General features: G+C 70.1%; 58 protein-coding genes and 4 pseudogenes. 25 read left to right on the top strand and 37 right to left on the bottom strand.

The features are described 5' to 3' along the window. The first annotated feature begins 4 nt into the window (after positions 1–4). The 4 genes from dnaK to ASG60_RS08080 all read left to right on the top strand — a co-directional run bounded on the left by dnaK (position 5) and on the right by ASG60_RS08080 (position 4,451). Positions 5–1,918: a molecular chaperone DnaK gene (gene dnaK, locus ASG60_RS08095; RefSeq protein ID WP_056169699.1), complete on the top strand. Its 1,914-nt coding sequence runs from the start codon at positions 5–7 to the stop codon at positions 1,916–1,918. Between the two features lie 112 nt (positions 1,919–2,030). Next, entirely contained in the window at positions 2,031–3,197 is a 1,167-nt protein-coding gene (gene dnaJ / locus ASG60_RS08090) for a molecular chaperone DnaJ (RefSeq protein WP_056169696.1), read from the top strand. Positions 3,198–3,368: 171 nt separating this feature from the next. Next, the gene (locus ASG60_RS08085; RefSeq protein ID WP_056169693.1) at positions 3,369–4,025 is read left to right on the top strand and encodes an rRNA adenine N-6-methyltransferase family protein; all 657 of its coding nucleotides are present in this window, start codon (positions 3,369–3,371) and stop codon (positions 4,023–4,025) included. Positions 4,026–4,127: 102 nt separating this feature from the next. Next, positions 4,128–4,451: a hypothetical protein gene (locus tag ASG60_RS08080; RefSeq protein WP_056384936.1), complete on the top strand. Its 324-nt coding sequence runs from the start codon at positions 4,128–4,130 to the stop codon at positions 4,449–4,451. Positions 4,452–4,455: 4 nt separating this feature from the next. Here ASG60_RS08080 and deoA read toward each other — a convergent pair whose 3' ends face one another. Genes deoA through ASG60_RS08060 form a run of 4 tightly spaced genes read right to left on the bottom strand, consistent with a single transcriptional unit; the run spans position 4,456 to position 7,715 of the window. Further along, complete coding sequence (gene deoA / locus ASG60_RS08075; RefSeq protein ID WP_056384934.1) at positions 4,456–5,766, bottom strand: thymidine phosphorylase; 1,311 nt, start codon at positions 5,764–5,766, stop codon at positions 4,456–4,458. Next, a complete protein-coding gene (gene deoC / locus ASG60_RS08070) occupies positions 5,763–6,491 on the bottom strand; it encodes a deoxyribose-phosphate aldolase (protein ID WP_056384932.1) in 729 nt (242 codons plus the stop codon). Before deoC ends, deoA begins: the two co-directional genes overlap by 4 nt. Then, a complete protein-coding gene (locus ASG60_RS08065) occupies positions 6,488–7,315 on the bottom strand; it encodes a purine-nucleoside phosphorylase (RefSeq protein WP_056384930.1) in 828 nt (275 codons plus the stop codon). The genes deoC and ASG60_RS08065 overlap by 4 nt, the downstream gene beginning before the upstream one ends. Next, positions 7,308–7,715 (bottom strand): cytidine deaminase, encoded by a 408-nt coding sequence (locus ASG60_RS08060; protein WP_056359271.1) that lies wholly within the window; start codon positions 7,713–7,715, stop codon positions 7,308–7,310. Before ASG60_RS08060 ends, ASG60_RS08065 begins: the two co-directional genes overlap by 8 nt. Positions 7,716–7,822: 107 nt before the next feature. Here ASG60_RS08060 and ASG60_RS08055 point away from each other — a divergent pair, with 107 nt between their 5' ends. Continuing rightward, complete coding sequence (locus ASG60_RS08055) at positions 7,823–8,044, top strand: DUF2093 domain-containing protein (RefSeq protein ID WP_056169677.1); 222 nt, start codon at positions 7,823–7,825, stop codon at positions 8,042–8,044. Between the two features lie 22 nt (positions 8,045–8,066). Here ASG60_RS08055 and moaD read toward each other — a convergent pair whose 3' ends face one another. The 4 genes from moaD to ASG60_RS08035 form a co-directional block, all read right to left on the bottom strand. Next, positions 8,067–8,318, bottom strand: a complete 252-nt coding sequence (moaD, locus tag ASG60_RS08050) for a molybdopterin converting factor subunit 1 (RefSeq protein WP_056169674.1) — start codon at positions 8,316–8,318, stop codon at positions 8,067–8,069. An 11-nt stretch (positions 8,319–8,329) separates the two neighbouring features. Continuing rightward, positions 8,330–8,929: a CDP-diacylglycerol--glycerol-3-phosphate 3-phosphatidyltransferase gene (gene pgsA, locus ASG60_RS08045; protein WP_056169670.1), complete on the bottom strand. Its 600-nt coding sequence runs from the start codon at positions 8,927–8,929 to the stop codon at positions 8,330–8,332. Positions 8,930–8,998: 69 nt separating this feature from the next. After that, a complete protein-coding gene (gene uvrC, locus ASG60_RS08040; protein ID WP_056170636.1) occupies positions 8,999–10,990 on the bottom strand; it encodes an excinuclease ABC subunit UvrC in 1,992 nt (663 codons plus the stop codon). Positions 10,991–11,119: 129 nt separating this feature from the next. Beyond that, positions 11,120–11,860, bottom strand: coding sequence for a protein phosphatase CheZ (locus ASG60_RS08035; protein ID WP_056169668.1), 741 nt, complete (start codon positions 11,858–11,860; stop codon positions 11,120–11,122). 240 nt (positions 11,861–12,100) lie between these two features. Between ASG60_RS08035 and ASG60_RS21895 the strand changes: the two genes are divergently transcribed. Then, a complete protein-coding gene (locus ASG60_RS21895; RefSeq protein ID WP_056384928.1) occupies positions 12,101–12,976 on the top strand; it encodes a L,D-transpeptidase in 876 nt (291 codons plus the stop codon). 123 nt (positions 12,977–13,099) lie between these two features. On the opposite strand, the gene ASG60_RS08025 is transcribed toward ASG60_RS21895, so the two are convergent. From ASG60_RS08025 to ASG60_RS22590, 4 genes and pseudogenes are all read right to left on the bottom strand, one after another. Continuing rightward, positions 13,100–13,816 carry a DUF2076 domain-containing protein gene (locus ASG60_RS08025; protein ID WP_056384926.1) on the bottom strand — a complete coding sequence of 239 codons (717 nt, stop codon included), beginning with the start codon at positions 13,814–13,816 and terminating at the stop codon, positions 13,100–13,102. Positions 13,817–14,040: 224 nt separating this feature from the next. Then, positions 14,041–14,135 (bottom strand): annotated as a pseudogene (locus ASG60_RS23410) (porin family protein); the annotation flags it as partial. Positions 14,136–14,140: 5 nt separating this feature from the next. Continuing rightward, complete coding sequence (locus tag ASG60_RS08020; RefSeq protein WP_244476609.1) at positions 14,141–14,917, bottom strand: porin family protein; 777 nt, start codon at positions 14,915–14,917, stop codon at positions 14,141–14,143. Positions 14,918–14,942: 25 nt separating this feature from the next. Further along, a complete protein-coding gene (locus ASG60_RS22590; RefSeq protein WP_156398838.1) occupies positions 14,943–15,110 on the bottom strand; it encodes a hypothetical protein in 168 nt (55 codons plus the stop codon). Positions 15,111–15,583: 473 nt separating this feature from the next. Here ASG60_RS22590 and ASG60_RS08015 point away from each other — a divergent pair, with 473 nt between their 5' ends. After that, positions 15,584–15,898, top strand: coding sequence for a hypothetical protein (locus ASG60_RS08015; protein ID WP_056174928.1), 315 nt, complete (start codon positions 15,584–15,586; stop codon positions 15,896–15,898). A 30-nt stretch (positions 15,899–15,928) separates the two neighbouring features. Here the strand turns inward: ASG60_RS08015 and ASG60_RS08010 are convergent, their stop codons facing one another. The 4 genes from ASG60_RS08010 to ASG60_RS07995 all read right to left on the bottom strand — a co-directional run bounded on the left by ASG60_RS08010 (position 15,929) and on the right by ASG60_RS07995 (position 18,676). After that, a complete protein-coding gene (locus tag ASG60_RS08010; RefSeq protein ID WP_056174925.1) occupies positions 15,929–16,621 on the bottom strand; it encodes a di-trans,poly-cis-decaprenylcistransferase in 693 nt (230 codons plus the stop codon). Between the two features lie 174 nt (positions 16,622–16,795). Further along, entirely contained in the window at positions 16,796–17,215 is a 420-nt protein-coding gene (locus tag ASG60_RS08005; protein WP_056384924.1) for a transcriptional regulator, read from the bottom strand. Next, the gene (locus tag ASG60_RS08000) at positions 17,202–17,819 is read right to left on the bottom strand and encodes a hypothetical protein (protein ID WP_056384922.1); all 618 of its coding nucleotides are present in this window, start codon (positions 17,817–17,819) and stop codon (positions 17,202–17,204) included. The genes ASG60_RS08005 and ASG60_RS08000 overlap by 14 nt, the downstream gene beginning before the upstream one ends. 86 nt (positions 17,820–17,905) lie before the next feature. Next, positions 17,906–18,676 carry an aspartate/glutamate racemase family protein gene (locus tag ASG60_RS07995; RefSeq protein ID WP_056384920.1) on the bottom strand — a complete coding sequence of 257 codons (771 nt, stop codon included), beginning with the start codon at positions 18,674–18,676 and terminating at the stop codon, positions 17,906–17,908. A 321-nt stretch (positions 18,677–18,997) separates the two neighbouring features. On the opposite strand from ASG60_RS07995, the gene ASG60_RS07990 reads away from it, so the two are divergent. Together ASG60_RS07990 and ASG60_RS07985 are read left to right on the top strand one after the other, a co-directional pair. Beyond that, the gene (locus ASG60_RS07990; protein ID WP_056384918.1) at positions 18,998–20,527 is read left to right on the top strand and encodes a DEAD/DEAH box helicase; all 1,530 of its coding nucleotides are present in this window, start codon (positions 18,998–19,000) and stop codon (positions 20,525–20,527) included. A 206-nt stretch (positions 20,528–20,733) separates the two neighbouring features. Then, positions 20,734–21,789 (top strand): GGDEF domain-containing protein, encoded by a 1,056-nt coding sequence (locus tag ASG60_RS07985; protein ID WP_056174914.1) that lies wholly within the window; start codon positions 20,734–20,736, stop codon positions 21,787–21,789. 55 nt (positions 21,790–21,844) lie between these two features. Here ASG60_RS07985 and ASG60_RS07980 read toward each other — a convergent pair whose 3' ends face one another. Together ASG60_RS07980 and ASG60_RS23405 are read right to left on the bottom strand one after the other, a co-directional pair. Then, complete coding sequence (locus ASG60_RS07980; RefSeq protein WP_056174912.1) at positions 21,845–22,237, bottom strand: iron-sulfur cluster assembly accessory protein; 393 nt, start codon at positions 22,235–22,237, stop codon at positions 21,845–21,847. Between the two features lie 235 nt (positions 22,238–22,472). Beyond that, on the bottom strand, positions 22,473–22,619 hold the full coding sequence (locus tag ASG60_RS23405) for a hypothetical protein (protein WP_244476608.1): 147 nt from the start codon (positions 22,617–22,619) through the stop codon (positions 22,473–22,475). 45 nt (positions 22,620–22,664) lie between these two features. Between ASG60_RS23405 and ASG60_RS23400 the strand changes: the two genes are divergently transcribed. Next, positions 22,665–22,952, top strand: a complete 288-nt coding sequence (locus ASG60_RS23400; RefSeq protein ID WP_244476607.1) for a Uma2 family endonuclease — start codon at positions 22,665–22,667, stop codon at positions 22,950–22,952. 6 nt (positions 22,953–22,958) lie between these two features. Here ASG60_RS23400 and ASG60_RS07970 read toward each other — a convergent pair whose 3' ends face one another. From ASG60_RS07970 to ASG60_RS07945, 6 genes are all read right to left on the bottom strand, one after another. Next, positions 22,959–23,339 carry an SUF system Fe-S cluster assembly protein gene (locus tag ASG60_RS07970; RefSeq protein ID WP_056095958.1) on the bottom strand — a complete coding sequence of 127 codons (381 nt, stop codon included), beginning with the start codon at positions 23,337–23,339 and terminating at the stop codon, positions 22,959–22,961. Between the two features lie 106 nt (positions 23,340–23,445). Next, entirely contained in the window at positions 23,446–24,690 is a 1,245-nt protein-coding gene (locus ASG60_RS07965) for a cysteine desulfurase (RefSeq protein WP_056174910.1), read from the bottom strand. A gap of 74 nt (positions 24,691–24,764) precedes the next feature. After that, positions 24,765–26,087 carry a Fe-S cluster assembly protein SufD gene (gene sufD / locus ASG60_RS07960; protein ID WP_056174908.1) on the bottom strand — a complete coding sequence of 441 codons (1,323 nt, stop codon included), beginning with the start codon at positions 26,085–26,087 and terminating at the stop codon, positions 24,765–24,767. A gap of 2 nt (positions 26,088–26,089) precedes the next feature. After that, positions 26,090–26,842, bottom strand: coding sequence for a Fe-S cluster assembly ATPase SufC (gene sufC, locus ASG60_RS07955; protein ID WP_056174905.1), 753 nt, complete (start codon positions 26,840–26,842; stop codon positions 26,090–26,092). 491 nt (positions 26,843–27,333) lie between these two features. After that, on the bottom strand, positions 27,334–28,803 hold the full coding sequence (gene sufB / locus ASG60_RS07950) for a Fe-S cluster assembly protein SufB (RefSeq protein WP_056174903.1): 1,470 nt from the start codon (positions 28,801–28,803) through the stop codon (positions 27,334–27,336). Positions 28,804–28,874: 71 nt separating this feature from the next. Beyond that, the gene (locus tag ASG60_RS07945; RefSeq protein ID WP_056384916.1) at positions 28,875–30,029 is read right to left on the bottom strand and encodes a cysteine desulfurase family protein; all 1,155 of its coding nucleotides are present in this window, start codon (positions 30,027–30,029) and stop codon (positions 28,875–28,877) included. Positions 30,030–30,325: 296 nt separating this feature from the next. On the opposite strand from ASG60_RS07945, the gene ASG60_RS07940 reads away from it, so the two are divergent. Beyond that, positions 30,326–30,982, top strand: coding sequence for an alpha/beta hydrolase (locus ASG60_RS07940; RefSeq protein ID WP_056174900.1), 657 nt, complete (start codon positions 30,326–30,328; stop codon positions 30,980–30,982). A gap of 56 nt (positions 30,983–31,038) precedes the next feature. Here the strand turns inward: ASG60_RS07940 and ASG60_RS07935 are convergent, their stop codons facing one another. The 7 genes from ASG60_RS07935 to pdxH all read right to left on the bottom strand — a co-directional run bounded on the left by ASG60_RS07935 (position 31,039) and on the right by pdxH (position 35,564). Further along, a complete protein-coding gene (locus tag ASG60_RS07935; RefSeq protein ID WP_056359243.1) occupies positions 31,039–31,476 on the bottom strand; it encodes an EamA family transporter in 438 nt (145 codons plus the stop codon). Between the two features lie 72 nt (positions 31,477–31,548). Beyond that, entirely contained in the window at positions 31,549–31,803 is a 255-nt protein-coding gene (locus tag ASG60_RS07930) for a hypothetical protein (RefSeq protein ID WP_056174896.1), read from the bottom strand. Positions 31,804–31,960: 157 nt separating this feature from the next. Then, entirely contained in the window at positions 31,961–32,422 is a 462-nt protein-coding gene (locus ASG60_RS07925) for a TIGR02301 family protein (protein ID WP_056174893.1), read from the bottom strand. Further along, positions 32,419–32,913, bottom strand: coding sequence for an NUDIX hydrolase (locus ASG60_RS07920; protein WP_056384914.1), 495 nt, complete (start codon positions 32,911–32,913; stop codon positions 32,419–32,421). Before ASG60_RS07920 ends, ASG60_RS07925 begins: the two co-directional genes overlap by 4 nt. A 10-nt stretch (positions 32,914–32,923) precedes the next feature. Beyond that, positions 32,924–34,024, bottom strand: a complete 1,101-nt coding sequence (locus tag ASG60_RS07915) for a hypothetical protein (protein WP_056384912.1) — start codon at positions 34,022–34,024, stop codon at positions 32,924–32,926. Further along, positions 34,017–34,739 carry an SDR family oxidoreductase gene (locus ASG60_RS07910; protein WP_056095925.1) on the bottom strand — a complete coding sequence of 241 codons (723 nt, stop codon included), beginning with the start codon at positions 34,737–34,739 and terminating at the stop codon, positions 34,017–34,019. Before ASG60_RS07910 ends, ASG60_RS07915 begins: the two co-directional genes overlap by 8 nt. 189 nt (positions 34,740–34,928) lie before the next feature. Next, positions 34,929–35,564, bottom strand: coding sequence for a pyridoxamine 5'-phosphate oxidase (gene pdxH, locus ASG60_RS07905; RefSeq protein WP_082478893.1), 636 nt, complete (start codon positions 35,562–35,564; stop codon positions 34,929–34,931). A 224-nt stretch (positions 35,565–35,788) separates the two neighbouring features. Between pdxH and ASG60_RS07900 the strand changes: the two genes are divergently transcribed. The 3 genes from ASG60_RS07900 to fabI all read left to right on the top strand — a co-directional run bounded on the left by ASG60_RS07900 (position 35,789) and on the right by fabI (position 38,442). Next, complete coding sequence (locus tag ASG60_RS07900; RefSeq protein ID WP_244476625.1) at positions 35,789–36,208, top strand: RT0821/Lpp0805 family surface protein; 420 nt, start codon at positions 35,789–35,791, stop codon at positions 36,206–36,208. A gap of 250 nt (positions 36,209–36,458) precedes the next feature. Further along, positions 36,459–37,403 (top strand): DnaJ C-terminal domain-containing protein, encoded by a 945-nt coding sequence (locus tag ASG60_RS07895; protein WP_056304878.1) that lies wholly within the window; start codon positions 36,459–36,461, stop codon positions 37,401–37,403. A 181-nt stretch (positions 37,404–37,584) separates the two neighbouring features. Then, entirely contained in the window at positions 37,585–38,442 is an 858-nt protein-coding gene (fabI, locus tag ASG60_RS07890) for an enoyl-ACP reductase FabI (protein WP_056174885.1), read from the top strand. A gap of 10 nt (positions 38,443–38,452) precedes the next feature. On the opposite strand, the gene ASG60_RS07885 is transcribed toward fabI, so the two are convergent. The 4 genes from ASG60_RS07885 to ASG60_RS07870 form a co-directional block, all read right to left on the bottom strand. Next, positions 38,453–38,905, bottom strand: coding sequence for a MarR family transcriptional regulator (locus tag ASG60_RS07885; protein WP_056384908.1), 453 nt, complete (start codon positions 38,903–38,905; stop codon positions 38,453–38,455). Next, positions 38,893–39,207 carry a putative quinol monooxygenase gene (locus ASG60_RS07880; protein ID WP_056174880.1) on the bottom strand — a complete coding sequence of 105 codons (315 nt, stop codon included), beginning with the start codon at positions 39,205–39,207 and terminating at the stop codon, positions 38,893–38,895. Before ASG60_RS07880 ends, ASG60_RS07885 begins: the two co-directional genes overlap by 13 nt. A gap of 86 nt (positions 39,208–39,293) precedes the next feature. Beyond that, positions 39,294–39,482 (bottom strand): 3-alpha domain-containing protein, encoded by a 189-nt coding sequence (locus tag ASG60_RS07875; protein ID WP_056174877.1) that lies wholly within the window; start codon positions 39,480–39,482, stop codon positions 39,294–39,296. An 82-nt stretch (positions 39,483–39,564) separates the two neighbouring features. Next, complete coding sequence (locus ASG60_RS07870) at positions 39,565–40,515, bottom strand: polyphosphate kinase 2 family protein (protein WP_156368957.1); 951 nt, start codon at positions 40,513–40,515, stop codon at positions 39,565–39,567. A gap of 182 nt (positions 40,516–40,697) precedes the next feature. Here ASG60_RS07870 and ASG60_RS07865 point away from each other — a divergent pair, with 182 nt between their 5' ends. The 3 genes from ASG60_RS07865 to ASG60_RS07855 all read left to right on the top strand — a co-directional run bounded on the left by ASG60_RS07865 (position 40,698) and on the right by ASG60_RS07855 (position 45,721). Continuing rightward, positions 40,698–41,288: a histidine phosphatase family protein gene (locus ASG60_RS07865; RefSeq protein ID WP_056174875.1), complete on the top strand. Its 591-nt coding sequence runs from the start codon at positions 40,698–40,700 to the stop codon at positions 41,286–41,288. After that, positions 41,273–41,470, top strand: a complete 198-nt coding sequence (locus ASG60_RS07860; protein WP_056384906.1) for a hypothetical protein — start codon at positions 41,273–41,275, stop codon at positions 41,468–41,470. Before ASG60_RS07865 ends, ASG60_RS07860 begins: the two co-directional genes overlap by 16 nt. 126 nt (positions 41,471–41,596) lie before the next feature. After that, positions 41,597–45,721, top strand: a complete 4,125-nt coding sequence (locus ASG60_RS07855; RefSeq protein WP_082531669.1) for a Pls/PosA family non-ribosomal peptide synthetase — start codon at positions 41,597–41,599, stop codon at positions 45,719–45,721. Positions 45,722–45,855: 134 nt separating this feature from the next. On the opposite strand, the gene ASG60_RS07850 is transcribed toward ASG60_RS07855, so the two are convergent. Then, a complete protein-coding gene (locus ASG60_RS07850) occupies positions 45,856–47,196 on the bottom strand; it encodes a dihydroorotase (protein ID WP_056174873.1) in 1,341 nt (446 codons plus the stop codon). An 87-nt stretch (positions 47,197–47,283) separates the two neighbouring features. On the opposite strand from ASG60_RS07850, the gene ASG60_RS07845 reads away from it, so the two are divergent. The 5 genes from ASG60_RS07845 (at position 47,284) to ASG60_RS07825 (ending at position 50,505) form a co-directional block, all read left to right on the top strand. After that, positions 47,284–48,147, top strand: a complete 864-nt coding sequence (locus ASG60_RS07845) for a folate-binding protein YgfZ (RefSeq protein ID WP_056174872.1) — start codon at positions 47,284–47,286, stop codon at positions 48,145–48,147. Positions 48,148–48,230: 83 nt separating this feature from the next. Next, entirely contained in the window at positions 48,231–48,875 is a 645-nt protein-coding gene (locus ASG60_RS07840; protein ID WP_056175102.1) for a DNA-3-methyladenine glycosylase I, read from the top strand. 23 nt (positions 48,876–48,898) lie between these two features. Further along, complete coding sequence (locus tag ASG60_RS07835; protein ID WP_056385275.1) at positions 48,899–49,474, top strand: HD family hydrolase; 576 nt, start codon at positions 48,899–48,901, stop codon at positions 49,472–49,474. Further along, a complete protein-coding gene (locus ASG60_RS07830) occupies positions 49,474–49,986 on the top strand; it encodes a hypothetical protein (protein WP_056384904.1) in 513 nt (170 codons plus the stop codon). Before ASG60_RS07835 ends, ASG60_RS07830 begins: the two co-directional genes overlap by 1 nt. A 213-nt stretch (positions 49,987–50,199) precedes the next feature. Then, positions 50,200–50,505, top strand: coding sequence for an exodeoxyribonuclease VII small subunit (locus tag ASG60_RS07825; protein WP_056174868.1), 306 nt, complete (start codon positions 50,200–50,202; stop codon positions 50,503–50,505). 156 nt (positions 50,506–50,661) lie between these two features. Here ASG60_RS07825 and ASG60_RS07820 read toward each other — a convergent pair whose 3' ends face one another. Then, positions 50,662–50,850, bottom strand: a complete 189-nt coding sequence (locus ASG60_RS07820; protein ID WP_056384902.1) for a hypothetical protein — start codon at positions 50,848–50,850, stop codon at positions 50,662–50,664. Between the two features lie 18 nt (positions 50,851–50,868). Between ASG60_RS07820 and ASG60_RS21890 the strand changes: the two are divergent. The 3 pseudogenes from ASG60_RS21890 to ASG60_RS07810 form a co-directional block, all read left to right on the top strand. Next, positions 50,869–52,071, top strand: a pseudogene (locus tag ASG60_RS21890) (1-deoxy-D-xylulose-5-phosphate synthase N-terminal domain-containing protein); the annotation flags it as partial. Positions 52,072–52,111: 40 nt separating this feature from the next. Then, a pseudogene (locus ASG60_RS22585) lies at positions 52,112–52,405 on the top strand (hypothetical protein); the annotation flags it as partial. 1 nt (position 52,406) lies between these two features. Next, positions 52,407–53,417, top strand: a pseudogene (locus ASG60_RS07810) (transketolase C-terminal domain-containing protein); the annotation flags it as partial.

Below are 53,417 nucleotides of genomic sequence, written 5' to 3'. Positions count from 1 at the left end.
CACCATGGGTAAAGTTATCGGTATCGACCTCGGCACCACCAATTCCTGTGTTGCCGTGATGGAGGGCTCGCAGCCCAAGGTCATCGAGAACGCGGAAGGTGCGCGCACCACGCCGTCCATCGTCGCCTTCCTCGACGACGGCGAGCGCCTCGTCGGCCAGCCGGCCAAGCGCCAGGCGGTCACCAACCCGGAACACACCTTCTTCGCCATCAAGCGCCTCGTCGGCCGCACCTACGACGATCCGATGACGCAGAAGGACAAGGGCCTCGTGCCCTACAACATCGTCCGCGGTGACAACGGCGACGCCTGGGTCGAGGCCGACGGCAAGAAGTATTCGCCCTCGCAGATCTCCGCCTTCACCCTGCAGAAGATGAAGGAGACGGCGGAAGCCCATCTCGGCCAGCCGGTGACGCAGGCCGTCATCACCGTGCCCGCCTACTTCAACGACGCCCAGCGCCAGGCCACCAAGGACGCGGGCAAGATCGCCGGCCTCGAAGTGCTGCGCATCATCAACGAGCCCACCGCCGCGGCGCTGGCCTACGGCCTCGACAAGAAGAAGGCTGGCACCATCGCGGTGTACGATCTCGGCGGTGGCACCTTCGACGTGTCGATCCTCGAGATCGGCGACGGCGTGTTCGAGGTGAAGTCCACCAACGGCGACACCTTCCTCGGCGGCGAGGACTTCGACAACCGCGTGGTCGAGTACCTCGCGGCGGAGTTCAAGCGCGAGCAGGGCATCGACCTGACGAAGGACAAGCTCGCGCTCCAGCGCCTCAAGGAAGCCGCCGAGAAGGCCAAGATCGAGCTGTCCTCCGCGACCCAGACCGAGATCAACCTGCCCTACATCACGGCCGACGCCTCCGGGCCGAAGCACCTCGCGCTCAAGCTCAGCCGCGCCAAGTTCGAGTCCCTCGTGGACGACCTCGTCCAGCGCACCATCGAGCCCTGCCGCAAGGCCCTCAAGGATGCGGGCGTCTCGGCCTCCGAGATCGACGAAGTCGTGCTCGTCGGCGGCATGATCCGCATGCCGAAGATCCAGGAAGTGGTGAAGTCGTTCTTCGGCAAGGAGCCCCACAAGGGCGTCAACCCCGACGAGGTCGTGGCCATCGGCGCGGCGGTCCAGGCTGGCGTGCTCCAGGGCGACGTGAAGGACGTTCTGCTCCTCGACGTCACCCCGCTGTCGCTCGGCATCGAGACCCTGGGCGGCGTGTTCACCCGCCTCATCGACCGCAACACCACCATCCCGACCAAGAAGTCCCAGACCTTCTCGACGGCCGAGGACAACCAGAACGCCGTCACCATCCGGGTCTTCCAGGGTGAGCGCGAGATGGCGGCCGACAACAAGATGCTCGGCCAGTTCGACCTCATGGGCATTCCGCCGGCCCCGCGCGGCATGCCGCAGATCGAGGTGACCTTCGACATCGACGCCAACGGCATCGTCAACGTGACGGCCAAGGACAAGGCGACGAACAAGGAGCACCAGATCCGCATCCAGGCCTCGGGCGGCCTCTCGGATGCGGATATCGAGAAGATGGTCAAGGACGCCGAGGCCAATGCCGAAGCGGACAAGAAGCGTCGCGAGCTCGTCGAGGTGAAGAACCAGGGCGAGAGCCTCGTCCACGCCACCGAGAAGTCGGTCAAGGAGTACGGCGACAAGGTCTCGGCCGACGACAAGGGTGCCATCGAGACCGCCATTACGGCGCTGCGCACGGCCCTCGAAGGCGACGACGTCGAGACCATCAAGGCTCGCACAACCGACGTGATGCAGGCGTCGATGAAGCTCGGCGAGGCCATGTACGCGGCCAACCAGGGCGGTGAGGCCGGGGCCGAGGCGCCGGCCGGCGAAGCCAAGAAGGACGACGTCATCGACGCCGACTTCCAGGAAGTCGATGACAAGGACCAGAAGAAGCGGGCATAACGCCCCTTGAGAAACGGGGGGTCGGAGTAATCCGGCCCCTCGCCATGTCTGGTCAGATGACGGTGCGGTCCCCGGTGGATGCCGGCGCGCCGAACGACTTTTGAGGGCGGGTATGTCGAAGCGGGACTATTACGAGATTCTTGGCGTCGCCAAGACCGCGACCGACGGCGAGATGAAAGTCGCCTTCCGCAAGCTCGCCATGACCTACCATCCCGATCGCAATCCCGGGAATGCGGAGGCCGAGGTCAAGTTCAAGGAAGTCAACGAGGCCTACCAGACCCTGACCGACGGCCAGAAGCGTGCAGCCTACGACCGCTTCGGCCATGCCGCATTCCAGCAGGGCGGCGGGGGCGGCCCCGGATTCGGTAACGAGTTCGGCGACTTCATGTCGGACATCTTCGACAATTTCTTCGGCGACGGACGCGCGGCCCCCGGCGGTGCGCGAGCCGGCGCGGGCGGACGCGGCGGTTCCACCCGCGAGCGCGGCGCCGATCTGCGATACAACCTCGAGATCTCCCTGGAGGAGGCCTTCGCCGGCAAGGCGGAGACCATCAAGATGGCGACGGCCGTCACCTGCGAGGTATGCTCGGGGTCCGGTGCCAAGGCCGGCTCGAAGCCGCGCCCGTGCCAGACCTGCGGCGGCTACGGCCGCGTGCGCGCCGCGCAGGGGTTCTTCGCCATCGAGCGCACCTGCCCGAACTGCCACGGACGCGGCGAGGTCATCGACGATCCGTGCGGCAATTGCTCGGGTGCCGGCCGCGTCACCCGCGAGCGCACCCTGTCGATCAACGTGCCGGCGGGCGTCGACGACGGCCTGCGCATCCGTCTCGCCGGCGAGGGCGAGACCGGCCTGCGCGGCGGCCCGGCGGGCGACCTCTACGTGTTCCTCTCGATCAAGCCGCACGAATTCTTCCAGCGCGACGGCGCCGACCTGTTCTGCCGGGTGCCGATCAACATGGTGACGGCGGCCCTGTCGGGCGAGATCACCGTGCCGGTCATCGACGGCTCGCAGACCCAGGTGCGGATCCCTGCCGGCACGCAGACGGCCAAGCAGTTCCGCATCAAAGGCAAGGGCATGCCGGTGCTGCGCGCCCGCGAGGTCGGCGACCTCTACATCCAGGTGTTCGTCGAGACGCCGCAGAATCTGACCAAGCGCCAGCGCGAGCTGCTGCAGGAATTCGGTCAGTCGGCTTCCGACGAGAACCACCCCGAGAGCGCGGGCTTCTTTTCCAAGGTCCGCGAGTTCTTCGACGGACTCGGCGGTACCGCCCGACAGTGAACACGGTGCGGGATCGAACGGCCGCGAGCCCGGTTATGATTGTGGCTGGGCCGCACCGCTCGACCGAACGCACGACCGGACCCGGGGGCGAAGCGCCGATGCGGCTTGACTGTACACGGCCTTCGGCGTCTAGCCTTTCCTTCCCAAACCGTGATCTGAGGGCCTAGGGTCTTGCCGCCGCTCCGCCGTCCCAGCACCAAACTCCAAGCCGCCCTCGGCGCTCTCCAGGGTGCGCCCGGTGCCCCGCGCGTGCGGCGCGATCCGCTGGAGGACGAGGCCCGCTTCCTGCGCTCCTGGTTCGAGCGTCCCCTCGTCACGGGGTCGGTGACCCCGTCGGGAAAGATGCTCGCCCGCACCATGGCGTCTTACGTCGATCCGCGCATGGCCGGGCCGGTCATCGAACTCGGGCCGGGTACGGGTCCGGTGACGGAAGCCCTCGTGCGACGGGGCATCGAGCAGGAGCGCCTGATCCTGGTCGAGTACAACCCGGATTTCTGCCGGCTGCTGCGGACGCGGTTTCCCCGGGCCACCGTGGTGCAGGGCGATGCCTACGACATCACCGCCACCCTCGGGGCCCTCGTCCACGAAAAGGCCGCCGCCACGGTGTCGAGCCTTCCGCTGTTCACCAAGCCCCTGGAACAGCGTCTCAAGCTCCTCAACGCCGCCCACGCCATGATGCATGCGGGCGCGCCCTTCGTGCAGTTCACCTACGCGGTGGTTCCGCCGATTCCCGAGCGCTGCGATGCCGGGACCTATACGGCGAGTCGTTCCAACCGCGTCTGGCTCAACCTGCCGCCGGCGCGTGTCTGGGCCTATCGCCGTCCCTGACGCAGGGCTGAACGGCTCCCGGCCACGGCGTTCAGCCGTCGCGATCTAGGTTCTCCTGACGGGGTCGAGATGTCGTCGACCCCCTGAGACCGGGAGACCGTCATGGCTTTTCGCCCCCACACGCTGCTCGTCCGAAGCCGCCGCCTCGCGGCCGGCCTCGCCCTCGCGATCGGCCTCGGCGTCGGCGGTGCCCAAGCGCTGCCGTTCGCCGATGTCGGACCGCAGGCCGAGTTCGTGCCCGTCTACGATCATGACGGCTACGGTCACCGGGGCTACGATCGCGGGCATCATCATCGCGGCCATGACCGCGGCTGGGGTGGTCACCATCGCGGCTGGGATCACGACCGTGGCTACGGCCGGCGCCACTGGGGCCACCATCACCACCATCATCACGACGGCCGCGGCCGGGGTTACGACCGGTACTGATCGGTCAGGCGATCCTGTCGCGGAGCAGGGCATCGGCCGGCTGAGGCTCGGCCGTGATGAGGTAGGCCGCTCGCAGGGCCGCCTCGGCCCGGTCCGCCGAGGCGGCGTCCCTTGCGTGGATCGTGGCGAGCGGCCGGTCGGGACCGACCGCGTCGCCGGCCCGTGCGAGGCCGGTGAACCCCACGGCGGGGTCGATGGCGTCCTGCGGCCGGGTCCGGCCACCGCCGAGGCCGATGACGGCGAGACCGATGTCGCGGGTCGCCGCCCGGCGGATGACGCCGGCCTCCGGCACCGTCACGGTCCGCACGACGGCGGCCCTGGCGAGGTACTCCCCAGGACGCTCGGCGAGGTCGGCCGGGCCACCGAGCGCCGCCACCATGCGGGAAAAGATCGCCAGGGCACGCCCCGAATCGAGGGCTTCCTCCAGTCGCGTCCGCGCGGCGGGCAAGCTGTCCGCGAGGCGGCCCAGCATCAGCATCTCGGCGCCGAGTTCGACTGTGATGGCATGGAACGCGGGCTCCCGCGCGCGCGCGCCGAGATAATCCAGGGTGTAGGCCACCTCCAGGGCGTTGCCCGCCGCCGAGGCGAGGGGCGAGTCCATGTCGGTGACGAGGGCCACGGTCGGAAGGCCGGCCCCGCCCGCCACGCCGACGATGGCTTCGCCGAGCCCCCGCGCCTGGTCCGGTCCGGCCATGAACGCCCCCGAGCCGACCTTCACGTCCATCACCAGGCCGTCGAGGCCGGCGGCGAGCTTCTTCGACAGGATCGACGCCGTGATGAGATCGAGGGATTCCACCGTGCCGGTGACGTCGCGGATGGCGTAGAGGCGGGCATCGGCCGGCGCGAGGTCGGGCGTCTGGCCGATGATGGCGCAGCCGACGTCCTTCGTGACCCGGCGGAACCGGTCGAGGTCCGGCCGCGCGTCGTAGCCCGGGATGGCCCCGAGCTTGTCGAGGGTGCCGCCCGTGTGCCCGAGGCCGCGCCCCGAGATCATCGGCACGTAGCCGCCGCAGGCCGCCACCAGGGGCGCCAGGGCGAGGCTGACCGCGTCGCCGACGCCGCCGGTGGAATGCTTGTCGAGGACGGGGCCCGGCAGGTCCCAGCGCAGCACCGTGCCCGAATGCGTCATCGCCCGGGTCAGGGCGACGCGCTCGTCCAGGGACAAACCGCGGAAGAACACCGCCATGGCGAAGGCCGCCGCCTGGCCCTCGGTGACGCGCCCATCGGTCAGGCCGGCGATGAAGTCGGCGATGCGGGCCGGATCGAGGGCGAGCCCGTCCCGCTTCGCCCGGATGATTTCCTGCGGCAGCATCATGGCCTGGGGTCCCGGGCGGCGATGAGGGCGGCGTTCAGGCCGCTCGCCCCGATGCGGAAGGTTCTGGGCGTCGCCCAATCCGGCCCCATGATGCGGTCGGCGAGGGCGAGATACAGGGCGGCATCGGCCACGGTCCGGATGCCGCCCGAGACCTTGAGGCCGTGTTCGCCGCCGGTCTCCCGGATGGCGACCAGCATGATCTCGGCCGCTTCCGGGGTCGCCGAGATGGCGGATTTGCCCGTGGACGTCTTGATCATGTCGGCACCCGCCGCGAGGGCGAGGCGGCTCGCCCCTTCGATCAGCTCCGGCGTGGCGAGTTCGCCGGTTTCCAGAATCACCTTGAGGCAGGCGGGCCTACAGGTGTCCCGCACGGCCGAGACCATCGCGCGCGCCGGTTCGGGGCGGCCTTCGCGGAGGGCGCGATAGGGCAGGACGAGGTCGATCTCGTCGGCGCCGTCCGCCAGGGCCGCGCGGGTGTCGGCGACGGCCCGCGCCGCATCCTCGCCCCCGGCCGGAAAATTGATCACCGTCGCCACCGCCACGCCCGATCCGGCGAGGAGCCGGGCGGCCTGCGCGACGAACCGGGGCCAGACGCAGATTGCCGCGACGCCGCTGGCGCGGGCGGCCGCGCACAGGGCGTCGATGGCCGCCTCGGTGCAGGTGTCGCCCAGGTCAGTCAGGTCGAGGAGCGGGAGGGCGCGCCGCGCGATCGAAGCGTCGGTCATGCGTGGGGCTCCGGCAGGCGGGCGACGAAGGCTTCGGCGAGGCGGGCGAGGTCGGCGGCCGCCCGCGCCGCCACGGCTTTGGTCTCGTCGTGGTGCGGGTCGCCGTCGCCGATGCCGGCGGCGAGGTTGGTGACCACCGAGACCGCCGCCACGGGCAGGCCGAGGAAGCGGGCGAGGATCGCCTCCGGCACCGTGGACATGCCGACGAGGTCGGCGCCGAGGATCCCGGCCATGCGGACCTCCGCCGGCGTCTCGAAGCTGGGGCCCGAGAACCACGCGTAGACGCCCTCGTGCAGGGCCAGGCCGCAGGATACGGCCGCGGCGTGCAGCGTCTTCCGCAGATCCGAATCGTAGGCGCCCACCATGGGGACGAAGCGTGCCTCGCTCGCCTCCCCGATGAGCGGATTGAGGCCGGACAGGTTGATGTGGTCGCTGAGCGCCACGAGCTGGCCCGGACCGGCCTCGGGCCGAAGCGACCCGGCGGCGTTGGTCAGCAGAAGGGCACGGGCGTCCAGCGCCCGCGCGACACCGAGGGGCACCCGCATGGCGGCGGCGTTCCCGATCTCGTACGCATGGGCGCGGCCCTCGAACACCAGGACGCGGCGCCCACCGAGCCGCCCGGCATGGAGCCGCCCGCCATGGCCGCTGACGCCGGGTGCGGGAAAGCCTGGAATCTCCCCATAGGACAGTGCGTAGGCGTCGGTGAGGCGCTCCACCAGGGCGCCGAGGCCGGTGCCGGTCACGATGGCGCAGGCGAACGGTCCCGCGAACCCTCGCATGCGCAGGCGATCGACCGTCGCAGCGAGCCCGGCCCCGTCAGGCATCGGTCAGGTTCTCCGGCCCGAACGAGTCCGGCAGCAGGGCGCCGAGGGTGAACCGGGCGCGGATGCCGTCGTCGTCGGCCACGTGGATCACAGCGCCGGGCGTGGCGAATTCACGGATGCGCTGGCGGCAGGCGCCGCAGGGGGTGACGAGGCCGGGGCCGGGACCCATCACCAGCATGGTGCGGATCGCCCGCCCGCCCTCCGCCACCATGGCGGCAATGGCCCCGGCCTCGGCGCAGGAGCCCACCGGATAGGCCGCGTTCTCGACGTTGCAGCCGGCATGGACCCGGCCGTCCGCGTCCCGCAGGGCGGCGCCGACGGCAAAGCGCGAGTACGGCGCGTAGGCCCGCGCGCGGGCGACGCGGGCGGCGTCGAACAGGCTCTGGAGATCGGGGTCCATGCGCGATGTTTGGCATCGATGCCGGAGCCCTGTCGAGGGATCATCGACAGGGCGCCACCGGCCTTTTAAGACGCGAGGGACGAGAATGGCGGCAGGGACGGACGGCGATGCTGGGTCGGTTTGAACGGAGTGCGTCGGGCGAGGCGACGGTGGAGTACGGCGACGGCACCATGCGGGTGGTGAAGCCCGGCCGCTTCGTGCGCTGCGCCGTCACGGGCGCGCCCATCGAACTCGACGCCCTGCGCTACTGGAGCGCCGTGCATCAGGAAGCCTACGCGACCCCGGAGGCGGTGATGCAGCGCCTGCGCGAGCGCGCCGTCGCGGGCTGATCCTCAGCCACCGGTCTTATTCTCAGCCGCCGGTCATGGGCGGGAAGAACGCGATCTCGGATGCGCCCGCCAGGGGCGCGTCGGGCTTGGCGTGAACACGATCGATGGCGACGCGCACGACGCCGTCCCCCTCGAAGGCGTAGGCGTATTCCTCGCCCCGGCCGCGCAGCCAGCGCAGGAGATCCGCCACTGTGGCGAGGTCGCCCGGCAGGTCCACCACCTCTTCGGCCTTGCCGACGCGTTCGCGCACCCAGGCGAAGTAGACGAGCTTCATGAGACCATCTCTCAGCGCGGGTCGTCGATGACGTGCTTGATACCCGCCCGCATGTAATCCCACCCCGTATAGAGCGTCAGGGCGGCGGCGATCCACAGCAGGTAGGTCCCGGTCTGCACCGTGCCCGGCAGGATCGTTTCGCCGGCCGGGCCCGCCACGAGGAAACCGATGGCCACGAGCTGCAGGGTGGTCTTCCACTTGGCGACCCGGCTCACCGGCACGCCGACCTTCAGTTCGGCGAGATATTCGCGCAGGCCCGAGACCAGGATCTCCCGGCACAGGATCACGATGGCGGCCCACAGGGTCCAGCCATGGATGGTGCCGTCGGCGGTGAGCATGAGGAGGCAGGCGGCCACCAGCAGCTTGTCGGCGATGGGGTCGAGCATGCGGCCGAGCGCCGAGGATTGGTCGTAGGTCCGCGCCACGTAGCCGTCGAGGTAGTCGGTGATGGCGGCGAGGATGTAGACGCCGAGGGCCGCGAACCGGGCCGTGTGCTCGACGGGCCAGTACAGCAGGGCGACGACGATGGGCACGGCCACGAGCCGCCCGTAGGTCAGGCAGTTCGCGAGCGTCCAGGCCGGCGAACGGCGGCGGGTGGGGGTCGGCTCCATCGGCGCGGTGAAACCATGGGGCGGAGTGGGGGTCAACCGCTGTGCCTCGCTCATGCTGGTCCGGCGCCCTCAGGTCTGGGCGTGGAAGAAGTCGTAGACGGCGCGGGCCGTGGCGGCGTTGACGCCGGGCGTCTTCGCCAGATCCTCGAACGCCGCCCGCTGAATCGCCTTCACGGTTCCGAAATGGTGCAGGAGCGCGCGCTTGCGCGTCGGACCGATGCCGGCGATCTCGTCGAGCGGGTTCACCATCATCTCGCGCTTGCGCTTGGCCCGGTGGGTGCCGATGGCGAAGCGGTGGGCCTCGTCGCGCAGGCGCTGGACGAAGTACAGGGTCGGGTCGCGCGGCGGCAGCTTGAACGGCGGGCGCCCCGGCACGAAGAAGGTCTCGCGGCCGGCGTCGCGGTCGCGCCCCTTGGCGATGCCGACCAGCGCCACGTCGGTGACGCCCATCTCCTCCAGGGCCGTGCGTGCGGCGTCCAACTGGCCCTTGCCGCCGTCGATGAGGACGAGATCGGGCCAGGCCGGCATGGTCTCGGTGTCGGCCTCCGGCGCAGCGACGGCCGCCGGCTCCCCATCCGCCGCTTCGGCCTGGGCGGGCGTCCGCGGGTTCTCCTTCACGAGGCGCTTGAAGCGGCGCTGCAGCACCTCGCGCATCATCCCGTAATCGTCGCCCGGGGTCAGCTCCTCGGACTTGATGTTGAAGGTGCGGTAATGGGTCTTGGCGAAGCCCGTCGGCCCGGCGACGATCATGCCGCCCACCGCGTTCGTGCCCATGATGTGCGAGTTGTCGTAGACCTCGATGCGCCGGGGTGCGGCGGCCAAGCCGAACGATTGCCCGAGGGCCACCAGCAGCTTGCCCTGGGAGGCGGTGTCGGCGAGGCGCCGCCCCAGGGCCTCCTTGGCGTTGCGCTGGGCATACTCGACGAGGTTCTTGCGCTCGCCGCGCTGGGGCAGATGGATGTCGACCCGGTAGTCCGTGCGGCTCGACAGGGCGGCGGCGAGCAGCTCCGCATCCTCGATGACGTGGGACACGAGGACGAGACGTGGGGCCGGCTTGTCGTCGTAGAACTGGCCCATGAACGAGGCCAGCACCTCGTCGGCCGTCATGCTGCGGTCGGCCTTGGGGAAGTAGGCGCGGTTGCCCCAGTTCTGGAAGTTGCGGAAGAAGAACACCTCGATGCAGAACTGCCCCGCCTGCTCGTCGAGGGCGAACACGTCGGCCTCCTCGACGCCTTGGGTGTTGACCCCTTGCGTCCCCTGGATCGCCGAAAGGGCCGAGATCCGATCGCGAAAACGGGCGGCGCGCTCGAACTCCATCACCTCCGAGGCCGCCTGCATCTCCTCGCGCATACGGTCCTTCACGGCGTTGGACTTGCCGGCGAGGAACGCCTTCGCGTTGTCGGCGAGCGCCTGGTACTCCGGCAGGGCGATCTCGCCCGTGCACGGACCGGCGCAGCGCTTGATCTGGTAGAGCAGGCACGGCCGGGTGCGGTTCTCGTAGTAGCTGTCCGTGCAGGTGCGCAGCAGGAAGGCGCGCTGGAGCGCGTTGACCGTGCGGTTGACGGCCCAGACGTTGGCGAACGGCCCGTAATAGCTGCCCTTGCGCCGGCGGGCGCCGCGATGCTTGACGATCTGCGGGGCTTCGGAATCGGCCGTGACGAGGATGTAGGGGAACGACTTGTCGTCCCGCATCAGCACGTTGAAGCGCGGCTTCAGCTGCTTGATGAGGTTGGCCTCGAGCAGCAGCGCCTCGGTCTCCGTGGCGGTGGTGACGAACTCCATCGCCGCCGTCTGCGAGATCATCCGGGCGATGCGGTTCGAATGCGCCTGCCCGCGGGCATAGGAGCCGACCCGGGCCTTCAGGTTCTTCGCCTTGCCGACGTAGAGCACGTCGCCCTTGGCATCGAACATCCGGTAGACGCCCGGGCCCGAGGGCAGGGTGGTCCAGAACCGGCGGATGATCTCCGTCCCGGCCTTGACCGCGCCCTCCTCGAAATCGAAGTCGATTTCGGGCGCGTCGTCGTCCGGAGCGAGTTCGGAGGCGTCCTCCGCCTCGTCCATGGCGTCGAGATCCTCCGGCGGAGCGTCCCCGAGGCTCTGGCCGTTCGGGGTCTCGCGTTTGGTTTCGCGGCTCTTTTCGCGGCTCATGGGCCTGATCTAAGCCGCGTGGATTCGCGAGGGAAGGGGCGATCAGTCGAACAGCGCGTCGATGTCGCCCTGGTCGACGTGGCCGGCATCGCCGTCAAGCTTCGGCCCGTTGAGGAGCGAGTTCTCGTCCTCGATGTCGATCTTGCCACCGTTGACGCCGAGGAGCTCGCTGAAGGTGTCGAGGCCGCCCCAGGCGTCGATCATCCGGTCGAGGTGTTCCTCGATGAATTTCAGCACGCCGACGATCTTGTTGATGCGCTGGCCGGTGAGATCCTGGAAGTTGCACGCCTCGAAGGCGACGACCACGCGCTCGAGGATGGCGTCGATGTTCTCGCGCCCCGCCATGGTGGTGGTCATGGCGCGCAGCATGCTGGCGTTGGTTTCGATCTCCTCGATGGCGCCGAGGATCGTGCTCGTGGCCTGCTCGGTGGAATCGACCACGGCGTCGAGCTCGCCCGCCACCCGCCGCATGCCCTTGCCGGTGTTCTCAGAGCGGTAGAGGGTCGCGATCTCCTGCTTGGTGCGGGTGATCGCATCCTTCATGATGTCGAGCTCGGAGCGCATGGCGAAGGCCTCGCTCAGCTCGCGCCGGCAGGCCTCCACCGTCTCCACGGTGCTCGTCTGGGTGACGCGGCGCAGGTCCTGGATCGCCGACAGGATCTCTTCGAGGCGGGTGTTGTTGAGGGCCACCGCCTCGGACGCGACGGCCGCCTCCGGTGCGGGCGTGGGAGCGCTCGCGGCGAGGCCGAGGCTGTCTTCGATGCGGTAACGTTTCGTGGTCATCGGTGAGATCAAGCCCGCCAGAGTTCAGCGAAGGGACCATCGGCCAAACTGGTTGCCATTTCTTGAATGCCGCAACGGTTGGGCAACCTTTACCACCCGTTCACGCTGAATCGGTTCCGGCGCCGTCGAGGACCGGTCTCGTGAAGGATTCACCACGTTCCTTCACCGGACGCCGACCCGCCCGACGCGATCCTGGCCCGAGACGGGACCCCATCGGGTCAGGTGTGTCGGGGGTAGATCATGCGGATCGAAGGGTGCGTGGCCATGGCCGGCGTGGCGTTGGCCATGGGAATCGCCATGGGAATCACCGTGGGGGCCAGCCCGGCGGCGGCGCAGGCGGCGCCGGGCCGCTACGGCGGCGGCCTCATCGAATTCCTGATGAGCGATGCCCCGCCCCCTGCACCGGCCGGGAGCCGCTACGAGGCGGCGCCCATGCGCCGTCTCTCGTCGGGGGACCGTGTGCCCGAAGCCATGCCGCCGGCCGTCCCCGTGCCGCCGCGGGTCCGCCTCGCCGCCCTGCCGCCGGTCGAAGCGCGCCCGGAGGAGTCCGGACGCACACCGCAGATGTACGGGCGTCCTTCCGAAGCCTATGGGCGTGCGCCCGAGGCCTATGGGCGTGAGCCGGGGCCGGCCTACGGACAGCAGGGTGCCGAAACCATCGGCCGGGCAGCGGACCCGCGCTTCGCCCGTCAGGTCGTTGCGTATGACGGCGGCCAGCGTCCCGGCACCATCGTGGTCGATACGCCGGGGAAATTCCTCTACCTCGTCCAGCCCGGCGGGAAGGCGATCCGCTACGGCATCGGCGTCGGCCGCCCGGGCTTCGCCTGGTCGGGCCTCAAGTCCATCAGCCAGAAGCGGGAATGGCCCGACTGGACCCCGCCGTCGGAGATGATCCGGCGCCGTCCCGACCTGCCGCGCCACATGGCCGGAGGGCCCGGCAACCCGCTCGGCGCGCGGGCGCTCTACCTCGGTTCGTCGCTCTATCGCATTCACGGCACCAACGAGCCGCACACCATCGGCCAATCGGTCTCGTCGGGCTGCATCCGGATGATGAACGAGGACGTCATCGATCTGTACGAGCGCACCCCCGTGGGCACCCGCGTCGAGGTGCTCTGAAGGCAGGCAGACGGGCGCGGGAACGAAGCCCCTCGAAACGCAGAAAGGATCGGCCCCTTACCCGGAGCCGATCCTTTCGGGAATCGAAGCCCGGCCGCCCGGAGGGGGCGGCCGGAGCCGATCTCACACCCAGTCGTCGTCGCCACCGCCGCCGAGGTCGCCGCCGAAATCGTCGCCCGCATCACCGCCGAACGACGCCTCCTGGAAGTCGCCGCCGCCGCCCAAGGCCGAGCCGAGGTCGGAATCACCGCCCGCCGCAGCACCGGAGGCCGGCAGACCGGCCGCTGCCGCGCTGCCGAGGGAGGAATGGCCGCCCGCGAAGGCGTTCGACAGGGCGCTTCCGAGGAGCATGCCGCCGGCCGCACCCGCCGCCATCGGCAGCGCGGTCGCCATGAAGCCGCCGCCGCGCGTCGGGGCCGCCTGCTGCTGGCCGCCCCACGGGCCGCCCTGCTGCGGACCGCCATAGCCCGGCTGCTGGCCGTAACCGGGCTGCGGCTGGCCATAGCCCGGCTGCTGCTGGCCGGGGCTGCCCCAGGCCTGACCGGCCGGACGCTGCGGCTCCTGGCGCGAGGACCCGCCGCCGAAGATGCTGGACAGGAACCCGCCGCCGCCCTGGGGCTGCTGCTGGCCTGCCTGCTTGGCCTGTTCGAGCTGCTGGTTGAGGCTCTTGATCGCCTCCTCCTGCACGTAGATGAGCTGCGCCATCGCGTAGGGTGCGTAGGGCTGGGCGCGCAGCTTGTCGGCGATGAAGCGCTCGGCTTCGAGATCGCGGGGCTGGCTCGCCGCCTGCTCCAGGCGCTGGAAAATGCCGCCGATGACGTCGCGTTCTTCGCTGTTCATGGAGTTGTCCTCCTGGGGCCAAGCCGGCGGCGTTCTCACCGCGCGAGCGGTTCACAGATGGGGAACGCCGTGGGCTTTTGTCAGGGGCTCAACGCAAACTCCGCCGTTCGGATGCATCGATCCGTCACGGGCGTGCGCCGGAACACGAAAAAGCCCGGCCTTTCGGCCGGGCTTCTCACGATGACGGGAGTCCGGTGGCGCTCCGAGGGAGYGCCGGTCGGGTCCTAGTACGAGCCGAACTTGTAGTTCAGGCCGGCGCGGACGACGGCGAACTCGGTGTCGCGGACCTGACGGCCACCGCTGGCCAGGACGACGCCGGNGGTCCTAGTACGAGCCGAACTTGTAGTTCAGGCCGGCGCGGACGACGGCGAACTCGGTGTCGCGGACCTGACGGCCACCGCTGGCCAGGACGACGCCGGGGCTGTTGGTGAAGATGGTCGCGCCGGCGTTGTTGACGGCGAAGGCGCCGGCGTTGCGGTTGTTCTGCTCGAGGTTGACGTACAGGCCTTCGACCTTGAACGTCACGGCCGAGGACTTGAAGAAGTTGAAGAACGAATCCGTGGGGAGCGCGTACTCGATGCCACCGCCGGCAGCCCAGCCGGTCTGGAAGCTGTCGCGGCTGCCGCTGTTCAGGCCGAACTCGCGTCCGCCGCCCGAACCGTAGGCGAAGCCGCCGGTGCCGTACACGAGGGTGCGGTCGAAGGCGTAGCCGAGGCGACCGCGGACGGTGCCGAAGTAGTCGAGGCTGGAGACGCCGGCCGGGTTGAACACCTGCTGGGCGGCGAGGGGGCCGGTGGCGGAGAAGCGGTTCCGCTCACGCCCGAAGTCGACGTACTGGGCGTCGGCCTCGACACCGACGACGACGCCGGAGCCCGGGGTGAACTGGTAGTTGTAGCCGATCTGRCCACCGCCGACGAAGCCGTCGTTGCTGCGGCCGTTGCCGAAGGCGATCGCCTGGGTGGTGCCCGGMMGGACCAGGGTGCTGGCGCTGTTCACGCCGATGACGGTCGGGGCGCTGTTGCTGGAGGCGTCGAAGCCGTAACCGGCGTTGAAACCGGCGTAGAAGCCCGTCCAGGTGAACACCGGCACCGGCACGAACACCGGCGGAGCCGCRCGGCGCGGAAGGTCAGGCGTCGAAGCCGTAACCGGCGTTGAAACCGGCGTAGAAGCCCGTCCAGGTGAACACCGGCACCGGCACGAACACCGGCGGAGCCGCGCGGCGCGGAAGGTCGGCGGCCGAGGCGACGGCGGTCAGGCCGGCGAGGACGGTCGTGGCGAGAAGCAGTCTTTTCATCGGGGTACTCGGTTCTGGATTGGCGAAAGCCGGCGCGCTTGTAGTCCCTGGACGCCGCGAGGTCTGTCGCTTTCCTGCAACATGAGCATCGGATAACCCAGCACATCTCAACGAAGGGTAAAGGTTAGCCGCAGGTCACCCCGACCCGGATCCGTCGGTGTTCCGGCGCACATTGACAGAATCCTAAGGATAGGACCGCCCTGACGGGGGATCGAGGAATTCAAGGCCTGCACACGTCTTCTTGACCGGATCCTGTCCTTGGCATGATCTTGCCACGCAGGCCGACCCATTTGTTTTTTAATGCTGGCTCTGCGCCGGCCCCTGGGCTGCGCCCATCCTGGACGAGTGCCCGCAGGTCTTGCGTCGCGCAAACGGGCAAGCCGGAGATGAACGGCGTCGGCCTCGGCATGAGGCTCTCTTAACCGTGTCCAGCGAGAATAGGCCTCGATCGGCCCGACCGGGCCGCCAGACCGATGATCGCCCCCGCCATGCTTCCTCCCAGCCGTTACATCGACATTCCCCGGGCCGAGGATCCCCTCGAGGAGCGGGACGAGCCCGTGGCCCGGCGGCCCGGCACGCTCCTGCCCTGGACGATCAAGGTGTGCCTGACCCTCGGACTCGTCGCGCTGGGTACGACCCAGTACCTCTCGCGTGCCGTGGAGAGCGGGACCCTGCGCCAGCGCGAGGCACGGGCGGACGTCATGGACCCCGAGACCACGGGCTCCATCGGCGCGGTCGCGGCCCGCACCACCCTCGATCCCTGCACGGCGTCGGATCTCAGGCGCTGACACGGGACGGGCGCGGCCACGGCGCACGGTTCAGGCGGCTTCGGCGGCGAGGCCGCCGAACCGTCGCTGCCGGCTCGCGAAGGATCGAAGCGCGACGGCAAGATCGCTTCCGTCGAAATCCGGCCAGTGCCGCTGCGTGAAGTACAGCTCGGCATACGCGCTTTCCCAGAGCAGGAAGTCCGAGAGGCGCTGCTCGCCGCTGGTGCGGATGACGAGATCGACATCCGGCACGGGGCCGCCGCTGACGCGGTGCCCGAACTCGGCGGCGGACGGCGTGCCGGCCTGGGCGGCGGCGGCCAGGATCGCGGCGCGAGCGGAGTAATCGACGGCGATGCGAAGGTGCAGGGCGGTGCCGGCCGCCGTCAGGGCCTCGGCCTGCCCGATGGCCTCGGCGATGCCGTCGGGCAGGCGGTCCCGCCGGCCGATCACGTCGAGGCGCACCCCGGCCCGGGCGAGGCGTCCCGCCTCCTCCCGGAGGTAGCGCCGCAGCAGGCCCATGAGCGCGGCGACCTCGTCCGGCGGACGACGCCAGTTGTCGCCGGAGAAGGCGTAGAGCGTCAGGGTGGCGATGCCCTGGGCCGGCGCCGCCTCCACGACACGACGGATCGCCGCGACTCCGGCCTTGTGGCCCAGGGCCCGGGGCAGGCCCCGCGCCGTGGCCCAACGGCCGTTGCCGTCCATGATGATGCCGACGTGAAGGCCGGCTTGCGGAACGCTTTGCATCGTAAAGTTTCCTGGCGCGTGAAGGAAAGTTTCCTGGCGCGTGAAGGTGGGTGTGTCCGGGATCCGGTCGGGCGGCGGCCGGGCGTCCCTCATGAGACTCCCGCCGCACCGTTGGACGCAGGGCGGGAGCCGGCAGGGACCGGGAGTCCCGTGGGGTAATCCTCGTGGGATAATCTAGGCCGGCCGGGGCCGGCCGCCGGGCGCGGCGGTTCCCTCTGCGTCCCGGGCCGCCTCGGCGGCATCGCGCACCACGCGTTCCAGGACGGCGAGGTAGTCGAGGAAGCGCCGGCGCCCGGCGGCCGTCAGGCCGCAGGTGGTCTGGGGCCGGTTGCGGTCGTAACCCTTGCGGATCTCCACGAGGCCGGCCTCCTGCAGCACCTGGAGGTGGCGGCTGAGATTGCCGTCCGTGAGGCCGCACAGCTGCTTCAGGCTGGCGAAGGCGAGCCCCTTCGGATGGGCGATGAGCGAGGTGAGGAGGCCGAGGCGGGCCTTCTCGTGGATGACCCGGTCGAGCCCGTCATAGGCGAACGGGGCGTCGGTGCCGGGGACGTCCTGGGGGGGAATTGGGGCGGGCGGGGTGTCAGATCTCGGCATCGTCGGCCTCCGAAGCGGCACGGACCACCAGCGCCATCAGGCCCTGGCCGACGGCGAAGGGCAGACCCATCGCCCAGGGTGAGAGACTGCGCTCCCAGCCCGTGACCACGAGCACCGCGAGGCCCGCGACGAGGTACCAGGCCGCCACGAGGGCGACGCCGCGCGGCATGACCCGGACCCCGGCGAAGATGCCGAGGCTGACGAGCACCTGCCACAGGCCCGGCAGCAGCCACAGGCTTTCGGGCGAGACCCGCGCGAGGACCAGGGCGAGGAGCGCCCCGGCCGCCCCCGCCGGCAGGAACTGCTCCACGGCGTCGTGGATCATCGCATCCCCGAGACCGCCCGTGTGTCGGCGGGCACGGGCCCGCATTTCCGCCCCGACGAGGCCGAGGGCGATGACGGCCGTGGCGACCCAGGCCCCGAAGAACAGCAGCGGCCGCGCATCCGGATCGTCGAGCAGAAGGGTCTGCGCCGTGGCGGTGGCGAGGGCCAGCCCGGCGGTGGCCGCGAAGGCCGCCGGGCCGTAGCCGCTGAAGGCGGTGCCGCGCACGAGCTGCGAGCGGATGGCGATGATGTCGGCCAGGGCCTTGTCGAGATCGGTCATGCCACGCCTCTCAAACTCTATGGTGCAAAGTATACGGCCTCGCAAAGCCGACGCAAGGGCTTTCTTTGCCATGCAAAGTCCGGGTGTCAGGCGCCCCCGAGGAGCGCCGCGAGGGCCGGGGACAGGCCGGTACTCGCGAGGGTGGGGGCGGCCCTCCCGAGCCCCCCTGCCCCGGCGGCGGCCAGCACCGCCCGGGTGCCGGCCTCCACCGAGCAGAGAACCGGTACGGGAACGGCGGGCTGGATGCGCGCGGCGAGACCGGCCAAGGCCGCGCCGCCCAGGATCACGGCCTCGGCGCCGTCCGCCTCGGCGCAGGCGCGGCAGGCGGCGGCGAGCTGGCTCAGGGCCGCATCGGGATCGGCGGCGATCTCGCCGCCCGTCGGGGCGACGGTGCGGACGCAGGCCAACCGGTCGGACAGGCCGAGGGTGGCGACGAACTCCGTCAGCATCGGCCCCCACAGGACCCCACCCGTGACGATGGCGAAGCGTCCGCCGGCCCCGCAGGCCGCGCGGCAGGCGGCCTCGGCCATGCCGACCACCGGCACCCGCGAGACTTCGCGCAGGGCCATCAGCCCCGGATCGCCGAAGCAGGCGAGGTAGACCGCGTCGCACCCGTCGACATGCGCCGCCAGGGCATCGAGGGCGGCGTGGCCGGCGATGGCGGAGGCCGCCCGGCTCGCGATGTAGCGGGCGCCGAAGCGTCCGGTCACGGCCACGATCTCGGCCGCCCCGCCGGCGATTCCCCGGACATGACCCGCCACCAGATCGGTGACCCATTGCGTGGTGTTGGGATTGATGAGGAGGATCCGCGGGGGACGTTCGCTCGCGCGGACGATCGTCGATACGCCGTGGGACATCGCTCACCCCTCTCCGCCGCAGCATCGCCGGCCGTCGGAGCGACGGTGCTGCAGGCATCGCGCCGTTGGCAAGAGGCCGGGTTGGGCAAGAGGCCGGGCTGGGCAAGAGGCCGGCTTCGCTCGAGAGCCCCGGGCCGACGGCGTGGATAAATCTCCGCCGCACCGCCGGCTCGATTGACAAGCCGGCACGAGGCTCTAAGTGTCCCCGCAACGCGTGTGCGCGGCGGGTCGTGTGTCGAAACCGCCCCTTGAAGCCGTCGCCGTGTCGATGCACTCCGCGCCGGTCGGTCGATTTCCCGCGCGCAACGGTTCTCATAGAATATGTCTTTTGCCGACCTCGGATTGAGCGACAAGGTCCTTCAGGCCGTCACGGCGGCCGGGTACACCGAGCCGACGCCGATCCAGGCCCAGGCCATCCCCCATGTGCTGGCCCGGCGCGACGTGCTGGGCATCGCCCAGACCGGCACCGGCAAGACGGCGGCCTTCACGCTGCCCATGCTGACCCTGCTGGAGAACGGCCGCGCCCGCGCCCGCATGCCGCGCACCCTCATCCTGGAGCCGACGCGTGAACTCGCCGCCCAGGTGGTGGAGAATTTCGATCGCTACGGCGTCAACCACAAGCTCAACGTGGCGCTCATCATCGGCGGCGTCTCCTTCGCCGACCAGGACGCCAAGCTCATGCGCGGCACCGACGTGCTCATCGCCACGCCGGGCCGGCTCCTCGACCATTTCGAGCGCGGCAAGCTCCTGCTCACGGGCGTCGAGCTCCTCGTCATCGACGAGGCCGACCGGATGCTCGACATGGGCTTCATCCCCGACATCGAGCGCATCGTGAAGATGGTGCCGTTCACCCGGCAGACCCTGTTCTTCTCGGCCACCATGCCGCCGGAGATCGAGCGGCTGGCCGACATGTTCCTGCATACGCCCCAGCGGATCGAGGTGGCCCGGCCCGCCTCCACCGCCGAGACCATCGTGCAGAAGCTGGTCGCCACGGGCTCCGAGGGCCACGAGAAGCGCGACCTCCTGCGCCGGCTCATCCGGGGCGAGGCCGAGCTCAACAACGGCATCATCTTCTGCAACCGCAAGCGCGACGTGGCGCTCCTGCAGAAGTCCCTCGCGAGCCACGGCTTCAACGTCGCGGCGCTCCACGGCGACATGGACCAGCGCGCTCGCACCATCGCGCTGGACGGCTTCCGCTCCGGCGAGGTTCCGCTGCTGGTGGCCTCCGACGTCGCCGCCCGCGGCCTCGACATCCCGGCCGTGAGCCACGTCTTCAACTTCGACGTGCCCCACCACCCGGAGGATTACGTCCACCGCATCGGCCGCACGGGGCGCGCCGGTCGCGCCGGCCACGCCTTCACCCTGGTGACCCGCTCCGACGAGCGCTCCATCACCGCCATCGAGAGCCTGATCGGCCAGCCGATCCCCTGGGCCGAGGGCGACCTCGGTGCCCTGCCGGAACCCTCCGCCGCCGCTCCGGCGAGCGAGGACGCGCCGACCCGGACTCGCCATCGCGGCAAGTCCGGCGAGACCCTGCGCCGCCGGGGCGGTGGCGAGGCTGCGCGCGATCCCGCCCGGTCCGAGCCGCGGGCGCGCAAGGGCGGTGCCCGCCGGGGCAGCCCCGAGCGCGGACCGGCCCCGACGGTCGAGGCCGTGCCCGAGACCGTCGTCGCACCGGTGCCGAGCCGGCCCCGCGAGCCCGCTCCCCAGCGCACGGAGCCGCGGCGCGACGAGCGCCGGCCTGCGCCCCGACGCCGCGGTGACGAGGATGACGGCGAGACGCCCGTCGGCCTCGGCTCGCACGTTCCGGCCTTCCTCCTGCGCCCGGCCGTGATCAAGACGCCCAAATAACCGCCCGGCCCCGGAAGCCGACGGACAGCCGTCCTCCCGCGACCCGAGTTTGGGCCGAAGCACCCGTGAAACGGGTGCCATTACCCGCGAAACGGGAGGAGGTCCGCGGCTCTTAACGGCCTCTCCACGATCTACCGGATAGGGTGCGCCTTCGGCTCTCCCCCGGTCGGCGAGAGGCCGGGAACGATCGCGTGGTTGGACGGACAATGGGCGGCAGTCAGGGTGACCGGGATCGGACCTTTGCGCTGGCCGAACGGGCCAATGCGCTGATGCGGGAGTACGGCCCTTCGGCGACGCCGCGGGCCTACACGGTCTGGTACACCTACGTGTCCGGCCTGCAGCCCACGATGAACGAAGCCGTCAAGCGTCTCACGGCGAAGGGCGCCCTGCTCGATTCCGACATCGACACCCTCTACGAAACCTATCTCGACGGGGAGCGCCTGGCGCGCGCGGCCGAGCGCACGAGCAGCACGGTGCTCTCCGAGATCGAGGGCGTCATGGAGGTGCTCGACCTCTCGCTGGGGTCCACGGCGCAGTACGGCGAATCCCTGCGGATCCTGTCGGACGATCTCGGCGGCTCGGGACTGGACCGGGCCCGCGTCCACGAAATCGTCGGCGCCCTCGTGGCCACCACCCGCGAGGTGACGTCCAACAACCGTGCCCTCGAGGCACGCATGCGCGAGAGCCGCAAGGAGATCGAATCCCTGCGCGAGACCCTGGAGGCGACCCGCCTCGAGAGCCTCACCGACCCGCTCACGGGCCTGTCGAACCGCAAGCAGTTCGAGGAGAGCCTGCACGCCATGGTCGAGGAATCCGTGGCCGACCGGGCACCGGCGAGCCTCATCGTCATCGACGTCGACTTCTTCAAACGCTTCAACGACGTCTACGGTCACCTCACGGGCGATCAGGTCCTGCGCCTCGTCGCCCTGGTGATGCGCGAGCACATCACCGCCCGCGCCACCCTGGCGCGCTTCGGCGGCGAGGAATTCGGCATCCTTCTGCCCGGAACGGACCGGGCCGAGGCCTGTGTCCTGGCCGAGAAGGTCCGCGCCAGCGTGATGGGACGCGACCTCGTCAAGCGCTCCACGGGGGAGTCGCTCGGCAAGATCACCATCTCCCTGGGGGTTGCCGCCGCGCGTTCCACGGACACCGCCGTGTCGCTGCTGGAGCGAGCGGACCAATGCATGTTCAGGGCAAAGCGCGACGGCCGCAACCGCACGGTGGACGACGCCGAACCGCTGCCCCTGCCTGACGTCGCCTGACACCCGACAGGAGGGGCCAAGCAGGCGGCCGCTCTAGCGAGACCCGCTCAGGGCCTCAGGCTGAGGCGCGTGCGGCGGCCGGGGCGACGGCCTCGGGGTTCACGGGCGTGATCGCCACGGACTCGCCGCAGCCGCAGGCCGAGGTCTGGTTCGGGTTGTTGAACACGAACTGCGAAGCGAGCTTGGTGGAGGTGAAGTCCATCTGGGTGCCGAGCAGGAACAGCAGCGCCTTCGGATCGACGAAGACCTTCACGCCACGATCCTCGACCATGTCCTCGCCGGGCTTCTGCCCGTCCGCGTATTCCATGGTGTAGGACATGCCGGCGCAGCCGCCGTTCTTCACGCCCACCCGCAGGCCGGCGATGGGACGGTCGGCATCGGCGATGATCGCCTTGATCCGCGTCGCCGCCGCGTCGGTGAGCGAGAGGACTTTGAAATTCGAAGCCATGGGGTCTCTCCGGCAGCCGGGTTCAAGGCCCGGGCGGTTGAGGGTGATCGGACGCGGTTAAGATAAGGATTGCGCGGGCCGTGGTCTACCACCCCTCACGCAGGTGCCGATGCCGCGTGCTAGACTGGCCGGATCGAGGAACCACCATGGCCGATGCCGCACGCCTCAGCATGACGCCCGAGGATTTCTTCGTCCGGCAGCGCGACCAGGACGAACTCTATGAACTCGTCGACGGTCACCCGGTGCCGCGATACCGGATGATGACCGGGGCGAGCATGCAGCACGACCGGGCGACGGTGAACATCATCGTGAGTTTGGGAACGCAGATGCGCAGGAAATCCTGCCGCCCGACGACGGCCGACATCCCGGTCCGGACCAGCATCCGGGGCCTCCGTCGGCCCGACGTGATGGTCGAGTACGCCCCCTGGTGCCCGATACCGACGAGGCGCGCGAGCCCAGGCTCGTCGTGGCGGTGGCGTCGCCCTCGACCACGACGATCGATCAGACCCGCAAGGTCGAGGAGTACAAGCGCCACCCGACGCTGGCCACCATCCTGCTCGTCGAGACCGTGACGCCGCAGGCCCTGCTCTACCGGCGCGGCGCGGACGGCTGGGAGATCGAGACCTTCGAGGGGCTGGAGGCCGCTATCGACCTGCCCGACATCTACGACGGGCTCACCTTCCCGGCGCGCCGGGATCTCGCCAGCGAAGGCTGAACGCCACTACCACATGTCCAGGGCGACGCGGGCCTCGTCGGACATGCGGCTCTGATCCCACGGCGGATCGAACACCATGGTGACGGCGCAGGCCTGGACGCCCGGCACGGCCGCGACCGCGGTCTCGACCCAGCCCGGCATCTCACCGGCCACGGGACAGCCCGGGGCGGTCAGGGTCATGTCGATGGCGACCGTGCGGTCGTCGGCGATGTCGACCTTGTAGATCAGGCCGAGCTCGTAGATGTCGGCCGGGATCTCCGGATCGTAGACGCTTTTCAGCGCCGCCACGATGTCGTCGGTGAGACGGTCGAGCTCCTCCGGCGGGATCGCCGAGGCGCTGGCGATGGCGGGGGTGTTGGCCCCGCCGGTGATGGCTGAATCGCTCATGGTTGGTCCTCGTGAGGGTCGGGGATCGTGTCCGATCCCCGACATGCGCCGCCCGGGCGGCGGCGCGCAGTCGCGCTTGCGGCGGGCCCGCCGCTGAGATTCCCGATCAGGCGAACATCATCTCGGCCTTGGCCAGGGCCTCGGCGAGGGCGTCCACCTCTTCCCTGGTGTTATACAGTCCGAACGAGGCGCGACAGGTGGAGGTCGCACCGAAGCGCGTCAGCAGCGGCATGGCGCAGTGGGTCCCGGCCCGGATGGCGACGCCGTAGCGGTCGATCACCGTGGCGATGTCGTGGGCATGCGCGCCCTTCATCTCGAAGGCGATGACGCCGCCCTTGTCCTTGGCCGTACCGATCATCCGCACGGAGTTCATCGCTCCGAGCCGCTCCTGCGCGTAGGCGAGGAGCGACGCCTCATGCGCGGCTATGTTCTCGCGGCCGAGGGTCATCATGAATTCCAGCGCCGCGCCGAGGCCGACCGCCTCGACGATCGCCGGCGTGCCCGCCTCGAAGCGGTGGGGCGGGTCGTTGTAGGTGATGGAGTCTTGGGCGACCGTGCGGATCATCTCGCCGCCGCCCTGGTAGGGGGGCAGGCGCTCCAGCCATTCCTTCTTGCCGTAGAGCACGCCGATGCCGGTCGGCCCGTACACCTTGTGCCCGGTGAAGACGAAGAAGTCGCAATCGAGCGCCTTCACGTCGATGGGCTGGTGGACCGCGCTCTGAGCCCCGTCGAGGAGCACCGGCACGCCGTGCGCATGGGCGATGCGCACGATCTCGGCCGCCGGCGTCACCGTGCCGAGCACGTTCGACATGTGCGTGATCGCCACCATTTTCGTGCGGGGCGAGAAGAGCTTCTCGTATTCCTCGACGAGGAAGTTGCCCTCGTCGTCGACGGGCGCCCACTTGATCACCGCACCGCGTCGTTCCCGCAAAAAGTGCCAGGGCACGATGTTGGAATGGTGCTCCATGATCGAGAGGATGATCTCGTCGCCCTCGCCGATCTGGCCGAGCAGCCCCATGGACGAGGCCACGAGGTTGTAGGCCTCCGTGGCGTTGCGCGTGAAGATGATCTCGTCGGTAGAGTCGGCGTTGAGGAACTGCCGGGTGGTCTCGCGCGCGCCCTCGAAGCCCTCGGTCGCGGCGTTCGCCATGAAGTGCAGCCCGCGATGGACGTTGGCGTAGCCGGTCTCCATGCAGCCCACCATGGCGTCGATGACCGCGCGCGGCTTCTGCGAGGAGGCCGCGTTGTCGAGATAGACCAGGGGCTTGCCGTAGACTTTCTGGGCCAGGATCGGGAACTCCGCCCGGATCGCCTGGACGTCGTAGGGGGTGTTCGGGACGGGTGCGTTCATGGCGATACCTGTTGGGTGTCGGACGTGCGCGACCCTCCCCCCTTCTGCGGGGGGAGGGTCTTGGCAGGGTGCGCTCAGCCGCGCGCCTTCAACCACGCCTCGACGGTGCCGATCAGCGCCGCGCGGGCGCCCTCGTGGCCGACCGACTCGATGGCAGCCCCCAGGAAGGCCTGGACCAGTAGGCTTTCGGCTTCCGCCTTCGGCAGCCCGCGCTGCATGAGGTAGAACAGGAGATCGTCGTCGAGGGCCCCGCAGGTGGCGCCGTGGCCGCAGGCGACGTCGTCGGCGAAGATCTCGAGCTCGGGCTTGTTCATCATCTGCCCTTCGTCGGACAGGATGAGGCAGGCCGACATCATCTTGCCGTCGGTCTGCTGGGCCGCCTGCTGGACGATGATCTTGCCCTGGAACACGCCCGTGGCGGCCCCGTCCACTACGGTCTTGAACAGCTCACGGCTGACCCCGCCTGTGGCGGCGTGGTCGGCGAGGAAGGTGGTGTCGGCCAATTGCTTGCCGTTGAGCATGGCGGCGCCGTTGACTACCGCGCGGGCGTCGGCCCCGGCGAAGTTGAGGTAGACCTGATGGCGCGAGAGCACGGCGCCCACCACCACGTTGACGGTCTCGATGGCGGACTCGGCACCGAGCCGGGCCGACAGGGTCGAGAGCGCCACGGCCTCGCGGCCTTCCGCATTGAGGCGCGCGTGCCGGAAGGTGGCGCGATCGCCGATGACCACGTCCACGGCGTCGTTGGGCTGGTAAGCGATGCCGTCCGGCCCCTCGTGGCTCTCGAGGATCAGCGCCTCCGCGCCCTCACCCAGGGTCACGAGCACGCGCGTGGCGGTCGAATAGGCCTCCGTGCCGGTGCCGATGAAGCGCAGATGCAGCGGCGTCTCGACCTTGGCGCCGGCCTCCACCGAGATCAGCGCACCGTCCGCCAGGAAGGCGGTGTTGAGCTGATAGATCGCGTTTTCGGAGGCCTGCTTCACCGGGGTCAGCTGCGCGAGGCGTGCATCCCCATCGGTCAGGGCTTGCGTGAGCGGCGTCACGGTGATGCCGGCCGGAATGCGGGTGAGGTCGGATTCGGCCTCGATGAGATGGCCGTTGACGAAGGTGAGGCGCACGGCCTCGATCCCGGCAAAGCCCTTGGCCTCGGCGGACGCCGCCTTGGCGGTCTCGGCCGAGGGCATCTCCGCCGGATGGGCGGCATCGCGGAACGCCGAGCGGAGATCCGTGTACTTGAACGCCTCGACGCGGCGGGTGGGCAGGCCGACCGCCTCGAAGTAGCGGAACGCCTCCTCGCGGGCGATGGACACGCCCGTGGGGTACTTCATCCTGGTGGCTTCGAAGAGCTTGGACAGCCCGGTCTCGGCCGCGGTGCGGAGGGGGGTGATGTCGGCCATGATCAGGCGGCCTCGCCGGTGCGGTACTCGGCGTAGCCCGACGCTTCGAGGGCCTTGGCGAGATCCTTGTCGCCCGACTTCACGATCTGGCCCTGCGACATGACGTGGACCACGTCCGGCACGATGTAGTCGAGCAGGCGCTGGTAGTGGGTGATGACGAGGAACGAGCGGCCCTGTGCACGGAGCGCGTTCACGCCGCCGGAAACGATGCGCAGGGCATCGATGTCGAGGCCGGAATCGGTCTCGTCGAGCACGCAGAACTTCGGCTCCAAGAGGGCCATCTGCAGGATCTCCATGCGCTTCTTCTCGCCGCCGGAGAACCCGACGTTGAGGGCGCGCTTGAGCATCTCCTTGTTGATCTCCAGCTTTTCAGCCGCCGCGTTCACCTTGCGGATGAAGTCCGGCGTCGTCAGCTCGCCCTCGCCGCGCGCCCGGCGCTGGGCGTTGAGCGTCGCCTTGAGGAAGGTCATGGTGCCGACGCCCGGGATCTCCAGGGGATACTGGAACGCCAGGAACACGCCGCTCGCGGCGCGCTCGTCGGGGCTCATCTCGAGGATGTTCACGCCGTCGAGGAGGATCTCGCCGCTGGTGACCTCGTAGTCCTCTTTCCCCGCGATGACGTACGAGAGAGTCGACTTGCCCGAGCCGTTCGGCCCCATGATGGCAGCGACCTCGCCGTCCTTCACGGTGAGGTTGAGACCGTTGAGGATCTGCTTGTCCTCGATGGCGACGGTGAGGTTCTTGATTTCGATCATGCTTTTAGTCCGATCTTTATTTTCTTGAAGCCATCTATCCGAACCTAACGGTTCAGGGATGCGCTGCCGAATTCATCCAGTTTGTTGTAACTGCAATTGCCAATCCAAAAAGACCCCTTTCGGGTCGAATCCTGATGAAGCTGTACAGTCAGCAATCTTTTTTGCGACGCTGCGTTGAAGAGCGTTGAAGCAAGGCCGCAATTTGCACCTTCGTCCGCCCCATAGGAAACCAGTCTGAGCGCCTTAGGACCATGCCCCTTGACCCACTTGATAACCGTTGCGTTGCCAATAGCCTTCGGGTCGTCGAGGTCTGCTGTCCGAAGACGAACATCGGTTACGCGTACCGTCGCCACAACAGAGGCTTGCTCAAGCCGATACGCCGAGCGCTCCGCATCCGTCTGAAGGCTTTTTGGGAAGGGGCAGTCACACGGAAAAGCGTGACTGACGGTCCACAAAAGTCCCAAGGCAGCTGCGGAGGCCGCACGCATTATTCAGCCCACCGAACCTTCGAGGCTGATCGAGATCAGCTTCTGGGCCTCGACGGCGAACTCCATCGGCAGCTGCTGCAGCACGTCGCGGACGAAGCCGTTGACGATGAGCGCGGTCGCCTCCTCGTTGGAGAGGCCACGCTGCTGGCAGTAGAACATCTGGTCTTCCGAGATCTTCGAGGTGGTGGCCTCGTGCTCGAACTGCGCGGAGGAATTCTTCGACTCGATATAGGGCACGGTGTGCGCGCCGCACTGGTCGCCGATGAGGAGCGAGTCGCAGTTGGTGAAGTTGCGCGCGCCCGTCGCCTTGCGGTGCGCCGAGACGAGGCCCCGGTAGGTGTTCTGCGAGCGTCCGGCCGAGATGCCCTTCGAGATGATCCGGCTGGTGGTGTTCTTGCCCAGATGGATCATCTTGGTGCCGGAATCGACCTGCTGCATGCCGTTCGACACGGCGATGGAGTAGAACTCGCCCCGCGAATTGTCGCCGCGCAGGATACAGGACGGGTACTTCCAGGTGATCGCCGAGCCGGTCTCGACCTGCGTCCACGAGATCTTCGAGTTGGCGCCCCGGCAATCGCCGCGCTTGGTGACGAAGTTGTAGATGCCGCCCTTGCCGTCGTTGTCGCCCGGATACCAGTTCTGGACCGTCGAGTACTTGATCTCGGCGTCGTCGAGGGCAACGAGCTCGACCACGGCCGCGTGGAGCTGGTTGTCGTCGCGCTTCGGGGCGGTGCAGCCCTCGAGGTACGAGACGTAACTACCCTTGTCGGCGATGATCAGGGTCCGCTCGAACTGGCCGGTGTCGCGCTCGTTGATGCGGAAATAGGTCGACAGCTCCATCGGGCAGCGTACGCCCGGCGGAATGTAGACGAACGATCCGTCGGAGAAGACCGCCGAGTTGAGCGTCGCGAAGAAGTTGTCGGTCACGGGCACGACCGAGCCGAGGTACTTCTTGATGAGGTCCGGATACTCGCGGATGGCTTCCGAGATCGGCATGAAGATCACGCCGGCCTTCGACAGTTCGGCCTTGAAGGTGGTAGCCACCGAGACCGAGTCGAACACCGCGTCGACGGCGACCCGGCGCTCGGGGGCGATGCCCTCCAGCACCTCGACCTCGCGGAGCGGAATGCCGAGTTTTTCGTACGTTTTCAGAATTTCTGGATCGATTTCATCCAAGGACATGGCGGCAGGCCGCTTCGGGGCCGCATAGTAATAAATATCCTTGTAGTCGACCTTGTCATAGGAGACCCGGGCCCAGTCGGGCTCCTGCATGGTCTGCCAGCGCTTGTAGGCGTCGAGGCGCCAGGCGAGCATCCACTCGGGCTCTTCCTTCTTGGCCGAGATGAAGCGGATCACGTCCTCGGAGATGCCCTTTTCGGACTTCTCCATCTCGATGGTGGTCTCGAATCCATACTTGTACTGGTCGAGGTCGATGGATCGGACCCGGTCGATGGTTTCCTGCACGGCAGGCATTGGCGTCTCCTGATCGACCCGGCGTCAAGGGCCGGGCGTGTTCGCGAGAAATGGTTTGGGCGGGCCGCCGGTCAGGCGGCCTGCCCTCGCCGTCGATATAGGGTGTCGACGAGGCGTTCGCAGGCGGCGAGACAGCGCGTCCCGTCGCTTATCGTGCTGTTCCACCCGAGACTGACGCGCAGGGCCCCTGCGGCCAGGGCAGGGCTGACGCCCATGGCGGCGAGGACCGGTGAGCGGGCGACCTTGCCCGACGCGCAGGCCGACCCGGACGAGAGCGCGACGCCGGCGAGATCCAGCGCCATCAGGGCCGTCGGCGCATCGAGGCCCGGAATGGAGAAGCTCACGGTGTTGGGCAGGCGCGGTGCGGCCTCGCCGAACACCACGAGGTCGGGCGCCAAGGCCCGCAGCCCTGCCTCGATGGTATCCCGCAGAGCCTCCTGCGTCTCGCCGAGCCCGACCATCTCGGCCGCCACCCCCATGCCGACGAGGCCCGACAGGTTCTCGGTGCCGCCGCGCAGGCGCCCCTCCTGGCCGCCGCCCCGCAGGAACGCCGAATCCAAGGTGACGCCCTCGGCGAGCACCAGGGCGCCGACGCCCCGGGGGGCGGCGAACTTGTGGCCCGAGAGGGTGAGGGCATCGAGGCCGAGGCCGGAAAAATCGAGCGGGATCTTGCCCACCGCCTGCACGGCGTCGGAATGGACGAGGGCCCGGCCGTGGCCGCGCGCCAGGGCGACGACCTCGGCGAGCGGCTGGATCACGCCGGTCTCGTTGTTGGCCGCATGAATCGAGACGAGGACGCCCTCCCCCCGGTGCCGGTCGAGGCAGGCGGCGAGGGCGGCGAGATCGATGATGCCGCTGGCATCCACCGGAACCACGTCGACGCGCTCGGCCGGGAAGCGATGGCCGGCCGACACGCAGGCATGTTCGGTGGAACCGATCGCCAGCCGGGTCGGCGCCGGCTCGCCGGATCGGCGCAGGGCGCCGGACAGCACGGTGTTGGCGGCCTCGGTGCCGCCGCTCGTGAACACGACCCGCCCCGAGCCGACGCCGACGAGGCCGCCCACCTGCACGCGCGCGCGCTCCAGGGCGGCGCGGGCCGCACGCCCCTCGGCATGCACCGAGGATGGGTTGCCCGGGAGGGCGAGCGCCCGCGCCACGGCCGCAGCGACCTCCGGCCGAACCGGCGAGGTCGCGTTGTGGTCGAGATAGGCGCGCGGCGAAGTCATGCTGGCGAAGTCATGGGGCGAAAACCACTGGCGGTCTCAAGGTCGAGGACGACAAATCCTTGCTTTTGCCCCCCACGATCATGCTAAGGCGCCGAAGAACCATGTTCCGACACCCCGTCGTGCAAGGGACGCAGCGACCCGGACGCGCCCGAACCGCTTGTTTAGAATAATTCTAGTCCACTAGAACCATTCTAAGAGCGCTTTTAAGTTCGTGCCCCGTCGAGTCAAGGCGTTCCGCGCGGGGCCTGCGTTGCGTCTGCCGTCGCGCGCCACGTCCTGAAGCTTGTGAGAGATCCATGCCCGAAGTCATCTTCACCGGTCCGGCCGGCCGTCTCGAGGGACGCTACCAGGCCCCCAAGAAGAAGGGCGCGCCCATCGCCATCGTGCTCCACCCGCACCCGCAGTTCGGTGGCACGATGAACAATCAGATCGTGTACAATCTGTTCTACACCTTCGCCAACCGGGGCTTCGCCGCCCTGCGGTTCAACTTCCGCGGGGTCGGACGCAGCCAGGGCGCGTTCGATCACGGCACCGGCGAACTCTCCGACGCCGCCTCGGCCCTCGACTGGGTGCAGTCGGTCAACCCGGAGGCCCGCGCCTGCTGGATCGCCGGCGTGTCGTTCGGATCGTGGATCGGGATGCAGCTGCTCATGCGGCGCCCAGAGATCGAGGGCTTCATCTCCATCGCCGCCATGGCCAACCGCTACGATTTCACCTTCCTGGCGCCGTGCCCGTCGTCGGGCCTGTTCGTCCACGGCTCCGAGGACCGGGTGGCCCCGGCCCGCGAGGTGATGCCGGTGATCGAGAAGGTGAAGGTGCAGAAGGGCGTCATCATCGAGCACCAGATGGTCGAGGGCGCCAACCACTTCTTCGACGGCAAGGTCGACGAGCTGACCCAGACCGTGGACACCTACCTCGACAAGCGCCTCGGCACGAAGGAAATGACCGCCTGAGGTGGACTCGCCGCAACCGGACTTGTCGCGTTCCCCTTCCCTCACGGGGAGGGGGTCTAGCCCCGGTAAGCCACCAGCACGGCCCCCGTGGCGATGAACGCCACCCCGAGCCAGTTCGCCGGGGACAGCCGCTCGCCGAGGAAGACAGCCCCGAAGATCGCCACCAGCACCACGCTCAGCTTGTCGACGGGTGCGACACGGCTGGCTTCGCCGAGTTTGAGAGCGCGAAAGTAGCAGATCCACGAGCCCCCGGTGGCGAGGCCCGACAGGACCAGAAACACGTAGGTCCGGCCCGACACCGACCCGAAGGGCTGCCACTGCCCGGTGCCAACGAGAATGGCACCGAGCGCGCAGAGAATGACGATGGTCCGGATGAAGGTGGCGAAATCAGAATTGACGTTGGCGATCCCCACCTTCGCGAAGATCGCGGTCAGGGCCGCGAAGGCGGCCGAAAGCAGCGCCCAGAACGGCCAGGACCCGAGCAGGGATTTCACGGAGCGACGCCCGCCGAGAACCGATTCCAGTCCTCAGGAAGGGCAACATCCAGCAGAGTCGTCACAGTCCCCTCAATGCTGGGGAGCCGTGGTGAAGGCGCCGCCGCGGATCCGGTCCGGGAAGCCCTCGGCGTAGCGGGCGGTCGCCTCCTCGCCGTAGGTCATCACCAGCTCCTGGAACGCCGCGAACAGGGCGGCTTGCGCCATGCAGTCGCCGTCGAGGCCGTCGAGACAGCCTTCGGCGAAGGCCTCCGACACGTAGCCGAGCGCGGCGCGCTTGCTGTCGATATCCGCCTCGAAGGGCGCTTGGGCTGATTCAGCGTGCATGGCCACAGCATCGTTGGCGCCGAAGAAACGCTCGGCACGTTGAGATGATGATAGGGCGCACGGCCGGGCCCGCAAAGCCAGGAATTGCGAAGCGGTTAACGCCGGCGCTCGAATTGCGCGGATTCAGCCTTGCCCGCGCGGGTGTGGCCTGGCCGCATCATCCCCCGAACCGGCTCGCCAGGGCATGCGACAGACGCTCGCCCTCGGTCACGAACCGGGTGGCCGCTTCCTGTGCCGACGGGGTGCAGACCCGGTAGGTCAGGGCGTAGCCGCGATAGCCCCGGTTGTAGGCGCCGGCGAGGCGATCGCGCCGCCCGGGGGTCACGCCCTCGGCTTCCAGCAGCGCCTTCATCCGCACGGGCCACTGGCCCGCATCGGGGGCGGTGCAGAGCTCGCGCAGGAACGCCAGCGCCCCGACGATCTCGGAAAGCCGCATCAGGTCGCGGTCGTAGGGCGCCGGCGGCGGCTCGGGGGCGGGGGCCGGCTCCTTCTCGGCCGGCCTGTCGCTCCGGGGCGCGGCGCGGGCGGCGCCCCCCCGCCCCTGCTGGGCCTCGGCCCCCGGAATCGTCGCCAGAATCAGGCAGAGGGCGAGAGCGGCAACCGGTCCGGGCTTCGTCACGCGGCGGGTGTCCCGGGCAGTTCGGATGTTCCATACCCGGCGACCCGGGCGAACGCGGCCGCCACGGTGCCGTCGAGGCCGGGCGTGGTGTCGAGGCCGGCGAGGTCGGCCAGGGTCGCCCAGCGCACGGCGAGCGCCTCGGGCCCGGGCACCGGTTCGCCACCGGTCCACAGGGCGGCGTGGGGATGGACGACGTAATGGTGGCGGGTCCGGCCGTCCTCGGCCCGCAGGATGATCTCCGTCGGGGCCAGCACACCCACCACCGCGGCCGTGAGGCCAACCTCTTCGCGGAGCTCCCGCAGGGCGGCGTCGGCGAGCGCCTCGCCGGCCTCGACCAGGCCGCCCGGCAGGGTCCAGACGCCGCGCATGGGCGCGTTCGCCCGGGCGGCGACGAGCACCCGGTCGCCCCGGATCACCGCGATGGAGGCGCCGACGAAGGGCCGCGTCGGGAACAGGCGCGTGGCGTCGTCGGGCGATGCCGGTTCACTCATGGACGACAGCTCACGGATTGGGGTTCACCACGGCGATGCGCCCGTCGGCGAGGCCAACGAGGAGGCGGGCGGCCGCCCCGGCCCCGAGGGTGGCGACGCCGAAGGCGGCGGGCGCCGGCAGGGGCGCGCGGGCGCGCTCCGTGATGGCGCCCTTCAGGGACACGATCGCGAGGGCCGAGCGGTCGGCCACCGGCACGGCGAGGTCCACGGCCCCGTCGCGGGGAAGGAGCGCCGCCAGATCGGGACCGCCCTCGCCCGGTGCCGCGGCGTCGTAGCCGGGTGCCGACAGAAGGGGCCGCAGGGCGCCGCCCTCGTAGGCCCACAGCCGCAGCCGCGCGGTTCCGTCGGCCGAGCCCGTCGCGGCGACCTGCATCCGGCCGGTGCCGGAGAAATCCGCGACGCCCGCCACCTGAAGCGGCCTGCCGGGCTCGGCGGGGCTGCGCGCCCGCACGCTCCAGCCGGACTCGGCGGGCTCGACGACCATCAGCGAGGACCCGTCCTCGGTCTCGCCCACCGCCAGGATGGCGGGGCGGCCGTCGAAGGCCGCGATGCGCGGCGCGCGCGGGGCGAAGGCGGGATCGGGCGCGGGCCGGACCGTCGCGGTGGCGACGGGCACGGCCTTCGGCTCCGCACTCATGGGAACGGCCTTCCGCTCGCGGATCACGAGCGCGCCCGCGCCCAGCCGGCCGCGCACCGTCACGGGCTCGGCGAGATGGGCCGAGAGGGCGCCGGACAGCGCCCGGCGGGACCCGGGAAGCGCCCCGCGCGGGGTCTCGGCGGCGGCCAGCCCCTCGACGGCCTCGCGGCCGAGGAGCGTCGCGGTGACGTGCCCATCGACGAGGGCGAGGACCGCGCCCCCCGCCTCTCCCCAGACCACGGCGATGGGCCCCCCCTCCGCCGCCGCGCCCGTCCCGCCCGGCTTCGGCCGCGCCAGGGGGAGGAGGCCGGAGGTCGCCACCGCGATCGCGACCTCGCTGCCGGGGCCGCGCAGGGCGCTCGCCGAGAACGGCAGGTCGAGAATCGTGACGGCCGGCTCGGCGGCGGCCGGGAGCGGAAGGGCGACGAGCAGCAGGGCAACGAGGCGCGCGGGCGACCGCCCCCGTTCAGACATGCTGGCCGCCGTTGATGTGCAGCTCGGCGCCGTTCACGTAGGACGAGGCCTCGGTGCACAGGAAGTAGATCGCCTTGGCCACCTCGTCGGGGGTGCCGAGACGGCGCTGCGGGATGCCGGCGACGATCTTGTCCGTGCCGGGCGACAGGATGGCGGTGTCGATCTCGCCCGGCGAGATCGCGTTGACCCGCACCCCGAGGGGTCCGAAATCGCTCGCCATCTCGCGGGTGAGGCCGGCGAGCGCCGCCTTCGAGGTACCGTAGGCGGCGCCCGCGAAGGGATGGACGCGGGACCCCGCGATGGAGGTGACGTTGACGATGGAGCCCTTGGCCCGGGTCAGCTCCTCGCACAGGCCGCGCGCGAGCAGGAGCGGCGCGAACACGTTGACCTGGAACACCTTGCGCCAGTCGCCGAACTCCGTGGCGATGGCGCCGAGGCGCTCGCCGTTGGCGCCTTTGGGCGAAATTCCCGCGTTGTTGACGAGGGCGTGGAGCAGGCCGCCCTCGTCGGCGAGGCGCCCGGCCACTTCCCGGATCCCCCGCATGGTGTCCTCGGGATCGGCCAGATCGACCTGGAGGTGATCCTCCGGCCCCATTTCCCACGGGCAGTTCTCGGGAAACGCGTGGCGCGAGCAGGTGATCACCCGCCAGCCGGCCGCCGAGAAGCGCTTGACGGTGGCGTGGCCGATGCCGCGGCTGGCCCCCGTGAGCAGCATGACGCGGCGGCGTTCGTTGGAGGATGTGGCCAAGACCGTTCCTTCGGGATCGGGAGGCGGTCAACGAAAGAGCACCCGCCGCACCGGCCTCAAGGTCTAAGCGCCGCCGGTCCTAAAATCCAGGGTCCATCCCGCGCCGCACCAAGCGGCGGCGCCCGCCCTCGGGGATCGTGCCCCCACCCCATCGGGTCACGGATAGAGCCGGGCCCCCGCCCAGCCATCGCCGGCACGCGTGAACCGCACCCGGTCGTGCAGGCGGAACGGGCCGTCCTGCCAGAACTCGATCGAGACCGGCGCGACCCGAAAACCGATCCAGTTCTCCGGGCGCGGCACCGGACCGTCCTCGAACCGGGCGGCGAGGGCCGCCACCTCCGCCTCCAGGGTGGCCCGGTCGGCGAGCGGCCGCGATTGCCGGCTGGCATGGGCGCCGATGCGGCTGTCACGGGCCCGGCTGGCGAAATACGCGTCGGCCTCCTCGGGGGTCACATGGGACACGGGGCCGCGGGCGCGGATCTGCCGGCGCAGGCTCTTCCAATGCAGCACCAGGGCGGCCTGGGGGTTCTGCGCCAGTTCCTCGCCCTTGGCCGAGTCGGTGTTGGTGTAGAACACGAACCCGCGCGCATCGACGCCCTTCAGGAGAACCATCCGCACGTCGGGCAGGCCGTCCGAGCCGGCGGTGGCCAGCGCCATGGCGTTGGCGTCGTTGGGCTCCGACGCCTCCGCTTGCGCCATCCAGGCGGCGAACAGGGCCCAGGGATCCGTCGCGCGGGTGAAGTCGTTCGACGGGGCGAGGTCATCGATCCTTAACCGATCCAAGGCGAACATCCTGGCTAACGTGAGATCCGGGTCGGGGGGCACCGACGTGGGGCGCGGTTGGCCATCGGTCCTCTCCCGTCGTGAGATCAAGTGTAATGCGTCGGTGCGACTTTAGGACGAAAGGGGCGGCGGCCAAGGTCCCCGCCGCGGGTTTTTCGCGACGGACCACGGCTTGCGGCGGAACGCGCCGCCCTTCCCGCGCGGCGTCGCATGCCTGGCGCGCCCTCGCCGCCCTGGTGTTCCTGCCCCTGTCGGGCTGCGGCCTGCCGATCATCACCTTCCAGACCGAGACCGTCGCGGAAGCCGCCCTGCCGCCGGAACCGACGAGCACCGGCAGCATCGCGCGTCCGCCCGAAAGCTTCGGCCGCGACCTCGGGGCCGAGGATTGGCGCCGGGCGCACGCGGCCCTGTCGGTGGCCCTCGATCCGCAGGGCAACGGCCGCCCGGTGAAGTGGGACAACCCCGAGACCAGCCTGCGCGGCTCGGTCAATCCGACGGGCCTGCCCTACGTGTCCGACGATCAGGTCTGCCGCGACTTCCTCGCCTCGGTGATCGCGCCCGGACGGAGCCGGTTCCTGCGCGGCACCGGCTGCAAGCCCTCGGGGGGCGAGTGGGCCCTGAAGCGCGTGCGCGGCACCAAGACGGCGATCTGACGCCGGCAACACGGCCTGACACTGGCGGCCTGACACTGGCGGCCTGACACTGGCGGCCTGACACTGGCGGCCTGACACTGGAAGGAACCGCCCGGGAAACGGCGCCCGCGATGGTGCGCCGGCGAAATCTCCGGGCCTCGCGTTGCGAACCGGCCGCGAACCGTCCACATCAGGCGCGATGAATCCGAGGCAGCGAAACCGCCGGCTCCCCACGGCCAAGCTCCTCACGGCACCGAGACAGTGTTGACCGATGCGCAATCCCTACGACGTCCTGGGTGTGCCCAAGGGTGCCAGCGAAGCCGACATCAAGAAGGCTTACCGCAAGCTCGCCAAGGCCTACCACCCCGACCGCAACGCCGGCGACGCCAAGGCCAAGGACCGCTTCGCCGAGGCGAATTCGGCCTACGAGATCCTGGGCGACGCGGGGAAACGCGGGCAGTTCGACCGGGGCGAGATCGACGGTGACGGCAAGCCTCGCGCGAGCGGGTTCGAGGGGTTCGGGGGCTTCGGCGGCGGCGGTGGACGGGCCGGCGGGTTCGGCTTCGAGAACGCGGCCCGGGGGCGCGGCGCCGGCGGCCCCGGCGGCGGAGGGCCTGGGGGCATGGGCGACGACATCTTCTCGCACCTGTTCGGCGAAGCGTTCCGCGCCGGGGCCGGTGGGGCCGGCGCCGGGCAGCGCGAGCCGGCCAAGGGCGAGGACGTGGCGGCCGAACTCGCCGTGACCCTCGAGCAGGTGGCGAGCGAGGAGAAGCTGCGCCTGTCCCTGCCGGGCGGGCGCGACGTCGACGTGGTGGTGCCGCGCGGCGTGATCGACGGCCAGGTGATCCGCCTGCGCGGCCTCGGATCGCCGGGCGGGCGCGGCGCGCCGGGCGACGCGCTGCTCACCATCCGCATCCTGCCGCATGCCCGCTTCACCCCGGACGGGGCGGATCTGCGCGCCTCCGTCGAGGTGCCCCTGGAGGACGCGGTCCTGGGCGGCCCGATCCGGGTGCCGACCCTGACGGGCGCCGTCGAGATGCGGATCCCCGCCATGACGAGTTCGGGCCGGACCTTCCGGCTCAAGGGCAAGGGTCTGCCGAAGAAGGACGGGACGCGGGGCGACCTCTTCGCCACCACCGCCGTCGCCCTGCCGAGTGCCGAGGACACGGCGCTCACGGATTACGCCAAGGCCCGGCGCGCCGCCCGGGTCGGCTGAGACGCCGCACGTCTCACGCGGAATCCGGCACGGAAAACCCGGACTTCCGTCACCGGCATGCCTCCGCTAAGAGTGCGCGCGGCGCATGCCGTTATAGAGAGTGCGCGCGGCGCGTCCGTCCGTCCGATCCCTCCGGCCGGGCCTCGGCATGCCCGGCGACGCTTCTGGCTCAGGTGACTTCATGGCGGACACGAACCCGGTTCACGATCACGTCGGTGGCCTGCACGTCGGCGGCCTTCTCGCCGGCAAGCGCGGGCTGGTGCTCGGTGTCGCCAACAACCGCTCCATCGCCTGGGGCATCGCGAAATCCGCCGCCGCCCACGGGGCCAAGCTCGCCTTCACCTACCAGGGCGACGCCCTGAAGAAGCGCGTCGAGCCCCTGGCCCGCGAACTCGACGCCCACGTGGTCGGCCATTGCGACGTCACCGATCCGGCCTCCATCGACGCGGTGTTCGCCGCCACGGCCGAGGTGTTTCCCGAAGGCCTCGATTTCGTCGTCCACTGCATCGCCTTCTCGGACAAGGACGAGCTGACGGGCCGCTACCTCGAGACCTCGGAGGCGAACTTCACGAAATCGCTCCTGATCTCCTGCTACTCGTTCACGGCGGTGGCCCAGCGCGCCGAGAAGCTGATGCCGAACGGCGGCTCGCTCCTCACCCTGACCTATTACGGCGCCGAGAAGTGGATGCCGCACTACAACGTCATGGGGGTGGCCAAGGCCGCGCTCGAAGCCTCCGTGCGGTATCTGGCCGCCGACCTCGGCCCCTCGAAGATCCGCGTCAACGCCATCTCGGCCGGCCCGATCAAGACGCTCGCCGCCTCCGGCATCGGCGACTTCCGCTACATCCTCAAGTGGAACGAGTACAACGCCCCCTTGCGCCGCACGGTGACCATCGACGAGGTCGGCGAGACCGCCGCCTACCTCGTCTCGGACATGAGCCGGGGCATGACCGGCGAGATCCTCCACGTCGACGCCGGCTACCACGTGGTCGGCATGAAGAACCCCGAGGCGCCGGACCTCAGCCTCGACAAGGATTGAGGCCGGGCGGTCACGCGGTCCCGTCGCCCTCGCGCGCCATGAAGTCGGCGATGAGGGCGAAGTAGCCGGGCAGGAGGTCGGCGAGCACCGCGCGCCCGGCCGGCGTCAGGGTGATGCGCTTGGCCCTGCCGTCCCCCGGAACCGGAGCGCTGCCGAGCAGGCCCGCCCGCGTCATGGCCTTGACGGTTTCGGTCACGACGGGACGTGAGATGTCGAGCCGGTCGGCGATTTCACTGCCCATGAGTCCCCCTTGCCCGGGCTCCCGATCGATGACGATCAGGATGAGGAAGCGGGTCTGCGACAGCGTGTGGGCGGTGAAGTACGCCTCCAGCGCGCGCATCAACAGGCTTGCGCGCCGCAGGAGCCGAAGCGCCTCGGCGACGGCCTCGGCATCCATGCCCGGGTAGCGGTCAGAGTAGCTCTGAAGCATCACCCGCGTGGGCAGCTCCTTCAGGAAGAACATGCGCCCTCCCCGATCGCGCGCAACCGCGTGATCGCGACCGGCTCGGACAGCCACGTCCGATACCGCTCGAACACGGCGCGCGTATAGGGTTGGGCATGGTGAGCGGCGAGGGCCGCCTCGTCGTCCCAGACCTCGTAGAGGTAGAGCGGCCCGTCGCCGTCCCGGTCGTCATGCAGCGTGAAGCGGCGGCAGCCCGGTTCGGACCGTGTGACCGTCAGGATCGCCAGGACTGCGGCACGGGCGGCGGCGCGATGTTCGGGCTTGGGCGTGATCCGGGCAAAGAGCACCAATGGGTCCGGCATGACGAGCCTCCTTTTAGTTAGGATGCTAATCACTAGGCCGACCTGCCCTTTCCGGCAAGGCCGGGCGTCCCGGGCGCGCGTGCGGCTCACCCCTCACCGCTCAGGCGTGGGGTCCAATCCTCCACGGCGCTCCGCTCCAGGCGCCGGGCGGCGAGGCTCCGCCAGGAGGTCGACAGGGTCTCGAGGGCGGCGATCTCCGCGAGCGCCGCCCGGTCAGCACCGCCTCGATCGCGATCCTCATGGACTCCGGGGTCCTGGGTTTCTCGCGGGATCATACGAAAAGATCACCTCGACACCGGCGTCGCAGCCGAGTTCCAGAAGGACGGGACGCCCCCAACAGGACACGCGGTGCGCCCCTCAATCCGGCACGGTCATCCCGGCCACGCCCGGTCGCGCGTCCGGGACGCGTGGGTCCATCGCCTCCAGCGTGTCCGCGATGGTGCGGGCGACGAGGAGGTTGCGGAACCACTTGCGGTTGGCCGGGACCACGTGCCACGGCGCGTCCGGCGTCGAGCACTGCCTCAGCGCATCCGCGAAGGCGGCCTGGTAGGCGTCCCAGGACCGGCGCTCCACGAGGTCGGCGGCGTCGAACTTCCAGTGCTTCTCCGGGGTGGCGATGCGGGCCTCCAGGCGCTCCTTTTGCTCGGCCTTCGAGATGTGGAGGAAGAACTTCAGGATCGTGGTGCCCTCGGCGGTGAGCATCCGCTCGAAATCGTTGATCTGGCCGTAGCGCGCCCGCCAGACCGGCTCGGGGACGAGGCCCTTCACCCGCACCACCAGCACGTCCTCGTAATGGCTGCGGTTGAACACGCCGATCATGCCGCGGCCCGGCGTCTTGGCATGGTAGCGCCACAGGAAGTCGTGGGCGGCCTCCTCGGCGCTCGGCACCTTGAACGGCCACACCCGGCAGCCCTGCGGGTTCACGCCCTCGAACACCGCCCGGATGGTGCCGTCCTTGCCGCCGGTGTCGATGGCCTGGAACACCACCAGCAGGCTGCGCCTGTGCTCGGCGTAGAGCCGTTCCTGCAGGGACACGATGCGGGCGCGCTCCACGGCCAGCGCCTGCTTGGCCGCCGCCTTGTCGAGGCCGCCATCGGCGTTCGCATCGACGGCGGAGAGATCGAAGGCGGATCCTTCCAAGGCTCGCCCCGGCGCCACGGTGACGATTCCGGGGGTGGCGTCAGCACGGGAGGCCTTGTGCGGCTTGCGGGAACCGCCCTCCTCCGCCACCGTTCCCCCGGGCTTTCCCCGGGCTCCCGACTTCGCACCGGACTTGCCGGATTCCGGCTTGATGGGCTTGTGCGGCATATGGAAATTCGTCCGCTGACGATCGAGGCGCGCAGGATCTTGAAACCTACCAAGACCTCGAAACCAGCCGAGCCCCTGGAACCGACAACGATCCGCAAGCGCGGCCGTTCCGATGCGCGTCGCGCGGCAGCCGACAAGCGCCGCCCGGCAGATGGGAAGCGGCGCGCGGTGGGGCGTGCCTCATGACCCCGACCCTCTACGTCGTCCGCCACGGTCAGACCGACTGGAACGCGGAAGGCCGTCTCCAGGGCCAGCGCGACATCGCCCTCAACGCCGAGGGCCTCCGCCAGGCCGACGAAGCGGCCGGGCGCCTGGCGCAGGCGGCGGGCGCGGATCTCCCCCGTCTCGACTTCGTCGCGAGCCCCCTGGCCCGCACCCGCAGCACCATGGAGGCCGTGCGCGCCCGCCTCGACCTCGCGCCCGAGGCCTACCGCACCGACGCACGCCTGAAGGAGATCAGCTTCGGCACGTGGGAAGGCTCGACCTGGGCCGAGATCCGGCGTCGGGACATGGCCCGGGCCCTGGCGCGCGACCGCAACCGCTGGGGTTACCGGCCGCCGGGCGAGGGCGGGGAGAGCTACGCCATGCTGGTCGAACGGGTCGCCCCCGCCCTCGCCGCCCTCGAGGGGCCGGCCTGCATCGTCGCCCATGGCGGCGTCGCCCGCGCGATCCTGGTGATCCGGGGCTGCCTCGGCATCCGCGAGGCGCCGCGCATGGGCATCCGCCAGGGCGGCGTCCTGGTCATCGAGGGCGCGACTTGGCGTTGGGCGTGATGGCGTTGGGCGTGATGGCGTTGGGCGTGATGGCGTTGGGCGTGATGGCGCTGGGCGTGATGGCGCTGGGCGTGATGGCGCTGGGCGTGATGGCGCTGGGCGTGATGACGTTGGGCGTGATCCGTATTCCGGCCCGGTCCTGCGGGCGGATCGGGTCTCTCACGTCCGGTCAAACGTGCTAAGGCACCGCCGAACTTCGGGCGTTGCCGCGATTCCGGCGTGATCCGAGCGCCTTACCCGGCCAGAACGAAGCGCATCCGAGGCTCGCCACAGGCAGCGGGCCCGAGGATCCGGCAGCGGAGCAGTGGATGACCAGTCTCGCCGAGACAGCCCGGCCCCTGGCGGATGGGCCCACGCGCCAGTCGGTCCTGTCCGGGCAGGAGACCCCGCGCGGCCAGGCGAGCCTAACCGGAAAGGCGGTCCTGCGCGGCGAGGCACGCCCCGACCTCATCCGCGACGAGGTCCTGGGCGAGATTTTTTCCGCCAGCGCCGCCGCCCGCCCCGATCATCCGGCCCTCGTCGACGGGGCGCTCAGCGACGCCGACGGCGCCCACCCGGCCCTCACCTACGCCGAGGTCGAAGCGCGGGCCGGCGCCATCGCCCGGGGGCTGGCGCATCGCGGCATCGGCCCCGGCGATGTCGTCGGCCTGTGGATGGCGCGGGGTCCCGACATCCTCGTGGCCCAGATCGGCATCACCCTGTCGGGCGCCGCCTGGCTGCCCTTCGACGCCGAGGCCCCGGCCGACCGCGTCGCCGTGTGCCTCGCGGACGCCGCCGCCAAGGCGCTCCTCGTCTCTCCGGCCCTGGCGTCCCAGGCCCCCGACGCCGCACCCGCCCTCACCGTGGACGCCCTGCTGGCGGGAACGCCGGCGGATGCGCCCCGACCCGACCCGCGTGCGCTGGGGCTGACGCCCCAGCACCCGGCCTACCTGATCTACACCTCGGGCTCGACGGGCGTGCCGAAGGGCATCGCGATCAGCCACGCCAACATCTGCCATTTCCTGCGGTCCGGAAACGCCCTCTACGGCATGCGGCCCGACGACGTGGTGTTCCAGGGCGCAAGCGTCGCCTTCGATCTCTCCATGGAGGAGATCTGGGTCCCCTATCTCGTCGGCGCGACCCTGTTCGTGGCCTCGCCGGCCATGATGGGCGACGTCGAGGCCCTGCCGGGCATCCTCGCCCGCGCCCGCGTCACGGTGCTCGACACGGTGCCGACCCTGCTCGCCATGATCGCGGAGGACCTGCCCACGGTGCGGCTGGTGCTCCTCGGCGGCGAGGCCCTGCCCGAACCCCTGGTGGCCCGCTGGGCGACGGACGGCCGCGCCCTGTTCAACACCTACGGGCCGACGGAGGCGACGGTGGTCGCCACCGCGGCGCAGATGCGGGCCGGCACGCCCGTCACCATCGGCGGCCCGATCCCGAACTATTCGGTGTACGTCGCCGGCGAGACCCTCGAACTTCTCGAACCCGGCCAACCCGGCGAGCTCCTCATCGGAGGCCCCGGCGTCGCGGGGGGCTATCTCAAGCGCCCCGAGCTGACGGCGGAGAAGTTCATCGCCAACCCCTACCCCTCCGACGGGACCGACCCGGTCCTCTATCGCTCGGGCGATGCGGTCTCCGTTGACGCGGCCGGCAACATCCTGTTCCACGGCCGCATCGACGATCAGGTGAAGATCCGCGGCTTCCGGGTCGAGCTCGGCGAGATCGAATCGCGCATCCAGGTGCTGCCCGGCATCAACCAGGCGGCGGTGGTCCTGCGCCAGGACGACGGCGTCGACCGCCTCGTCGCCTTCCTGGTGCCCGAGCGCGGCATCGAGATCGACAAGGCCGCCCTGCGGCAGACCCTCGCCGGACAGATGCCGCCCTACATGGTGCCGGGGCATTTCGAGGTGGCCGAGGTGCTGCCGCGCCTGACCTCCGGCAAGGTCGACCGCAAGGCCCTGCGGGCGGCGACGCTGACCGTCGCCGACGTCTCGGGCGAGCAGGAGCCCCCGCGCAACGAGACCGAGGCGGCGCTCCTGGCGGCCGCCAACCAGGTGTTCGGCAACCAGGCGATCCCGTTCGAGGGCGACTTCTTCACCGATCTCGGCGGCCATTCGCTGCTGGCCGCCCGCTTCGTCGGCGCCGTGCGCGAGGCGCCGGCGCTCGCCGCCATCACCCTGCAGGACGTCTACGGCCGGCGCACCCTGCGGAGCATGGCCGACGCCCTCATCGAACGCACCGGCGGGGCCGGGGCGCAGATGGCGGTGCGGGACCTCAGCTTCGCCCCGCCCTCGTTCCGGCGGCGCTTCCTCTGCGGCCTCGCCCAGGCCGCCGCCCTGCCCTTCGTCATCGCGCTGGCCACCTCGCAATGGCTCGGCATCTTCGTGACCTACCTGCTGCTCACGGGCGGCGGGCTCGGCTTCTTCGGCGAACTCGTCGTGCTGCTGCTGGTCTATATCGGCATCAACGCCGTCACCGCCGCCATCGCGGTGGCGGCGAAATGGCTGATTCTCGGGCGGACCAAGCCCGGGCGCTACCCGCTCTGGGGCGTGTACTATTACCGCTGGTGGCTGGCGCAGCGCCTGACGCCCCTGGTGCACATCAAGTGGCTCCAGGGCTCGCCGGCCATCGTGTTCTACCTACGCCTGCTCGGCGCGAAGGTCGGCGACGACACCCTCATCTCCGACGCGGAGATCGGTGCCCCCGACCTCGTCTCCATCGGCCCCGGCGCCTCCCTCGGCGGGCGCCTCGTCATCGCCAACGCCGAGGTGGTGGGCGACACCCTCATCATCGGCCGGGTCACCATCGGGGCCGATGTCGCCATCGGCGCCTCCTGCGTCATCGGCCCCGACACGACCATCGGCGACCATGCCGAGATCGGCGACCTCACCACGATTCCCACCGGCACCGTGGTGGGCCGGGCCGAGATCTGGGACGGCTCGCCGGGCCGCCGCGTCGGCACCGCCGACCCCACGCTGCTGCCGGAGCCCGCCACGGCCTCGCCGCAGCGGCGCCTCGCCTTCGGGGTGCTCTACGCCTTCCTGCTGGCGGCGATCCCCGCCATCGGCCTGCTGCCGATCTTCCCGGCCTTCTACATCTTCGACCAGCTCAGCGACTCGCTGTCCGACCTGACGGACATCGACTACCATTGGTACCTGCCGCTGCTGACCTGGCCCACCGCCATGCTGATGACGGCCGGCACGGTGTTCCTCATCGCCGGCATCCGCTGGGCGATCCTGCCCCGCGTCTCGTCCGGCACCCACTCGATCCACAGCGGGTTCTACCTGCGCAAGTGGACGGTGGCGCTCGCCGCCGAGGTCACCCTCGAGACCCTCTCGTCGCTGTTCGCCACGGTCTACATGCGGGCGTGGTACCGGCTCATGGGCGCCCGCATGGGCCAGGGCGCCGAGATCTCGACCAATCTCGGCGGCCGCTACGATCTGGCCGATATCGGCGCGCGCAACTTCGTCGCCGACGAGGTGGTGTTCGGCGAGGAAGAGATCCGGCGCGGCTGGATGCACCTGCACGAGGTCCATACCGGCGCCCGCGTCTTCGTCGGCAACGACGCCGTGGTGCCGCCGGGCGCCGTGATCCCCGACGACGTGCTCATCGGCATCAAGTCGAAGCCGCCGGCCAACGATCTCATGGCGCCGGGCGACACCTGGTTCGGCTCGCCGCCGATCAAGCTGCCGGCGCGCCAGCGCGTCGATCTCGGCTCCGACCTCCAGACCTACGAGCCCGGCCTCGGTCCCAAGCTCCGGCGCGGCATCTTCGAGGCGTTCTCGACCTCGTTCTCGCCGATGCTGTTCATCACCCTCGCGATCACCGCCATCGACTGGTACTTCTACCCCGCCATCCTGGCCCAGGACTGGACCGGGCTCGCCGTCTCCTTCGTGGCGGTCAGCGTCGCCATCGCGTTCATCCAGTCCTTCACCGTCATCGCGGTGAAGTGGCTGCTCATGGGGGTCTACAAGCCCGGCATGCAGCCGATGTGGTCGTGGTGGGCCATGCGGACGGAGGCCGTCGCGGTGCTGTACTGGGGGCTCGCCGGCAAGGTCCTGCTCGAGCACCTCGTCGGCACGCCGTTCCTGCCCTGGATGCTGCGGCTGCTCGGCGTGAAGGTGGGCAAGGGCGTGTGCATGCTCACCACCGACATCACCGAGTTCGACTGCGTCACCATCGGCGACTACGCCACCATCAACCGCACCTCGGCCCTGCAGACCCACCTCTACGAGGACCGCATCATGAAGGTCGGCCGGGTGGTCGTCGGCGAGGGCGTGTCGGTGGGCGCGTTCTCGACGGTGCTGTACGACACCAAGGTCGGCGCCTATGCCCGCCTGCGCCCCCTCACCATCGTGATGAAGGGCGAGTCGATCCCGCCCCATTCCGAATGGGAAGGCGCCCCGGCGGTGCCGGTGGTGCATGCCGCGGCGAAACAGAACGCAGCCTGAGGGTCGGGCCTCAGGTTCTTGAGCGAAACGCCCGCGTGCATCCCCTCTCCCCGCCTGCGGGGAGAGGGGATGCACGCCCACCGTAAGAAACCTCAGACATCCCGGTCACTTGGGCCGCGTGAGGGATGGCGGACTCACCCCCGCGCCGCCAGCGTCTCCTCGAACACCACGGCCTCGCCCCGCGACGGAGCGGTGAGTTCGCCCTGCCACATCACGGGGGCGCCCCGCACGACGGTGCCCACGGGCCAGCCCGTCACCGTGACGCCGTCATAGGGCGTCCAGCCGCATTTCGAGGCGATCCAGGCGTTGCGGATGGTCTCGCGGCGCTTCAGATCGACCACGGTGACGTCGGCGTCGTAGCCCACCGAAAGCCGCCCCTTGCGAGCGATCCCGAACAGGCGCTTGGGGCCGGCACTGGTGAGATCGACGAAGCGCGCCAGCGACAGGCGCCCGGCGGCCACGTGGTCGAGCATGATCGGCACCAGGGTCTGGACCCCGGTCATGCCGGAGGGCGAGGCCGGATAGGGTTTCGCCTTCTCCGACAGGAGATGCGGCGCGTGGTCGGAGCCGAGCACGTCGGCCACCCCCTGGGACAGCCCGTGCCAGATGCCGTCGCGGTGCGACGCGTCGCGCACGGGCGGGTTCATCTGCACCAGGGTGCCGAGCCGCGCATAGGCCTCCCCCCCGTCGAGGGTGAGGTGATGCGGCGTCACCTCGCAGGTGGCGACGTCCTTGGCTTGCCCCAAGAACACCATCTCTTCCCGGGTCGAGATATGCAGGATGTGGATGCGCGCCCCCGTGGCGCGGGCGATGCGCACGAGGCGCTCCGTCGCCTTGAGCGCCGCTTCGGGCGAGCGCCAGACCGGGTGCGAGGACGGGTCGCCCGGCACCTGCCGATCCACCTGCGCCCGCAGCATCGGCTCGTCCTCGGCGTGGAAGGCGGCGCGGCGACGGGTGCGTTTCAGGATCTCGGTGACGCCGGCATCGTCCTCCACCAGCAGGGAGCCCGTGGAGGAACCGACGAACACCTTGATGCCCGCCGCCCCCGGCAGGCACTCCAGCTCGGCGACCTGGTGGGCGTTCTCGTGGGTGCCGCCGACCCAGAACGCGAAGTCGCAATGCATCCGGTGATGCGCCCGCGCGACCTTGTCGGCCAGCGCTTCGGCGCTGGTGGTGAGCGGATTGGTGTTGGGCATCTCGAACACCGCCGTGACGCCGCCCATCACCGCCGCGCGCGAGCCCGATTCCAGATCCTCCTTGTGGTCGAGGCCCGGCTCGCGAAAATGCACCTGGCTGTCGATGACGCCCGGCAGGAGGTGCAGGCCGGTGCAGTCGCGCCGCTCCGTGGCGTCGGCCCGCGACAGGTCGCCCAGCGCCGCGATGCGCCCCGCCCGGATACCGAGATCGGCCCGGTGTTCGCCGTCCTGATTCACGATCGTGCCGCCGGAGAGCACGAGGTCGAAGGGCTGGTCCATCAGGGGGCTCCACATTGAGACGCGGGTGCCGGCGGCTTATGTCAGGCGCCAGTGGCGTGCAACGCCACGGGAATTTCCGGAGCCCTCATGCCCATCGCCCTCCTGCCCGACCGCGCCGTCGTCACCTGCACGGGCGAGGACGCTGCGGGCCTGCTCCAGGGCGTCGTCACCTGCAACGTCGAGACCCTGGAGCCCGGCGAGGCGCGCCTCGGCGCCCTGCTCACCCCCCAGGGCAAGGTGCTGTTCGATTTCCTCATCTCCCGGATCGACGTCCCGGGGGCGGATGGCGGGTTCCGCCTCGACACCGACGCCGCCCGCGCGCCCGACCTCCTCAAGCGCCTCACCCTCTACCGCCTGCGCGCCAAGGCGGCCCTGGCCCTCGACCCGACGCTCGGCGTCGCCGCCGCCTGGGGCGGTTCGGACACCGCCATCGACACCGATCCGGTGCGGGACGGCCGCCTCGAAGGCCTCGGCAACCGCCTCTACGCGGCGCAGGGCGCCTTCTCGGCCGACGCCACGGAGGCCGATTACCACGCCCACCGCATCGCCCTCGGCATCCCGGAGGGCGGGCGCGACTTCGCCTTCGCGGACGCGTTCCCGCACGAGGCGCTCATGGACCAGCTCGGCGGCGTCGATTTCAAGAAGGGTTGCTACGTCGGCCAGGAGGTGGTGTCGCGCATGCAGCACCGGGGCACAGCCCGCACCCGCCTCGTGCCGGTGGTCGCCCTCGAAGGCACCCTGGAGAGCGGGGCCGAGGTGACCTCCGGCGCACGCAGCCTCGGCACCGTCGGCAGCGTCGCGGGCGGGCGCGGCCTCGCGATGCTGCGCCTCGACCGGCTCGCCGACGCGCACGCGACGGGCGAGCCCCTGCGGGCGGGCGCCGCGCGCCTCGGCGCCGAGAAGCCGTCGTTCGCCACCTTCGCGTTCCCGGAGACGGTGCAGGCCGGCTGAACCGGGAAAGACCGGCAGAACCAAGGAAGACCGGTTGACCGGAAGCGGTTTGTTCCTGCCTCGTTCTCCGGTTATGAGTGGCCATGCTGTCCGACGAATCCGGCCTGATCCACCATCCCGACGGATGTCCCCGCTGCTGGTGGGCCGGCGACGATCCCGTCTACGTCGCCTACCACGACACCGAATGGGGCGTGCCCGAACACGACGGCCGGGCGCTCTACGAGAAACTCATCCTCGACGGGTTCCAGGCCGGCCTGTCCTGGATCACGGTTCTGCGCCGACGCGAGGGTTTTCGACGCGCGTTCGCGGGCTTCGATCCGGTCGCCATCGCGCGCTTCACCGAGGACGACGTCGCGCGGCTGATGCAGGACACCGGCATCATCCGCAACCGGGCCAAGATCGTCGGCACCATCGCGGGGGCGAAGGCCTTCCTCGCCCTCGAGGAGAGCGGCCCCGGCTTCGCGGCGTTCCTGTGGGACTTCGTCGACGGCACGCCGATCCAGGGCACGGCCACGGCGCGGGCCGGCATCGCCACGGAGACGGAGGTGTCGCGGCGGATGGCCAAAGCCCTGAAGGCACGGGGCTTCGCGTTCTGCGGCCCGACCATCGTCCACGCCTTCATGCAGGCGGTGGGGATGGTGAACGACCACCTCGTCGGCTGCCACCGCCACGCCCCCTGCGCCGCCCTCGGTCGGCCCGGGAACCAGACGTCGAAGGGCACAGCGTGAGCCCGCCGCGCGCCTGGCAGCGCATGCTCTCGGGCCGGCGCCTCGACCTCCTCGACCCGTCGCCCGACGACATCGAGATCGCCGACATCGCCCACGGCCTCGCCCGCGTCGCCCGCTGGAACGGCCAGACGGCCGGGCCGCACGTGTTCTCCGTGGCCCAGCATTCCCTGCTGGTGGAGGCCATCGGCGCCGGCCTCGTGCCCGGCCTCGCCCCGGCCCGGCGCCTCGAACTCCTCCTGCACGACGCGCCCGAATACGTGATCGGCGACATCATCTCGCCGTTCAAGGCGGCCATCGGCGATTCCTACAAGGCGGTGGAACGGCGTCTCCTCGCCGCCATCCGTGCCCGCTTCGGCCTGCCGGAGCCGAGTCTCGAGGAGGTCCGCCTGGTGAAGTGCGCCGATGGAATCGCCGCCTACTGGGAGGCGATCCGGCTCGCTGGCTTCGACCGTGCGGAAGCCGCCGCCGTCTTCGGCGAGCCGGGCCCCCTCACCGCCGAGGCCGAGGCCCTGATCGAGCCGTGGCCGACCGCCCTGGCCCAGAATCGCTTCCTCGCCCGTTTCCTCGACCGCTTCCAAGCCCCGACGCCGGACACCTGATGCCGACCCTCCACGTCTGCCCCCTGTCGCGCCTGCCCGAAACCCTGGCGGAGACGGGCGCGCGCCGCCTCATGACCCTCATGAAGGCCGGCACCGCCATTGCCCGGCCCGAATCCATCGCCGAGGGCGGGCATTGCGTCGTCGAGGTCAGCGACATCGCCGCGGCGATGGACGGCCATGTCCTGGCCGACGATGGCCATATCGGCCGCATCCTCGACTTCGTCGCCGCCTGGGACCGGGCCGACCCCCTGGTGATCCACTGCTACGCCGGGATCAGCCGCTCCACCGCCGCCGCCTACATCGCCGCCTGCGCCCTGGCGCCGGAACGCGACGAGGGGGAGGTCGCCGACGCCCTGCGGGCGGCCGCTCCGAGCGCGACGCCCAACCCGCATTTCGTGGCCATCGCCGACCGGATGCTCGGCCGCGAGGGGCGCATGAGCGCCGCCATCGCCCGGATCGGACGCGGTGCCGACGCGTTCGAAGGCACCCCCTTCACCCTCACGCTGACGTGAGGGGCGCGCATCCCGACGGACGGACGCACCGGACTTGATGTTCTCGTACAGTCTCTTGGGGCCTTTTTCGCAACCGATGTCTCAGCCCGGAGGGTGTGGCCGAAACGACGCCCCGGCGGGCGAATCGGCCTGCGCGCGCGTTGTCCTCAGGCCCGTGGGGTTGTCGAGCGGACGGGGCCGGGCTTAGACCGGCACGATGAAGGGTAGACTGGAATGACTTCAGCGCGCTCCGCCGCACCGGCGTCGATCGATGCTGGCGCCGATGCCGACGCCGGGCAGGATCTGTCCGCGATACGGGATCTGCCGTTCGAACAGGCCCTCGAACAGCTCGAAGGCATCGTCCGCAGCCTGGAGAAGGGCGACGTGCCCCTCGACGAATCCGTGGCGATCTACGAGCGCGGCGAGGCGCTCAAGCGCCATTGCGACGCGCTGCTGCAGCGGGCCGAGGCGCGCATCCAGAAGATCACCCTCGGTGCCGACGGCAAGGCCGCCGGCACGGCGCCCCTCGACGTGGACTAGCCATGCGTTCGGGGCGCGGACCGGGATGTCCGCCGGCGACGAACGAAGCCCGCGGCTTCATCGGGCCGTGTCGAAATCATCAAGCGCCGCAAGCCTTTGCGCGCATATCTTTCCTCCGGGCGTGAGGTCTGTTCGGTGTCACAGCAAAACTCGATTCTAGACGGTCTCGACGAGACGTCCGCGCTGCGTCGGCTTCCCGAGAGCGATCTGCCTGCGGTGGCCGAGGCGGTGCGGGCCGAGATGATCGAGGGTCTTCACCTCGATTCGCGCGCGGCGTGCGATCGACCGCAGCGCCGGCACGGTGGTGGCGTAGGCGGCCGACCAGGGTCGACAGGCGCGGATCACGCTGCGAACAACGGGTCAATGCCAGTGTCTTCAGCCAATCCCTCGATTCTAGACGGTCTCGACGAGACGTCCGCGCTGCGTCGGCTTCCCGAGAGCGATCTGCCTGCGGTGGCCGAGGCGGTGCGGGCCGAGATGATCGAGGCGGTGTCGATCACCGGCGGGCATCTCGGCTCGGGGCTGGGCGTGGTCGAGCTGACGGTGGCGCTCCACCACGTGTTCGACACCCCCGACGACCGCATCGTCTGGGACGTCGGCCACCAGGCCTACCCGCACAAGATCCTCACCGGCCGGCGCGACCGCATCCGGACGCTGCGCCAGCCCGGCGGCCTGTCGGGCTTCACCAAGCGCTCGGAGAGCGTCTACGACCCCTTCGGCGCGGCGCATTCCTCGACCTCGATCTCCGCGGCCCTCGGCATGGCGGTGGCGCGCGACCTCGACGAGGCGGAGGCCAAGGCCAAGGGCGCCCCGGCCCCGAAGCGCCGCAACATGATCGCGGTGATCGGCGACGGCTCGATGTCGGCCGGCATGGCCTACGAGGCCATGAACAACGCCGGCGCGCTGCACTCGCGCCTCATCGTCATCCTCAACGACAACGACATGTCGATCGCCCCCCCGGTGGGGGCGATGTCGGCCTACTTCGGCGCGGCGCATTCCTCGACCTCGATCTCCGCGGCCCTCGGCATGGCGGTGGCGCGCGACCTCGACGAGGCGGAGGCCAAGGCCAAGGGCGCCCCGGCGGGCAAGCGCCGCAACATGATCGCGGTGATCGGCGACGGCTCGATGTCGGCCGGCATGGCCTACGAGGCCATGAACAACGCCGGCGCGCTGCACTCGCGCCTCATCGTCATCCTCAACGACAACGACATGTCGATCGCCCCCCCGGTGGGGGCGATGTCGGCCTACTTTGCCAGGCTCGCCTCGGGCGGCACCTACCGGTCCCTGCGCGAGACCGCCAAGCAGCTCGGAAAGCTGCTGCCCAAAGCCATTTACCAGCGCGCGGCGGCGGCGGAGGAATATGCCCGCTCCCTCGTGGTCGGCGGCGGCACCATGTTCGAGGAGATGGGCTTCCACTATGTCGGGCCCATCGACGGACACAACCTCGACCACCTGCTTCCCATCCTGAAGAACGTCCGCGACACCGAGCAGGGGCCGATCCTGCTCCACGTGGTCACCCGCAAGGGCAAGGGCTACGCCCCGGCGGAGGCCAGCGACGACCGCTACNTGGACGAGGCCGAGCACCGCGAGGGTGTAGACCGTCTTGCACAACCTCGACCACCTGCTTCCCATCCTSAAGAACGTCCGCGACACCGAGCAGGGGCCGATCCTGCTCCACGTGGTCACCCGCAAGGGCAAGGGCTACGCCCCGGCGGAGGCCAGCGACGACCGCTACCACGGGGTCGTCAAGTTCGACGTGCTGTCGGGGGTGCAGGCCAAGGCCAAGCCCAACGCGCCGGCCTACACCCGCGTGTTCGGCGAGAGCCTGATCAAGGCCGCCGACGCCGACCCCAAGGTGGTGGCCATCACGAGACACCCGCGGGCCAGAACCCCATCGACCNCGGTCTCGGGTCCGTAGGGGGGTCGTCAAGTTCGACGTGCTGTCGGGGGTGCAGGCCAAGGCCAAGCCCAACGCGCCGGCCTACACCCGCGTGTTCGGCGAGAGCCTGATCAAGGCCGCCGACGCCGACCCCAAGGTGGTGGCCATCACCGCGGCGATGCCGGGCGGCACCGGCATCGACCTGTTCGGCAAGGCGCATCCGGACAGGACCTTCGACGTCGGCATMGCCGAGCAGCACGCGGTSACCTTCGCGGGCGGCCTGGCGACGGAGGGCTACAAGCCGTTCGTGGCGATCTACTCGACGTTCCTGCAGCGGGCCTACGATCAGGTGGTGCACGACATCCACCTTCGCGGGCGGCCTGGCGACGGAGGGCTACAAGCCGTTCGTGGCGATCTACTCGACGTTCCTGCAGCGGGCCTACGATCAGGTGGTGCACGACATCGCCCTGCAGAACCTGCCCGTGCGGTTCTGCCTGGACCGGGCCGGGCTGGTGGGGGCCGACGGCGCGACCCATGCGGGCGCGTTCGATCTGGCCTATCTCTGCTGCCTGCCGAACATGACCGTGATGGCGGCCTCCGACGAGGCCGAGCTCGTGCACATGGTGGCGACSTGCCACGCCCATGACAGCGGCCCGATCGCCYTGCGCTACCCGCGCGGCGAGGGCGTCGGCGTCGACCTGCCGGAGCGCGGCGAAGCGCTGGCCATCGGCAAGGGCCGGATGGTGCGCCGGCCCGAGGGCGCGCGGGTGGCGCTGCTGAGCCTCGGCACCCGTCTGTCCGAGGCCCTCAAGGCCGCCGATCTCCTCGAGGCCGAGGGTGTGGCGGTGACSGTGGCGGATGCCCGCTTCGCCAAGCCYCTCGACGAAGCCATGATCCTCGATCTCGCCGCGAGCCACGAGGTGCTGATCACCCTGGAGGAGGGCTCGGTGGGCGGCTTCGGCGCCATGGTGCTGCATCTGCTGGCCGAGAAGGGCGCGCTGGATGCCGGCCGCGTCCGGGTGCGGACCCTGAC

The organism is Methylobacterium sp. Leaf469 (assembly GCF_001424745.1).
In the GTDB taxonomy this organism is placed as follows: domain Bacteria; phylum Pseudomonadota; class Alphaproteobacteria; order Rhizobiales; family Beijerinckiaceae; genus Methylobacterium.
The sequence above is the reverse complement of the archived record's forward strand: the minus strand, read 5'-3'. Positions and strand labels throughout refer to the sequence as shown.

Excerpts from the sequence above, each read along its gene's own strand:
- ASG60_RS07965 (WP_056174910.1), bottom strand. The coding sequence starts at position 24,690 with ATGAACGCACCCGTCCCGAACACCCCCTACGACGTCCAGGCGATCCGG.
- ASG60_RS07865 (WP_056174875.1), top strand. The coding sequence starts at position 40,698 with ATGACCCCGACCCTCTACGTCGTCCGCCACGGTCAGACCGACTGGAAC.
- ASG60_RS08065 (WP_056384930.1), bottom strand. The coding sequence starts at position 7,315 with ATGCCTGACGGGGCCGGGCTCGCTGCGACGGTCGATCGCCTGCGCATG.
- ASG60_RS07980 (WP_056174912.1), bottom strand. The coding sequence starts at position 22,237 with ATGGCTTCGAATTTCAAAGTCCTCTCGCTCACCGACGCGGCGGCGACG.
- pgsA (WP_056169670.1), bottom strand. The coding sequence starts at position 8,929 with ATGGAGCCGACCCCCACCCGCCGCCGTTCGCCGGCCTGGACGCTCGCG.
- ASG60_RS07875 (WP_056174877.1), bottom strand. The coding sequence starts at position 39,482 with ATGATCCCGCGAGAAACCCAGGACCCCGGAGTCCATGAGGATCGCGAT.
- ASG60_RS08000 (WP_056384922.1), bottom strand. The coding sequence starts at position 17,819 with ATGACCGATCTCGACAAGGCCCTGGCCGACATCATCGCCATCCGCTCG.
- dnaK (WP_056169699.1), top strand. The coding sequence starts at position 5 with ATGGGTAAAGTTATCGGTATCGACCTCGGCACCACCAATTCCTGTGTT.
- ASG60_RS07850 (WP_056174873.1), bottom strand. The coding sequence starts at position 47,196 with ATGGACCAGCCCTTCGACCTCGTGCTCTCCGGCGGCACGATCGTGAAT.
- ASG60_RS21895 (WP_056384928.1), top strand. The coding sequence starts at position 12,101 with ATGCGGATCGAAGGGTGCGTGGCCATGGCCGGCGTGGCGTTGGCCATG.
- ASG60_RS07985 (WP_056174914.1), top strand. The coding sequence starts at position 20,734 with ATGGGCGGCAGTCAGGGTGACCGGGATCGGACCTTTGCGCTGGCCGAA.
- ASG60_RS08010 (WP_056174925.1), bottom strand. The coding sequence starts at position 16,621 with ATGCAAAGCGTTCCGCAAGCCGGCCTTCACGTCGGCATCATCATGGAC.
- uvrC (WP_056170636.1), bottom strand. The coding sequence starts at position 10,990 with ATGGACGAGGCGGAGGACGCCTCCGAACTCGCTCCGGACGACGACGCG.
- ASG60_RS07945 (WP_056384916.1), bottom strand. The coding sequence starts at position 30,029 with ATGACTTCGCCGCGCGCCTATCTCGACCACAACGCGACCTCGCCGGTT.
- ASG60_RS08055 (WP_056169677.1), top strand. The coding sequence starts at position 7,823 with ATGCTGGGTCGGTTTGAACGGAGTGCGTCGGGCGAGGCGACGGTGGAG.
- sufD (WP_056174908.1), bottom strand. The coding sequence starts at position 26,087 with ATGGCCGACATCACCCCCCTCCGCACCGCGGCCGAGACCGGGCTGTCC.
- moaD (WP_056169674.1), bottom strand. The coding sequence starts at position 8,318 with ATGAAGCTCGTCTACTTCGCCTGGGTGCGCGAACGCGTCGGCAAGGCC.
- ASG60_RS22590 (WP_156398838.1), bottom strand. The coding sequence starts at position 15,110 with ATGAAAAGACTGCTTCTCGCCACGACCGTCCTCGCCGGCCTGACCGCC.
- ASG60_RS07995 (WP_056384920.1), bottom strand. The coding sequence starts at position 18,676 with ATGTCCCACGGCGTATCGACGATCGTCCGCGCGAGCGAACGTCCCCCG.
- ASG60_RS07835 (WP_056385275.1), top strand. The coding sequence starts at position 48,899 with ATGCTCTCGGGCCGGCGCCTCGACCTCCTCGACCCGTCGCCCGACGAC.
- ASG60_RS07910 (WP_056095925.1), bottom strand. The coding sequence starts at position 34,739 with ATGCTGCTCACGGGGGCCAGCCGCGGCATCGGCCACGCCACCGTCAAG.
- ASG60_RS07830 (WP_056384904.1), top strand. The coding sequence starts at position 49,474 with ATGCCGACCCTCCACGTCTGCCCCCTGTCGCGCCTGCCCGAAACCCTG.
- ASG60_RS07845 (WP_056174872.1), top strand. The coding sequence starts at position 47,284 with ATGCCCATCGCCCTCCTGCCCGACCGCGCCGTCGTCACCTGCACGGGC.
- ASG60_RS07825 (WP_056174868.1), top strand. The coding sequence starts at position 50,200 with ATGACTTCAGCGCGCTCCGCCGCACCGGCGTCGATCGATGCTGGCGCC.
- ASG60_RS07885 (WP_056384908.1), bottom strand. The coding sequence starts at position 38,905 with ATGTTCTTCCTGAAGGAGCTGCCCACGCGGGTGATGCTTCAGAGCTAC.
- deoC (WP_056384932.1), bottom strand. The coding sequence starts at position 6,491 with ATGACCGACGCTTCGATCGCGCGGCGCGCCCTCCCGCTCCTCGACCTG.
- sufB (WP_056174903.1), bottom strand. The coding sequence starts at position 28,803 with ATGCCTGCCGTGCAGGAAACCATCGACCGGGTCCGATCCATCGACCTC.
- ASG60_RS08025 (WP_056384926.1), bottom strand. The coding sequence starts at position 13,816 with ATGAACAGCGAAGAACGCGACGTCATCGGCGGCATTTTCCAGCGCCTG.
- fabI (WP_056174885.1), top strand. The coding sequence starts at position 37,585 with ATGGCGGACACGAACCCGGTTCACGATCACGTCGGTGGCCTGCACGTC.
- dnaJ (WP_056169696.1), top strand. The coding sequence starts at position 2,031 with ATGTCGAAGCGGGACTATTACGAGATTCTTGGCGTCGCCAAGACCGCG.
- ASG60_RS07990 (WP_056384918.1), top strand. The coding sequence starts at position 18,998 with ATGTCTTTTGCCGACCTCGGATTGAGCGACAAGGTCCTTCAGGCCGTC.
- ASG60_RS07920 (WP_056384914.1), bottom strand. The coding sequence starts at position 32,913 with ATGAGTGAACCGGCATCGCCCGACGACGCCACGCGCCTGTTCCCGACG.
- ASG60_RS08015 (WP_056174928.1), top strand. The coding sequence starts at position 15,584 with ATGATCGCCCCCGCCATGCTTCCTCCCAGCCGTTACATCGACATTCCC.
- ASG60_RS07930 (WP_056174896.1), bottom strand. The coding sequence starts at position 31,803 with ATGCACGCTGAATCAGCCCAAGCGCCCTTCGAGGCGGATATCGACAGC.
- pdxH (WP_082478893.1), bottom strand. The coding sequence starts at position 35,564 with ATGTTCGCCTTGGATCGGTTAAGGATCGATGACCTCGCCCCGTCGAAC.
- ASG60_RS07940 (WP_056174900.1), top strand. The coding sequence starts at position 30,326 with ATGCCCGAAGTCATCTTCACCGGTCCGGCCGGCCGTCTCGAGGGACGC.
- ASG60_RS07855 (WP_082531669.1), top strand. The coding sequence starts at position 41,597 with ATGACCAGTCTCGCCGAGACAGCCCGGCCCCTGGCGGATGGGCCCACG.
- ASG60_RS07840 (WP_056175102.1), top strand. The coding sequence starts at position 48,231 with ATGCTGTCCGACGAATCCGGCCTGATCCACCATCCCGACGGATGTCCC.
- ASG60_RS07895 (WP_056304878.1), top strand. The coding sequence starts at position 36,459 with ATGCGCAATCCCTACGACGTCCTGGGTGTGCCCAAGGGTGCCAGCGAA.
- ASG60_RS08035 (WP_056169668.1), bottom strand. The coding sequence starts at position 11,860 with ATGACCACGAAACGTTACCGCATCGAAGACAGCCTCGGCCTCGCCGCG.
- ASG60_RS07880 (WP_056174880.1), bottom strand. The coding sequence starts at position 39,207 with ATGCCGGACCCATTGGTGCTCTTTGCCCGGATCACGCCCAAGCCCGAA.
- ASG60_RS08005 (WP_056384924.1), bottom strand. The coding sequence starts at position 17,215 with ATGCCGAGATCTGACACCCCGCCCGCCCCAATTCCCCCCCAGGACGTC.
- sufC (WP_056174905.1), bottom strand. The coding sequence starts at position 26,842 with ATGATCGAAATCAAGAACCTCACCGTCGCCATCGAGGACAAGCAGATC.
- ASG60_RS07870 (WP_156368957.1), bottom strand. The coding sequence starts at position 40,515 with ATGCCGCACAAGCCCATCAAGCCGGAATCCGGCAAGTCCGGTGCGAAG.
- ASG60_RS07915 (WP_056384912.1), bottom strand. The coding sequence starts at position 34,024 with ATGTCTGAACGGGGGCGGTCGCCCGCGCGCCTCGTTGCCCTGCTGCTC.
- ASG60_RS07970 (WP_056095958.1), bottom strand. The coding sequence starts at position 23,339 with ATGAGCGATTCAGCCATCACCGGCGGGGCCAACACCCCCGCCATCGCC.
- ASG60_RS08060 (WP_056359271.1), bottom strand. The coding sequence starts at position 7,715 with ATGGACCCCGATCTCCAGAGCCTGTTCGACGCCGCCCGCGTCGCCCGC.
- ASG60_RS08080 (WP_056384936.1), top strand. The coding sequence starts at position 4,128 with ATGGCTTTTCGCCCCCACACGCTGCTCGTCCGAAGCCGCCGCCTCGCG.
- deoA (WP_056384934.1), bottom strand. The coding sequence starts at position 5,766 with ATGATGCTGCCGCAGGAAATCATCCGGGCGAAGCGGGACGGGCTCGCC.
- ASG60_RS23405 (WP_244476608.1), bottom strand. The coding sequence starts at position 22,619 with ATGCTGGTCCGGACCGGGATGTCGGCCGTCGTCGGGCGGCAGGATTTC.